General features: G+C 40.5%; 65 protein-coding genes and 1 riboswitch (2 of these 66 cut by a window edge). Of the genes, 14 read left to right on the plus strand and 51 right to left on the minus strand.

Translation table 11 applies throughout. The features are described from left to right. On the minus strand, window positions 1–818 hold the 5' portion of the coding sequence (locus AC6UDB_RS00920) for an NAD(P)-dependent alcohol dehydrogenase (RefSeq protein ID WP_500693452.1). Its footprint begins 283 nt before the window's first position; 818 of the gene's 1101 nt are visible here — the first part of the coding sequence; its start codon is at window positions 816–818; its stop codon lies beyond the left edge, outside the window. Window positions 819–1030: 212 nt separating this feature from the next. Further along, entirely contained in the window at window positions 1031–1153 is a 123-nt protein-coding gene (locus AC6UDB_RS00925) for a hypothetical protein (RefSeq protein ID WP_010022570.1), read from the minus strand. Between the two features lie 110 nt (window positions 1154–1263). Between AC6UDB_RS00925 and thiD the strand changes: the two genes are divergently transcribed. From thiD to AC6UDB_RS00960, 7 genes are all read left to right on the plus strand, one after another. After that, window positions 1264–2064 (plus strand): bifunctional hydroxymethylpyrimidine kinase/phosphomethylpyrimidine kinase, encoded by an 801-nt coding sequence (thiD, locus tag AC6UDB_RS00930; protein ID WP_500693451.1) that lies wholly within the window; start codon window positions 1264–1266, stop codon window positions 2062–2064. A gap of 185 nt (window positions 2065–2249) precedes the next feature. Next, window positions 2250–2855, plus strand: a complete 606-nt coding sequence (locus AC6UDB_RS00935) for a 5' nucleotidase, NT5C type (RefSeq protein WP_500693450.1) — start codon at window positions 2250–2252, stop codon at window positions 2853–2855. A gap of 13 nt (window positions 2856–2868) precedes the next feature. Further along, on the plus strand, window positions 2869–3747 hold the full coding sequence (fba, locus tag AC6UDB_RS00940; protein ID WP_500693449.1) for a class II fructose-1,6-bisphosphate aldolase: 879 nt from the start codon (window positions 2869–2871) through the stop codon (window positions 3745–3747). A gap of 340 nt (window positions 3748–4087) precedes the next feature. Beyond that, window positions 4088–5599: a glycerol kinase GlpK gene (gene glpK / locus AC6UDB_RS00945; RefSeq protein WP_500708891.1), complete on the plus strand. Its 1512-nt coding sequence runs from the start codon at window positions 4088–4090 to the stop codon at window positions 5597–5599. Further along, a complete protein-coding gene (locus AC6UDB_RS00950; protein ID WP_500708892.1) occupies window positions 5592–7409 on the plus strand; it encodes an FAD-dependent oxidoreductase in 1818 nt (605 codons plus the stop codon). The genes glpK and AC6UDB_RS00950 overlap by 8 nt, the downstream gene beginning before the upstream one ends. Then, the gene (gene tpiA, locus AC6UDB_RS00955) at window positions 7402–8187 is read left to right on the plus strand and encodes a triose-phosphate isomerase (protein WP_500693446.1); all 786 of its coding nucleotides are present in this window, start codon (window positions 7402–7404) and stop codon (window positions 8185–8187) included. The genes AC6UDB_RS00950 and tpiA overlap by 8 nt, the downstream gene beginning before the upstream one ends. 2 nt (window positions 8188–8189) lie before the next feature. Further along, window positions 8190–8894: an MIP/aquaporin family protein gene (locus AC6UDB_RS00960; protein ID WP_500693445.1), complete on the plus strand. Its 705-nt coding sequence runs from the start codon at window positions 8190–8192 to the stop codon at window positions 8892–8894. 114 nt (window positions 8895–9008) lie between these two features. Here the strand turns inward: AC6UDB_RS00960 and AC6UDB_RS00965 are convergent, their stop codons facing one another. After that, a complete protein-coding gene (locus tag AC6UDB_RS00965) occupies window positions 9009–9188 on the minus strand; it encodes a hypothetical protein (protein ID WP_500693444.1) in 180 nt (59 codons plus the stop codon). Between the two features lie 2 nt (window positions 9189–9190). Then, window positions 9191–9895, minus strand: coding sequence for an NAD(P)H-dependent oxidoreductase (locus AC6UDB_RS00970; RefSeq protein ID WP_500693443.1), 705 nt, complete (start codon window positions 9893–9895; stop codon window positions 9191–9193). A 202-nt stretch (window positions 9896–10097) separates the two neighbouring features. Between AC6UDB_RS00970 and AC6UDB_RS00975 the strand changes: the two genes are divergently transcribed. After that, window positions 10098–10298, plus strand: a complete 201-nt coding sequence (locus tag AC6UDB_RS00975) for a cold-shock protein (protein WP_010022560.1) — start codon at window positions 10098–10100, stop codon at window positions 10296–10298. Window positions 10299–10367: 69 nt separating this feature from the next. Here the strand turns inward: AC6UDB_RS00975 and AC6UDB_RS00980 are convergent, their stop codons facing one another. The 3 genes from AC6UDB_RS00980 to AC6UDB_RS00990 form a co-directional block, all read right to left on the minus strand. Next, on the minus strand, window positions 10368–10892 hold the full coding sequence (locus AC6UDB_RS00980) for a TetR/AcrR family transcriptional regulator (RefSeq protein ID WP_500693442.1): 525 nt from the start codon (window positions 10890–10892) through the stop codon (window positions 10368–10370). 75 nt (window positions 10893–10967) lie between these two features. Next, on the minus strand, window positions 10968–11249 hold the full coding sequence (locus AC6UDB_RS00985; RefSeq protein ID WP_500693441.1) for a hypothetical protein: 282 nt from the start codon (window positions 11247–11249) through the stop codon (window positions 10968–10970). A gap of 71 nt (window positions 11250–11320) precedes the next feature. After that, on the minus strand, window positions 11321–11485 hold the full coding sequence (locus tag AC6UDB_RS00990; RefSeq protein WP_500693440.1) for a hypothetical protein: 165 nt from the start codon (window positions 11483–11485) through the stop codon (window positions 11321–11323). 192 nt (window positions 11486–11677) lie between these two features. Between AC6UDB_RS00990 and AC6UDB_RS00995 the strand changes: the two genes are divergently transcribed. Next, entirely contained in the window at window positions 11678–12715 is a 1038-nt protein-coding gene (locus tag AC6UDB_RS00995; protein ID WP_500693439.1) for a YczE/YyaS/YitT family protein, read from the plus strand. A gap of 70 nt (window positions 12716–12785) precedes the next feature. Here AC6UDB_RS00995 and AC6UDB_RS01000 read toward each other — a convergent pair whose 3' ends face one another. The 3 genes from AC6UDB_RS01000 to purB form a co-directional block, all read right to left on the minus strand. Further along, window positions 12786–14171, minus strand: a complete 1386-nt coding sequence (locus AC6UDB_RS01000; protein WP_500693438.1) for a class II fumarate hydratase — start codon at window positions 14169–14171, stop codon at window positions 12786–12788. Between the two features lie 33 nt (window positions 14172–14204). Continuing rightward, window positions 14205–14768, minus strand: coding sequence for an ECF transporter S component (locus tag AC6UDB_RS01005; RefSeq protein ID WP_500693437.1), 564 nt, complete (start codon window positions 14766–14768; stop codon window positions 14205–14207). 67 nt (window positions 14769–14835) lie between these two features. Then, a riboswitch (TPP riboswitch) is annotated at window positions 14836–14927 on the minus strand. Between the two features lie 81 nt (window positions 14928–15008). Further along, window positions 15009–16304: an adenylosuccinate lyase gene (purB, locus tag AC6UDB_RS01010; RefSeq protein WP_500708893.1), complete on the minus strand. Its 1296-nt coding sequence runs from the start codon at window positions 16302–16304 to the stop codon at window positions 15009–15011. A 204-nt stretch (window positions 16305–16508) separates the two neighbouring features. Here purB and AC6UDB_RS01015 point away from each other — a divergent pair, with 204 nt between their 5' ends. Beyond that, window positions 16509–17777 carry an adenylosuccinate synthase gene (locus AC6UDB_RS01015; protein WP_500693435.1) on the plus strand — a complete coding sequence of 423 codons (1269 nt, stop codon included), beginning with the start codon at window positions 16509–16511 and terminating at the stop codon, window positions 17775–17777. A 45-nt stretch (window positions 17778–17822) separates the two neighbouring features. On the opposite strand, the gene AC6UDB_RS01020 is transcribed toward AC6UDB_RS01015, so the two are convergent. The 24 genes from AC6UDB_RS01020 to AC6UDB_RS01135 form a co-directional block, all read right to left on the minus strand. Then, entirely contained in the window at window positions 17823–18920 is a 1098-nt protein-coding gene (locus AC6UDB_RS01020; RefSeq protein ID WP_500708894.1) for a M24 family metallopeptidase, read from the minus strand. 75 nt (window positions 18921–18995) lie between these two features. After that, window positions 18996–19778 carry a biotin--[acetyl-CoA-carboxylase] ligase gene (locus tag AC6UDB_RS01025; protein WP_500708895.1) on the minus strand — a complete coding sequence of 261 codons (783 nt, stop codon included), beginning with the start codon at window positions 19776–19778 and terminating at the stop codon, window positions 18996–18998. A gap of 3 nt (window positions 19779–19781) precedes the next feature. Further along, complete coding sequence (locus AC6UDB_RS01030; protein ID WP_500708896.1) at window positions 19782–20363, minus strand: 4'-phosphopantetheinyl transferase family protein; 582 nt, start codon at window positions 20361–20363, stop codon at window positions 19782–19784. Between the two features lie 115 nt (window positions 20364–20478). Continuing rightward, on the minus strand, window positions 20479–21249 hold the full coding sequence (accA, locus tag AC6UDB_RS01035) for a carboxyltransferase subunit alpha (RefSeq protein ID WP_500708897.1): 771 nt from the start codon (window positions 21247–21249) through the stop codon (window positions 20479–20481). Continuing rightward, complete coding sequence (locus AC6UDB_RS01040) at window positions 21242–22084, minus strand: acetyl-CoA carboxylase carboxyltransferase subunit beta (RefSeq protein WP_500708898.1); 843 nt, start codon at window positions 22082–22084, stop codon at window positions 21242–21244. The genes accA (AC6UDB_RS01035) and AC6UDB_RS01040 overlap by 8 nt, the downstream gene beginning before the upstream one ends. Further along, window positions 22065–23444, minus strand: a complete 1380-nt coding sequence (locus tag AC6UDB_RS01045; RefSeq protein ID WP_500708899.1) for an acetyl-CoA carboxylase biotin carboxylase subunit — start codon at window positions 23442–23444, stop codon at window positions 22065–22067. The genes AC6UDB_RS01040 and AC6UDB_RS01045 overlap by 20 nt, the downstream gene beginning before the upstream one ends. A 36-nt stretch (window positions 23445–23480) precedes the next feature. Continuing rightward, complete coding sequence (locus AC6UDB_RS01050; RefSeq protein WP_500693428.1) at window positions 23481–23924, minus strand: acetyl-CoA carboxylase biotin carboxyl carrier protein; 444 nt, start codon at window positions 23922–23924, stop codon at window positions 23481–23483. Further along, window positions 23924–25162, minus strand: coding sequence for a beta-ketoacyl-ACP synthase II (fabF, locus tag AC6UDB_RS01055; RefSeq protein ID WP_500708900.1), 1239 nt, complete (start codon window positions 25160–25162; stop codon window positions 23924–23926). Before fabF (AC6UDB_RS01055) ends, AC6UDB_RS01050 begins: the two co-directional genes overlap by 1 nt. Window positions 25163–25198: 36 nt before the next feature. Then, window positions 25199–25450, minus strand: coding sequence for an acyl carrier protein (locus tag AC6UDB_RS01060; RefSeq protein WP_500693426.1), 252 nt, complete (start codon window positions 25448–25450; stop codon window positions 25199–25201). 29 nt (window positions 25451–25479) lie between these two features. Then, a complete protein-coding gene (locus AC6UDB_RS01065) occupies window positions 25480–26430 on the minus strand; it encodes a beta-ketoacyl-ACP synthase III (protein WP_500708901.1) in 951 nt (316 codons plus the stop codon). Between the two features lie 21 nt (window positions 26431–26451). After that, window positions 26452–26898 (minus strand): 3-hydroxyacyl-ACP dehydratase FabZ, encoded by a 447-nt coding sequence (gene fabZ, locus AC6UDB_RS01070; protein ID WP_500693424.1) that lies wholly within the window; start codon window positions 26896–26898, stop codon window positions 26452–26454. Window positions 26899–27172: 274 nt separating this feature from the next. Then, on the minus strand, window positions 27173–27937 hold the full coding sequence (gene fabI, locus AC6UDB_RS01075; protein WP_500693423.1) for an enoyl-ACP reductase FabI: 765 nt from the start codon (window positions 27935–27937) through the stop codon (window positions 27173–27175). 65 nt (window positions 27938–28002) lie between these two features. Next, the gene (accA, locus tag AC6UDB_RS01080) at window positions 28003–28773 is read right to left on the minus strand and encodes a carboxyltransferase subunit alpha (protein ID WP_500708902.1); all 771 of its coding nucleotides are present in this window, start codon (window positions 28771–28773) and stop codon (window positions 28003–28005) included. Beyond that, complete coding sequence (locus AC6UDB_RS01085; protein ID WP_500708903.1) at window positions 28766–29608, minus strand: acetyl-CoA carboxylase carboxyltransferase subunit beta; 843 nt, start codon at window positions 29606–29608, stop codon at window positions 28766–28768. Before AC6UDB_RS01085 ends, accA (AC6UDB_RS01080) begins: the two co-directional genes overlap by 8 nt. Further along, window positions 29595–30968 carry an acetyl-CoA carboxylase biotin carboxylase subunit gene (gene accC / locus AC6UDB_RS01090; RefSeq protein ID WP_500708904.1) on the minus strand — a complete coding sequence of 458 codons (1374 nt, stop codon included), beginning with the start codon at window positions 30966–30968 and terminating at the stop codon, window positions 29595–29597. The genes AC6UDB_RS01085 and accC overlap by 14 nt, the downstream gene beginning before the upstream one ends. Window positions 30969–30986: 18 nt before the next feature. Further along, window positions 30987–31403 carry a 3-hydroxyacyl-ACP dehydratase FabZ family protein gene (locus AC6UDB_RS01095; RefSeq protein WP_500708905.1) on the minus strand — a complete coding sequence of 139 codons (417 nt, stop codon included), beginning with the start codon at window positions 31401–31403 and terminating at the stop codon, window positions 30987–30989. Between the two features lie 2 nt (window positions 31404–31405). Continuing rightward, entirely contained in the window at window positions 31406–31849 is a 444-nt protein-coding gene (locus tag AC6UDB_RS01100) for an acetyl-CoA carboxylase biotin carboxyl carrier protein (RefSeq protein WP_500708906.1), read from the minus strand. Continuing rightward, entirely contained in the window at window positions 31849–33084 is a 1236-nt protein-coding gene (fabF, locus tag AC6UDB_RS01105) for a beta-ketoacyl-ACP synthase II (RefSeq protein WP_500708907.1), read from the minus strand. The genes AC6UDB_RS01100 and fabF (AC6UDB_RS01105) overlap by 1 nt, the downstream gene beginning before the upstream one ends. Before the next feature lie 26 nt (window positions 33085–33110). Continuing rightward, window positions 33111–33854, minus strand: a complete 744-nt coding sequence (gene fabG / locus AC6UDB_RS01110; protein WP_500696453.1) for a 3-oxoacyl-ACP reductase FabG — start codon at window positions 33852–33854, stop codon at window positions 33111–33113. 3 nt (window positions 33855–33857) lie between these two features. Next, on the minus strand, window positions 33858–34769 hold the full coding sequence (locus AC6UDB_RS01115; protein ID WP_500708908.1) for an ACP S-malonyltransferase: 912 nt from the start codon (window positions 34767–34769) through the stop codon (window positions 33858–33860). 34 nt (window positions 34770–34803) lie between these two features. Beyond that, entirely contained in the window at window positions 34804–35067 is a 264-nt protein-coding gene (locus AC6UDB_RS01120) for an acyl carrier protein (protein WP_500693414.1), read from the minus strand. Window positions 35068–35102: 35 nt separating this feature from the next. Next, window positions 35103–36080: a beta-ketoacyl-ACP synthase III gene (locus AC6UDB_RS01125; RefSeq protein ID WP_500708909.1), complete on the minus strand. Its 978-nt coding sequence runs from the start codon at window positions 36078–36080 to the stop codon at window positions 35103–35105. Between the two features lie 14 nt (window positions 36081–36094). Then, complete coding sequence (fabZ, locus tag AC6UDB_RS01130; RefSeq protein WP_500706248.1) at window positions 36095–36541, minus strand: 3-hydroxyacyl-ACP dehydratase FabZ; 447 nt, start codon at window positions 36539–36541, stop codon at window positions 36095–36097. A gap of 55 nt (window positions 36542–36596) precedes the next feature. After that, window positions 36597–37139, minus strand: a complete 543-nt coding sequence (locus AC6UDB_RS01135; protein ID WP_500693411.1) for a hypothetical protein — start codon at window positions 37137–37139, stop codon at window positions 36597–36599. A 136-nt stretch (window positions 37140–37275) separates the two neighbouring features. On the opposite strand from AC6UDB_RS01135, the gene AC6UDB_RS01140 reads away from it, so the two are divergent. Further along, complete coding sequence (locus tag AC6UDB_RS01140) at window positions 37276–37659, plus strand: DUF488 domain-containing protein (RefSeq protein WP_500708910.1); 384 nt, start codon at window positions 37276–37278, stop codon at window positions 37657–37659. A 14-nt stretch (window positions 37660–37673) separates the two neighbouring features. Next, window positions 37674–38609 (plus strand): aldo/keto reductase, encoded by a 936-nt coding sequence (locus AC6UDB_RS01145; RefSeq protein ID WP_500695357.1) that lies wholly within the window; start codon window positions 37674–37676, stop codon window positions 38607–38609. Window positions 38610–38659: 50 nt separating this feature from the next. Here AC6UDB_RS01145 and AC6UDB_RS01150 read toward each other — a convergent pair whose 3' ends face one another. From AC6UDB_RS01150 to pyrF, 7 genes are all read right to left on the minus strand, one after another. Continuing rightward, entirely contained in the window at window positions 38660–39349 is a 690-nt protein-coding gene (locus AC6UDB_RS01150) for a hypothetical protein (RefSeq protein ID WP_500708911.1), read from the minus strand. 106 nt (window positions 39350–39455) lie between these two features. Next, a complete protein-coding gene (locus AC6UDB_RS01155) occupies window positions 39456–40316 on the minus strand; it encodes a hypothetical protein (RefSeq protein ID WP_500708912.1) in 861 nt (286 codons plus the stop codon). A 120-nt stretch (window positions 40317–40436) separates the two neighbouring features. Continuing rightward, window positions 40437–41321 carry an aldo/keto reductase gene (locus AC6UDB_RS01160; protein WP_500696447.1) on the minus strand — a complete coding sequence of 295 codons (885 nt, stop codon included), beginning with the start codon at window positions 41319–41321 and terminating at the stop codon, window positions 40437–40439. A 46-nt stretch (window positions 41322–41367) separates the two neighbouring features. Further along, the gene (locus AC6UDB_RS01165; protein WP_500708913.1) at window positions 41368–42561 is read right to left on the minus strand and encodes an AbrB/MazE/SpoVT family DNA-binding domain-containing protein; all 1194 of its coding nucleotides are present in this window, start codon (window positions 42559–42561) and stop codon (window positions 41368–41370) included. A 130-nt stretch (window positions 42562–42691) separates the two neighbouring features. After that, window positions 42692–43720: an alcohol dehydrogenase AdhP gene (gene adhP / locus AC6UDB_RS01170; RefSeq protein ID WP_500696445.1), complete on the minus strand. Its 1029-nt coding sequence runs from the start codon at window positions 43718–43720 to the stop codon at window positions 42692–42694. 146 nt (window positions 43721–43866) lie between these two features. Beyond that, window positions 43867–44493 (minus strand): orotate phosphoribosyltransferase, encoded by a 627-nt coding sequence (pyrE, locus tag AC6UDB_RS01175; protein ID WP_500708914.1) that lies wholly within the window; start codon window positions 44491–44493, stop codon window positions 43867–43869. 2 nt (window positions 44494–44495) lie between these two features. Beyond that, on the minus strand, window positions 44496–45224 hold the full coding sequence (pyrF, locus tag AC6UDB_RS01180; protein WP_500708915.1) for an orotidine-5'-phosphate decarboxylase: 729 nt from the start codon (window positions 45222–45224) through the stop codon (window positions 44496–44498). A 252-nt stretch (window positions 45225–45476) separates the two neighbouring features. Between pyrF and AC6UDB_RS01185 the strand changes: the two genes are divergently transcribed. Together AC6UDB_RS01185 and AC6UDB_RS01190 are read left to right on the plus strand one after the other, a co-directional pair. Further along, on the plus strand, window positions 45477–46733 hold the full coding sequence (locus AC6UDB_RS01185) for an MFS transporter (protein WP_500708916.1): 1257 nt from the start codon (window positions 45477–45479) through the stop codon (window positions 46731–46733). 63 nt (window positions 46734–46796) lie between these two features. Continuing rightward, complete coding sequence (locus AC6UDB_RS01190) at window positions 46797–47015, plus strand: P8 family protein (protein WP_500693400.1); 219 nt, start codon at window positions 46797–46799, stop codon at window positions 47013–47015. Between the two features lie 87 nt (window positions 47016–47102). Here AC6UDB_RS01190 and AC6UDB_RS01195 read toward each other — a convergent pair whose 3' ends face one another. The 10 genes from AC6UDB_RS01195 to AC6UDB_RS01240 form a co-directional block, all read right to left on the minus strand. After that, window positions 47103–49034 (minus strand): ABC transporter permease, encoded by a 1932-nt coding sequence (locus AC6UDB_RS01195; protein WP_500708917.1) that lies wholly within the window; start codon window positions 49032–49034, stop codon window positions 47103–47105. Beyond that, the gene (locus AC6UDB_RS01200; protein ID WP_500708918.1) at window positions 49027–49788 is read right to left on the minus strand and encodes an ABC transporter ATP-binding protein; all 762 of its coding nucleotides are present in this window, start codon (window positions 49786–49788) and stop codon (window positions 49027–49029) included. Before AC6UDB_RS01200 ends, AC6UDB_RS01195 begins: the two co-directional genes overlap by 8 nt. A 90-nt stretch (window positions 49789–49878) precedes the next feature. Further along, window positions 49879–50862, minus strand: a complete 984-nt coding sequence (locus AC6UDB_RS01205) for a sensor histidine kinase (protein WP_500708919.1) — start codon at window positions 50860–50862, stop codon at window positions 49879–49881. Continuing rightward, the gene (locus AC6UDB_RS01210) at window positions 50855–51535 is read right to left on the minus strand and encodes a response regulator transcription factor (RefSeq protein ID WP_500708920.1); all 681 of its coding nucleotides are present in this window, start codon (window positions 51533–51535) and stop codon (window positions 50855–50857) included. Before AC6UDB_RS01210 ends, AC6UDB_RS01205 begins: the two co-directional genes overlap by 8 nt. Before the next feature lie 114 nt (window positions 51536–51649). Further along, window positions 51650–51967, minus strand: coding sequence for a winged helix-turn-helix domain-containing protein (locus AC6UDB_RS01215; protein WP_500708921.1), 318 nt, complete (start codon window positions 51965–51967; stop codon window positions 51650–51652). A gap of 76 nt (window positions 51968–52043) precedes the next feature. Further along, on the minus strand, window positions 52044–52307 hold the full coding sequence (locus AC6UDB_RS01220) for a hypothetical protein (protein WP_500693395.1): 264 nt from the start codon (window positions 52305–52307) through the stop codon (window positions 52044–52046). An 89-nt stretch (window positions 52308–52396) separates the two neighbouring features. Next, window positions 52397–53329, minus strand: coding sequence for a DMT family transporter (locus AC6UDB_RS01225; RefSeq protein WP_500693394.1), 933 nt, complete (start codon window positions 53327–53329; stop codon window positions 52397–52399). Window positions 53330–53345: 16 nt separating this feature from the next. Further along, window positions 53346–53663 carry a DUF7671 family protein gene (locus AC6UDB_RS01230; protein ID WP_500708407.1) on the minus strand — a complete coding sequence of 106 codons (318 nt, stop codon included), beginning with the start codon at window positions 53661–53663 and terminating at the stop codon, window positions 53346–53348. A gap of 8 nt (window positions 53664–53671) precedes the next feature. Continuing rightward, entirely contained in the window at window positions 53672–54610 is a 939-nt protein-coding gene (locus tag AC6UDB_RS01235; protein ID WP_500693392.1) for a DMT family transporter, read from the minus strand. 160 nt (window positions 54611–54770) lie between these two features. Further along, a protein-coding gene (locus AC6UDB_RS01240; RefSeq protein ID WP_500708922.1) for an MMPL family transporter crosses the window boundary here: on the minus strand, window positions 54771–55888 show its 3' end. The gene runs 1612 nt beyond the window's last position; the window shows 1118 of its 2730 coding nt (coding positions 1613–2730); its start codon lies off the right edge, out of view; its stop codon occupies window positions 54771–54773.

Here is a 55888-nt window from a genome sequence, read left to right on the forward strand (position 1 = left end):
CGCTTCAGTGCGTGAAGTGAAGTTTGTTCACCTGGAACTGATCCTGAAGCGTCAATGGCGTAATCAACGCCCGTTCCATTTGTGATGGTCTTAACTTCGTCTAAAACATCCGCATTTTTAATGTTAATTGCATGAGTAGCTCCCAGCTTCTTGGCGGTATCAAGTCGGAGTTGCTCGGTATCACTAACAATGATGGTGTCAGCACCATGGGCCTTTGCAGCTAAGATCGCAAGCAATCCAACTGGTCCCATCCCTGAAATCAAAATAGTAGATCCCACGTCAACTCCCAATTTCTGTGTAGCATGAACGCCAACTGATAGTGGCTCATTTAGAGTCGCCTCTTCATAAGAAACGTTTTCAGGAATGTGATAAACAAAGTCTTGTGGATAAACGATGAATTGAGTTAAATCACCATCAACTGGCGGGGTCGCCATGAATTGCATGTTAGGACAGAGGTTATAATGACCGGTTCGACAAGCCTCACAATGACCACAGGGAACACCCGGTTCCATTGCGACTCGATCACCACGTTTAAAGTCGGTTACTTGATCACCCACTGCTACAATCACACCAGAACTTTCATGTCCTAAGATTAAGGGTTTTTTAACCACAAAATCACCAATGTGTCCTTGGTCATAGTAGTGAACATCTGAACCACAGATTCCAACTGCCACAACTTTAATCAAAACATCAGTTGGACCCATTTTCTTTAACTTAGTGTCCTTCATATCAATATCAAACATTTTTTCTAAGACCGCACTTTTAGTGGTCTTAGGCATATTATTTTTGTCATAGTCGGGAATTTTTACATCAGTCATGATTTTCAGTCTCCTTTATTAAGAACTCATTTACAAAAATCATTTTAGGTTAGAAACCTACAACTCCCATTTTTATCATCCCATTCCCATAATTTTCACCATCATTATCACACCTTGCTCAGTGGTTATCAATAAAAAAGCACAAAAAAATAGACCACTAATTATCAAAATAAATCAATAATCAGACGTCTAGTAAAAGTTAATTAGTTCAATTATTTAGCAGGTTTTTGCTTCAAAAACTTTTGTAAGTCTGCTACTTCTTTTTGTTTTGCTTTACGTTTTTTAGTGTCGATCGGACGACGACCTTGGACACCATTTGGATGACAAATTCTCATGATGAAAAACTCCTTCCAATTAAGTCTAATTCCTTAAATACATCAGCTCTTAGTATTATAATACATGGAACAGGTAAAAATCAAATCAAACTAGAATGGAGACGCAAAAAATGGCTAAAGATTATCCACAAGCAGTAACGATTGCTGGAAGCGATAGCGACGGTAGTGCTGGCGTCCAAGCTGATTTAAACACTTTCTTTGCCCGTCGGGTCTACGGGGCATCGATTATCACAGCATGTGTATCGGGTAATTCATATGGGATTCACGATAGTGTTAACATGCCGACTAGTTTTATTGACCAGGAATTTAAAGACCTCGGTGATGACTTTCACATCTTGGCTGCTAAAACTGGCATGTTATCAGACGCTAACATCATTAATACGGTCGTAAAAGATTATCAGCTCTATGACTTTGGTCCCCTCGTGGTTGATCCAGTAATCACCACCAAATTTGGTACCATGCTTTTAGAAACGGATGCTTTTGACGCCATGAAAAACCAACTGGTTCCCATGGCAACCGTCCTCACGCCGAACTTTTTTGAAGCGCAAAAGTTGACTGGTTTAGACGTTGACGATCCCAACTTTATGGCAAAGTCAGCTCAAGCCATGCAGGACATGGGGGCTAGTAACGTAATTGTCAAAGGACGCCATGATGACCCTAGTCAGACCAAGGTTTCTGACTACGTTTTACTTGAAGACGGCAAACATTTTAATACCGACGGCCCTTATTTTACCACCGACCGTAAAAACGGAACTGGTGATACTCTTTCAGCTGGCATTACCGCTGAACTGGCAAAAGGACACACTGTTGCCGATTCCATTAAGATTGCCAAACAATACGTTGATGGCGCAATCGAAGACGAGATCCAAGTTGGTCATAAATATGGTCCAATCAATCATTGGGCAAGATAATTTAGGAATTAATATTTGTAAGACGCAAATTCATTAATTAAGGGATGAGTTTGGGTCTTTTTTTGGATTGAGCTCAATTTTCATTTGAGGCAAATTAATCATAATGTGGTATGTTCTAATTATCCAAGCTTAAATAATTTTGATTATTAATTTATTGATCAAAAAGGAAAGGAATCTTATGTTTCATGAAAGCAAACAAACCAATAAAATTATTTTTAGACATGGATAACGTGTTAGTTAATACCATCCCTGTTCTAAACCAACGGGCGAAATCATTACCAACCGGAGCTCGTCCTGATCGGATCCCCGGCATCTTTAAGGATCTTGATCCGACCGAAAATGCGATTGAAAGTGTTAATCAATTAAAAAAATATTATGATTTGTACATCCTCACTACTGCTCCGTGGAGCAATCCAAGTGCTTGGCAGGATAAGGTAGCGTGGATTCAACGCTACTTTGGTCAGGAAAAAGGAAGCCCCTTTTACAAAAAAATCACAATGACTCACGATAAGAGTCTCGTTCACTACGTTGGTGGAATTCTGATCGATGATCGTCCGTATCATGGTGCCAGTGCTTGGAACGACACCAAAACCAACAGTGTGTGGATCCAATACGGATTTGATAAACGATTGACTTGGAAAGATGATCTAGTTCCATTCTTGATTAAAATTGCCCAATATGACAATCAAACTAACCAGTTGATTGATGCCGTCAATCAAGCTAATGATCAAAATCCAAAATACGTCGTCCACGGAAATGTAAGTACGTTTCAAAAAGAAAATTGGGAATAAGGGAGAAAATAAAATGATTACAAACAGTACTAAAATGTTAGATAAAGCTCGAAAAGAACACTATGCCGTTCCGGCATTCAACGTCAACAACCTCGAATGGGCGAAAGCCATCTTAGAAGCATGTGAAGAAGCCAAGTCACCGGTCATTATGCAGGTTACTTCTGGTGCGGCCAACTACATGGGCAGTTTTAGATTAGCCTATGATTTGATCGTGGATATGCACAATGCATTAAACATCACCGTACCGGTCTCAATCCATCTCGATCACGGAAACTACTACGACTCCATTAAAACCCTTGGAATCAAGTTCACTTCAATCATGTTTGACGGGTCTGCCTTACCATTAAACGAAAACCTTGAAAAAACCAAGACCCTAATTAAGTTAGCACACGCAGAAGACGTTAGTGTCGAAGCTGAAGTCGGAACCATTGGTGGTGAAGAGGACGGAGTAATTGCTGATGGTGAAATTGCACCAGTTGATTCAGCCGTCAAAATGGCCGAGACTGGCGTAGACATGCTGGCAGTTGGCATCGGTAATATCCACGGTAAGTATCCAAAGGACTGGAAGGGTCTCAACTTTGCTCATCTAAAAAAGATCGACCAAGCCCTTTATGATAATACGGGAAAGCAAATCCCATTGGTTCTCCATGGCGGCTCTGGAATTCCTGATGACCAAATCAAAAAGGCTATTCAATTAGGAATCTCTAAGATCAACGTCAATACTGAGGGACAATTAGCTTTCCACCAAGCAATGCGTGACTACGTCCACTCTGATAAAGACCTCGAAGGAAAAAATTATGACCCCCGAATCTTCTTAAAGGCTGGAACCAACGCGCTTAAAAACATGTGCCTAGACCGGATTAGAGTCTTTGGATCAGAAAACAAAGCCTAATTCATACCCGTTATCAAAATAATTAATCCATCTGGATTCACATTTATCTAAAAATGTGAATCCTTTTTTTATTCCATCAGTTCATTCATCAACTACATATAATAAAATGAATAAAGTTTGACGAACGTTAACCCACGTGATTACTCATTTTCTTACTCAAAGCCGGATATTATCCAGGATGCTTTTATTGTGAAATTTGATATTGGTAGTATACTAACCGTTAAAGAAAACGTTTTCTTTAGTTTATGAATGCTGACATCAAGCGAATCCTAGGAAAATGGCACATTTAATAATTATGTGAAATATGGTTTATTTGTGAAAGTAAGAAGTGATAGACAAAATGAAAAAATATATTTTAGTAATTGACGAAGGAACCACCAGTGTTCGCGCTATCATTTACGATAAAAACGCAAACGTGGTATCTAGCGATCAAAAAGAATTAACCATGTATTTCCCGGAACCCGGTTGGGTGGAACAGGATGCTAACGAAATTTGGTTAACCGCCCAAGCCGTGATGGCAACCGCCATTATCAAGGGCCGGATTAATCCGAATGAGATCGCTAGTATCGGAATTACTAATCAACGAGAAACCACCGTAATTTGGGACAAAGAAAGTGGATTGCCCATTTCTAAGGCCATTGTGTGGCAATCACGTCAAACTGCCCCAATAGCCAAAACAATGATTGATGCCGGGTATAAAAGCATGGTGCAAAAGAAAACCGGCTTAATTATCGATGCGTATTTTTCTGCCACTAAAATCAGATACATCTTGGATCAAGTCTCTGGTGCCCAGGAACGAGCCGAAAATGGTGAACTTCTGTTTGGTACGATCGACAGTTGGTTACTTTGGAAACTAACGGGCGGTGAAGTTCATGCGACCGATTATTCGAACGTTTCTCGAACCATGCTATATAACATCGAAAATCTCGACTGGGATCCTGAATTACTGAACATTCTCAATATTCCTAAAGTCATGCTTCCAGAAGTCAAGGACTCATCGGGAGTCTTTGGTAAGAGTCTGCCGGAAAACTTTTTTGGTGCTTCGGTTCCCATCTCTGGAATCGCTGGTGATCAACAAGCCGCTCTATTCGGTCATTTAGCGGTTAATTCCGGTGACGTTAAAAACACTTATGGTACCGGTTCCTTTATTGTGATGAATACGGGAAAAAAGCCCAAATACTCACACAACGGCTTATTAACCACGATTGGTTATGGAATTGGTGGTCAAATTACCTACGCTTTGGAGGGATCCGTGTTTATTGCTGGTTCCGCCATCCAGTGGCTAAGGGATCGCATGCAGTTAGTTAAAACGGCTCCCGATACCGAAAATCTAGCCAACAAGTCTAATAATCACAACGAGGTTTATGTCGTCCCAGCAATCACTGGATTAGGTGCTCCGTACTGGAATCCAGACGCGCGTGGTGCGGTCTTCGGTTTATCACGTGGAACCACCAAAAATGACTTTGTTAAGGCAACGTTACAGTCCATTGCCTATCAAAGTCGGGACGTTGTGGGTGCCATGGTAAATGATACTAATATGCCAGTCACCAATCTTCACGTTGATGGCGGAGCATCGTTAAATAACTATTTAATGCAATTTCAATCCGATCTTTTAGAGACCTCAGTCGTGCGATCAAAAGACATTGAAATGACAGGACGTGGTGCCGCCTATTTAGCCGGACTAGCCATTGGATTCTGGAAGAGTATTGACGAACTTAAAAAACTTCAGCCTGAGCCAACCATTTTCAATCCCAACATGGAAAAAGATGAAGCAGAAAGCTTATATTCGGGCTGGAAACAAGCAGTTAAGGCAACTGAATCATTTAAGCCTCAGGAGAATGAAAATGAATAACTTTTCGTATAAAAACCGAAACCAAGATATTGATCAACTTAAAAATGATGATTTTGACGTCACAATCATTGGTGGTGGCATTACTGGAGCAGGCATTGCCATTCAGGCCGCTGCTTCGGGTCTCAAAACCGCTTTAATTGATATGCAGGATTTTGCTGAAGGAACCAGTAGTCGTTCGACCAAACTCGTTCATGGGGGAATTCGATACCTCAAGACTTTTGATATTGACGTCGTAAACGACACCGTCAAGGAACGAGCCATTGTGCAACATATTGCTCCACACATCCCTCGTCCTTCTAAAATGCTACTGCCACTTTACGATAATAAGGATGACACCTTCACCCCGTTAAGCGCAGAAGTCGCCATGGCCATTTACGATCATTTAGCCAACGTTCCAAAAGACAGTCCCTTTGCACACCAAACACTGTCAAAAGCGGATGCAGAGAAAAAATTACCCAACCTAAACCACAATCATTTAGTTGGGATGGGAGTCTATCTTGATTACAAAAATAACGATGCGCGCCTCACAATCGAAAACATTAAACAAGCAGTCAGTGATGGTGCCGTTGCCGTTAGTCACGTTAAAGCAGTCAACATCGAAAACGATCACAATCAAAAGATTGTAAACGTGATTGATAGAGAAGATAACACCGAATTTCCAATTAAATCCAAAATCGTCATCAATGCGGCAGGCCCTTGGTACGATGGCATTGTTAAAATGTTTGATTACGATCATAAGCAAAAAATCAGACCTACCAAGGGAGTTCACTTAGTAGTTGATCAAAGCAAACTTAAGGTGCCCCTCCCCGTTTACTTAGACTCTGGGTTAGACGACGGTCGGATGATTTTTATCATCCCAAGATTTGGAAAAACTTACTTTGGAACGACGGACACGGATTACGATGGTGATTACAGTAACCCAACCGTTAATCAAAAAGATGTTAACTATCTCTTAAAGACCGTTAACCAACACTTCCCAAACGCTAACTTAACGACTAACGATATAGAAGCAAGCTGGGCTGGCATTCGTCCTTTGATTGAATCCGGTGATTATAACGGGAATACCACGCACAAAAACTTAAACGACGACGATCTGCACCACTTAGACACTAAAATCAATCAATACTTTAACCAACAGATTGACCACAACGACGTTAACAATTACGTTCATTCGGTAGTTTCAAACGACCAAAGTGCTTCAAGTGTTTCACGTGGATTTGAAATCAAACTGGTCGACGGTGTCATCAACGTCTCTGGCGGTAAATTAACTGATTACCGGCTAATGGGCGAAGACACGATGAAACTCGTCAAAAAAGAACTGGAACAAAAATTTGATCAACCTGTTTCATTAATTGACTCTAAAAATTACCAAATCTCTGGTGGCCACTTCGATTCAAACGACGTTAACGGCAACATTAAAAGTTATGCTGCCACCTTAGTCAACCGCGGCTTAAGCACCAAGGAAGCCATGGCGATTGCCAACCTGTTTGGATCAAACACTCCCTTAATCGCTAACTACGTTGCCAGTGGCGTCACTGCGCCAGGTTTAACTTTGGCAGAAACAAGTGTTCTTCACTACTCAATTGATCACGAAATGATCAGTCGTCCAATCGACTTCTTACTTAGAAGAACGAACTACCTCCTATTTGATTCTGAGAAAACCGATCAAATCGAGAGGCCGGTCATCGATGAAATGAGCCGCCAATTAGGCTGGGATCGAGCAACTAAAGAAAACATGACCAGGGAATACTTTAAGATCCGCCATCAGTCTCAATTAAAGAAACTAAAGGAGGCTAGTCTCAATGAGTAATCGAATTCCACTTATTTTAGCAAATTGGAAAATGAACAAAACCAGCAAAGATATTGAGGACTTCTTAAAATCATTAGAAGGTAAGTTGCCTGATAAAAACCTCGTTCAAGTTGGCATTGCGGCCCAAAACGTCTACCTTTATAAAATGGTTCAGTTCATTCAATCCCAAAAAGAGCCCATCGAAGTTTTTGCCGAAAATTTGCACTGGGCCGACGAAGGTCCGTACACCGGAGAAACGTCCCCGGTTGCATTATCAGACCTTGGAATCAATGGTTCTATAATTGGTCACTATGAACGCCGCAAGATGTTTAAAGAAACGAACGGTACAATTGGATTAAAAATCATGGGCAGCTTTCGCAATCACCTCACTCCGGTAGTGGCAATCTCAGAAGATACCTCAACCTATAATCCTGATGATCTGGAGATGTCACCCTTAACCGAAATTGCCGTTTCATTTGCTGGCATCAACAGAAAGGATGCTGAACATTTAGTCATCGCATACGAACCATCGTGGTCCATCGGTGCCGCTAAAACAGCCTCATTAGCGGAGATTGAACATGCAGCACGGGTGATTCGCACCTCCCTTAAGATTATTTTTGGAAATGACACTGCCGAAAAGATTAGGATTCAATACGGTGGAGCAGTCACCCCAGAAAATGCCAAAGCCATTTTTTCATCACCAAATATCGACGGACTGTTGATTGGAAGAGCCTCATTATCTTCAGATACCTTTCTTAAAATCATCAATGACGTGGCCGAAGTTCAAAGAGGAACCTAATAATGAAATTAAAAATCTTTGGTGAACTGGTTGGGACTGCCTTATTAATCTATTTAGGAACAGGCCTCATCATTTTCAGCGGACCGTACGCTGACCAGTTAGGTCCGTCGGTTGGATGGGGTCTCACCTTATCCATTCTGGTTTATGCCACTGGACCACTTTCAGGAGCTCATCTAAATCCAGCCGTAACCCTTACCATGTATTTAACTAAAAGAATGCCCGGAAAAGAGGCGATTATTTATGTAATTAGTCAACTAGTCGGCGGTCTCTTAGGTGAAATTTGTGTCGTTTTAACCTACGTCTCACTGCTTAACAAGACTGGTGAAAGTTGGAACAAGGAAGTTAGCACTAATTATTTAGGTGGAACGGTCTTCCCCCACATCTCCGCTCCAATTGCTTTCTTCACCGAAGTTCTACTGACCACCACTTTGTTAATTGTGATCCTAGTCTTAAACCATTCTAAAACAAATATGTATGCCATTCAGTCACCAATTGCCGTCGGCTTTACCATCTTTGTTTTGGTAATTGTTGGTGGTAAGTTAACCGGCGCTTCAATGAATCCCGTCCGATCATTGTTCCCCGCTATTTTTGCTGGCGGATTAGCATTAAAATCACTATGGCTTTATCTAACAGCACCACTTGTCGGTTCGATTCTGGCAGCCTTAATAAACCAATACATTATTTCAGACCGAAGCGAACGAATTTAGTATTATAAATAAAAAAGCTCCCAAACCGGAGCTTTTAAATCAAACAGTACCCACAGGGGCTCGTCTTTAACGACGGGTCCCTTTTGTTGTCAATACCATCAACGTAAAGAGTCCTTACCATTTTTCGGGACTCCAACTTCTCCCATCAATTTCATTTTCAGCCTGCTCATTTCTTTTGGCCTGTTCTTTAACTAACTGTTTACATCCATATAACAGTGCACGATTAATAAATGACGTCTGGGTCTTAATTAATTCATTAATCTTATTAGTCGTCCATTCTTCGTTATCATCCATAATTAGTCTTCCTCCTGATTCCGAATTAGGTTAATTTGTTCCTTTAAGTCATTTAAATTATCTTGACTGGTTTCCACTTCTTTAATAATTAAATCCAGATCCTGCTTATGTGATTTCATACTTCCAGTTGCCAATTTCTTTAGTTGAAAAGCCATCCACGTCTCACGTTCGTTAAAGTTAAAGGGATACTTAGCTGTCAAATACATCTGGTAGTCAACAAGCAACTTTTTTTTCTCATCATCCGACATGTACCCAAATTGCGAAATCACAAGTGGTGTCATAAACTTCATACCTGCTTGTCTAGCAAGGGCTTCGTATGGTGTCATAATTTGAGAAATACTAAAGGATTGACTAGCACCCACCGCAAACGATGATTTAGGGTAGCCCACACTCGTCACGATTCCGAGTTTCTTGCCCTTTAAACGGCCATCTTCATTAGCGTACGTGTAGGCCCGACTTAAGACCTCATCCTCCCAAACTTTAAGCGATGAGGGGGCACTATACCAATAAAGTGGAAACTGAAAAATGATCCGATCAGCCTTATTTAAGAGGTCACGCTCAGCTTGCACGTCAATTGGATCACTTCCATATATTTCATCTAAACAGTGCCATGTAACATCGGCTAAATCAGCTTGACTGGTTCTTAGAAATTCCTGGGTAATTGAGTCCTGAAACTTGGGGTGTGAAACGATTATTAATGTTTTCATGCCTTCATCTTCTTTTAATTGATTAATATAAGTCTATCATATTGACATCAGTAGAATTTATGTTATATTTAAATAGATGTGTGAATGGTTTCGAGTTTCTAAGGTTTCTTGTTTTGTATTATTATGAAATGACTTCCTTTTAAGATTCAAACTAAGCAACACTGAAAAATTTATTGCGCTATGCGCTAGGAGGTTTCATATTATGAAACAAGGTACTGTTAAATGGTTTAACGCTGACAAGGGTTATGGTTTTATTACTACTGATGATGGTGATGTATTCGTACATTACTCAGCTATCAACAAGGATGGCTTCAAGACCCTTGACGAAGGCGAAAAGGTTACTTTGGACGTTGAAGAAGGAGACCGTGGTCCCCAAGCTGCTAACGTTACTCCAATGGACTAATTTTAGCCAAACAAAAAGAGTTCTGCAATCGCAGAGCTCTTTTTTTATACATATTTTTAAATTAAAAAACTAGTTAACCTTAAAGTTCATGTACTTCGATGCAAAGATGACCAATTCTTCAACGGGCTCTTCCATCCCGTCTTCTGTCCACGTTAGTAAAACTTCAGTTAAACCACCTGAAATCAACGAAATTAGCATTTTCGATGAATTGGCGCGCAACTCTAATATATCGTCGTCAACCAGATTCGTAATGTATTTTTTTAAGATTTTAAGTAACAAATAAGACAGATCATTATCAACGATTACATCCATCATCCGCTTATTCTCTTTAATAATCGTAAAGAAAGTCGTTGCTAGGCCGTTAAAATTAGAGACCTTTTGCGCTAATAAACGATTAATAAAGGTTGAAAAGGTCTCCTGAAATTGACCAACGATGACGTCTTCCTTGGTATGGAAGTTACGATAAAACGTCATCCGGGAAACCCCAACGTGTTTGGAAATGTCTTTCACCGTAATTTCTTGATAAGACTTAGTTTGGAGCATCTCAAACGTTCCTTCAATTATTCTCTTTTTGGCTGTTTCTTTTTTTGCCATATTTTCACCATTCGACCATAAACATGAGAGATTAACTTGGCAAATAAATAAGCGTGAAGAATGTTCTCCTCACACTTATTTATTTTTTAACGAGTCAAGTTGCGTTTGCAATTCATGATACTGATTTGATAATTCCATGTATTCAGTACTCATTTTATTATATTTATTTTCATACTGAGTAGCTCGATCGAGAGCATTTTTTAATTCGTCTTGAAACTGGACCACCTGTGACTTCAAATCACTAGTGCTCTTATCTGAAATGTCAGTACCACTTGTCAAAGCTTGAATTTTACTTTTAAGCTCTTTATTACGAGCCAATAAATCTTTGACCTGTTGTTTCAAATCTGAATCAACCATTATACTCACTTCCTAGACAATTGCATTTTAGTTGAAACCGCAGCACCTTGCAATTAAATTACTAAAATTTACTAAGTTAACGGTTTCAAGATGGGTGCAATCATTGCTCTGGCTGATTTACTCAATTGAAGTTTCTTATTGTGCATTAGCTGATGAACTCGAAAAAGGTTATTTTCACGCTGTTGCCAGTCTTTGACTGGTAGAGCGCCTTGCTTGTTTAATACTTTAATATTCATAAGCAATCCCTCCAAATACAAAATCAACTTAAATGATTAGTTCAAGTTAACAAGAATTATAATACATATTTCAAAATTAGTCATCTCTTGTAATTTATTGCCCGTATCAATACGTTTGTGCCGCCCAGCCCTTACAATCCTGTATGCAATAAGTTATAATACAAATATCAAATTAAGAAGGAAGTCTATTCAATGAGTAATTCTACCCAATCAGGCAATACTGCCGCACCACAAATGACTTGGTACGGTAAAACATTTAATATATTACTTAAAGTTTTAATGTCGTTTGTTGGTATCACCATGTTATCACTTGGTGCCACGTTACTTCGATCAAGCAAGATTTTAGGTCTTGATCCTTTTACTGCCGTTAATATTGGTATGTCAAACCATCTGCACATGTCACTTGGTTTGTACCAGTTACTGGCTAACCTGGTAATCTTCGTGTTTGTCTTGTTCCTTGACCGTCACATGATCGGAATTGGAACCATCATGAACATGGTGCTAGTTGGATTTGAGATTCAAATTTTCACTCAATTTTACCAACAAATCTTCCCGTCGGGGATTAACTTCTTCGTAATCGTTGCTAATGCCTTCTTGGGACTAATCCTATTTACGGCTGGTAGTTCAATCTACATGGCTCCTAATCTTGGTGTTGCCCCCTATGATGCCATTGCTCCAATTGTATCATCACGACTACACATCAAGTACAAGACGGCTCGTGTGATCCAAGATATCCTCTTCTTGATTGCCGCTGTCCTTGCTGGTGGCCCCGTTGGATTTGCATCAATCATCGTCGCCTTCTTTGCCGGTCCACTAATTTCCTACTGGAACAAACACATTAGTGACCCCATTGTTAACGGAATTGACGACTTCAGTGAACAGCCAACGGTTAAACACGCCGCTAGTACGATTTCTAAGGCGACGTTATCTGGGTACCATTATCTAACCCATGCTTATAACGCCACTTTAAACGTTCAGATGAACTTATCAGGGTACACTAATCAACAGTTAGGGACTCGTCTTCACGACGCCCAAACGAACATGGAAGACTCACAGAAGGCTTACAATGCTTACCGGACCCAGTACAGAATGTTGATGGCAGAAATGATGAAACGAAGCAAAAACGGTAACGTTAATCCACAATCAACTGGTAGTACTACTGATGGTGCTCCTCAAAATTCAAAAGATTCTGATGCCAATAATAATAATCTCAATGATTCCAAAAAGTAATTAAATACCCAAAAGGTCCAGCAATAACGGAGACGTTAGTTGCTGGACCTTTTTTTATTTATAATCTTGATCATTGTTCGCGCTTATAATTAGTCATTTTTAATGGCTCAACCCATTTATCAAAGTTATCACCAGTGACGTATCCTGAATCAATGGCCGCCTGTCTAAGATTCGTCTTTCCCTTTAAAGCAGCATTGGCAATTTCAGCTGCTCGATGATAGCCAATGTGTGGTGACAATGCCGTTACCGTCATCAAAGAATTATGGACCAACTCCTCCATGCGATCTTGGTTGACTTCAATCCCTTTGACCATCAAGTCCGTAAAGTGGCTTAAGATGCCTGTCAGTGACTGAACGGAATCAAGAAAACAGGATATGATAATTGGCTTATAGACATTCATTTCAAAGTTTCCCTGGGTGTTAGCAACTTCGATGGTCGTATCATTTCCCATGATGCGCGCTACTACCATATCCATGGCTTCACCCTGAGTCGGGTTCACCTTGCCAGGCATAATCGATGACCCAGGTTCATTAGCGGGAATTTTAATCTCACCGTAACCAGCTCTAGGACCACTCGCTAGAAATTTAATGTCATTGGCAATTTTCATCAGATCAGTTGCAAGCGTCCGCACAGCCCCATGCGTCATGGTAATGGCCGAATGGGAAGCTAATCCATAAAATTTATTTTCAACTTCAAACGGCTCATGATACTTATTACCCAGGGTTTGAACCATTTCCTTATCAAAGTCTTCCGTCGTATTAAGGCCGGTCCCGACTGCTGTTCCACCAATTGGTAGCCCCAGTAGTGACTTCGAATTGTCCCTCACAAAATCAAGGTCGTGTTGAATGGTGCTAGCCCATCCCGACACTTCCTGTCCAAACGTCATCGGAGTGGCGTCCTGTAAATGAGTGCGCCCAATCTTAACCACATCCCAATACTTTTTCTGTAAGTGATGCATAACATTAATCAAATGCTCCAACTCAGGTAACAGCTGATTGATGGCAACCAGACTTGCAATGTTCATTGCCGTTGGAAACGTATCATTTGAACTCTGGGAATGATTAACATCATCATTTGGTAAAACATTAATCTTTGGATTAATCTGATTAGCAACGTGGGCAATCACCTCGTTCACGTTCATGTTAGTCTGAGTTCCCGATCCAGTTTGGTAAATGTGTAACGGGAAGTTTTGCATTAATTGATTATCGGAAAGACTCAATAGTTTTTGGGCACCCTGCTCAATCAACTCACCCTTTTTTCGATCGATGGTGTCTTGTTTGATGCTCACCTCGGCAGCACTTGCTTTAATGTTTATGAGAGCGCGAATTACCAATACTGGTAACTTGGGACCGACAGGAAAATTATGCCGGCTCCGCTCGGTTTGAGCACCCCACAAAGCATCCTTTGGCACCTTGACGTCTCCAAGCGTGTCACTTTCAATTCGATAATCAGACATTTTGTCATCTCCTAATTAAATATTGGGTACGACTTATCTGCTTAAGACCTGACTTTTTTCTAGTAAACGACTGATGAAATAAGTCAGCACTCCACTGAATAAGAAGACCGATACAAGCCGGGTTAGAAACAGTAGGAGTAAAAATCCAAAATGATAATTTGCGTATCCACTTTTGATCATATCCCAAGCAAACGTAATTACCGTGGTGGTAATCGTCGTACTTATGATTCCTAACCAATCATAATGTTTATATCCCAATACGGCAAATCCTAACTCAGACGATAGTCCTTGAATTAAGCCGGATAACAAATCAGCAATTCCCCACTGACTGCCAAGGATCATCTCGACGAAGGCTCCCAGTAACTCACCAAGGGTAGCGGAAAATGGGATGCGAATGATAAACGCTGCTAACGGTCCAGCAAGCGTCCATAATCCAAAGGTGGCTTCGTTTGCAAACGGCTGCAATCCAAATGGTGTCAGTGCCGCAGCTAAGATATTATAGAGAAATGAAGTTCCCCAAAAAATCACTCCACAAAAAGCACCAATCAATGTAACTAAAATAATGTCCTTTAAATGCCATTCTCTCAAAATTTTCATGTGATCTCCTCCAATAAAAAAAGTTCCTGGATCTACCCCGGGAACTTCAACACATGATTAAAAATGACACTTGTAGTGTAGTCGGATCCCTTCGCAGGTCTTAACCTGATCAGGTTCAATGGGTATTATCTCAGCCTTTCGGCACCCCAGAATTATATAATTCACTTTAATAATATACTGATTGAATGGTAAAAGCAATCAAAATCAAAATGGAGATGCATTAATGCATCTCCATTTAACCTATTCTAATCCGACCCGTTTGAAAATATCATCAACGTGTCTAAGGTGGTAATGATAATCAAACGCATCGTTAATCTCTTGGTCAGACAACCGTTCATTAATCTGATCGTTAGCTTTAACTAACTTTTCAAATGACTCGCGGTTTTCCCATGACTGAGCCGTCAGTGGTTGAACTAAGTCGTACGCTTCTTCCCGACTCATGCCTTTATCAATTAGTTTTAGCATTACTCGTTGACTGTAAATTAGGCCATAAGTTAGATTCATATTTTCCTTCATCCGCTTTGGGAACACGTCTAGATTTGAAAGAATGTTGTTGAAACGATGGAGCATGTAATCTAAGAGCGTGGTACTCTCTGGTAGAATAATTCGCTCAGCCGAAGAATGGGAAATATCACGCTCATGCCACAAAGAAACGTTCTCGTAGGCAGTGGTGATTAGTCCACGCATCGTTCTGGCCAACCCACAAATGTTTTCTGATCCAATTGGGTTCCGTTTATGTGGCATTGCTGAAGAACCCTTTTGACCAGGATTAAAATGCTCTTCTACTTCATGAATCTCAGAACGTTGCAAACCACGGATCTCCGTTGCAAAATTTTCAAGACTAGTGGCAATCAACGCCAAAGTGGCGATATATTCGGCATGCAAATCACGAGGTAAGACTTGACTAGTGATTTCTTGGGCTCGTAGTCCTAATTTATTACATACGTAAGCCTCTACCTGAGGATCGATGTTAGCAAACGTCCCAACGGCTCCAGAAATTTTCCCGGCTTCCACTCCGGCAGCTGTTTCGTTAAATCGTTTTAGGTTTCGTTTCATTTCTGAATACCAACGTGCCATCTTTAAGCCAAAAGTCATTGGTTCCGCCTGAACCCCATGGGTTCTTCCGATTTCAACCGTATCCTTATATTTTAAGGCTTTCTGCTTAATGGTATCCATTAAAGTTAAAATATCCTGACGAAGAATCTCGTCAGCCTGCTTTAGTCTAAGTCCCTGAGCGGTATCGACAACATCAGTACTAGTAACGCCGTAATGGATCCACTTTTTTTCGGGGCCAAGCGACTCCGAAACATCGCGGGTAAAAGCCACCACATCATGGTGAGTTTCCGATTCAATCTGTGCAATGCGGTCCACGTCAAAGGTCGCGTTTCTTTTAATGGCAATAATGTCAGCATCTGGAATCTTACCTAACTTATTCCATGCTTCATCAATCGCAATCTCAACTTCAAGCCATGTCTGATACTGATTCTGCTTACTCCAAATTCGCTTCATTGGTGCTCTTGTATAACGATCAATCATTTCATTCACCTCATTATAATTACAGGATAATCTTACATAATGTTTTCTTTTCAGTCAAATCAACGCCGCTACTACTTTATTATAATTCTAATATTCAATAAAACACGAACATTATTTTTAACAATATTTTGAACGTTCTTGATTTTTCCATATGTGATTGGTAAACTGTTCTTGGTCAAAAAATTCATTTACGAGGTGCTATTTATGTCTGTAACAGTTGTTGTTGGTAGTCAATGGGGCGATGAGGGCAAAGGAAAGATTGTCGATACCCTAAGTGCTGACGCGGATATCATTGCTAGATATCAGGGCGGTGACAATGCGGGTCACACCATTGTGTATAACAATCAAAATTTTCACGTTCAACTCGTTCCGTCCGGAATTTTCTATTCTGACAAGTTGGCAGTAATTGGAAACGGCGTTGTTTTGAACCCCAAGTCACTATTTAAAGAAGTCGACTATCTAAACAAACATGGTGTTTCTACCGACAACCTCCGTGTATCATCTCGTGCTCAAGTCATCATGCCATACCATCCTCTTTTTGATAAGCTTCAAGAGGAACACAAACATCATAAGATCGGGACGACTCAGAAGGGAATTGGCCCTGCTTACATGGACAAGGTTGCTAGGGTTGGAATTCGGGTGGCCGATTTAATTGATCCAGTAACTTTCAAGAAGCGTTTGAAAGACGTCTTGGCTGAAAAGAACGAAATTTTGGTTAAACTATACAACCATGAGCCCCTTAATTTTGAAGAAATCTATAATGAATACGTCCAGTTAGGGAAACGATTAAAACCATACGTAACCGAAACCTCCGTTCTTTTAAACGATGAAATCGATCATAACCAAAACGTCCTGTTTGAAGGTGCTCAAGGAATTATGTTAGACGTTGACCATGGGACATATCCCTACGTCACTTCTTCGAACCCCGTTGCCGGAGGCGCTGCCGTTGGTGCTGGGATTGGACCCAGCAAGATTGATCGGGTCATTGGAACTTGTAAAGCCTATACTTCACGTGTCGGTGAGGGACCATTTCCAACGGAACTACTAGACGAGACCGGTAACTACATCAGAGAAACCGCCCATGAGTACGGGGTTGTGACCAAGCGTCCCAGACGAATCGGTTGGTTTGACAGCGTTGCCTTAAGACACGCTCGTCGTGTTTCTGGTCTAACCCACCTAGCCTTAAACTGTCTGGATGTTTTTGACGGATTAAAAGAAATTAAGATTTGTACCGCATATGAACTAGACGGTAAGAAAATCACTTATTACCCCGCTAACTTGGATATCTTGGACAAGTGCAAACCGGTCTACGAAACGCTCCAGGGATGGAACGAGGATATCACTAATTGTGATACTTACGACAAGCTTCCTAAAAACGCCCAAAAGTTTCTTGACCGGGTTTCAGAACTTGTAGGTATCCCGTTAGTCACTTTCTCAACTGGTCCCAAGCGAGAACAGACCCATCAAATGTAAAAAATAAGATCCTGGATAAAATCCAGGGTCTTTTTATGTCAACTCTTATACATAGCGTAATTCTTTGGATGTGTGAGTAAATGGTTCATTTCCATCCTTGGTTAGGTGAATGCAATCTTCAATTCGAACTCCGGCTACGCCAGGAATGTAGATACCAGGTTCAATTGAAAAGCACATGCCTTCCTTTAAAGTCATCTTATTGCCCTCCATTATTGAAGGGAATTCATGCTCACCCATCCCCATGCCGTGGCCTAAACGGTGGATGAAGTATTTACCATAACCAGCCTTGTCAATGATATCTCTTGCAACCGCATCCAGGTCTTCGGCCCGAATACCTGGTTTAGCAGCAGATTGGGCAGCTAACTGAGCTTCCAAACAAACGTCATAAATCTCTTTTTGTTTGGCCGGAATTTTATCACCAACAGCGACCGTCCGGGAAGCATCAGAGATGTAGCCATTATGAACCGTTCCTAAATCAAATAATAACAGGTTATCGTTCTTAATCTTGTTCATGTCAGTAGCACCATGTGGTTCCGCCGCGTGAGGTCCAGTCTGAACCAGAGTATCAAAACTCATGTTCATAACCCCTCTGATTTTTTCCTGGTACTCAATCTCAGCAGCCACTTCTGCCTCCGTTTTACCGGCTTTAGTGGTCTCAAAACCAACTTGAAAAGCAAAGTCGGCTTCTTTTCCAGCAGCGTCTAACTGTTCAATCTCATATGGCGTCTTAATTACCCGCAGTTCACTAACTTCTGGAGCCACGTTAGTGCTAAAGTCAGCCTTCGGAAATTCAGCTTGAAGCTGTTGATAACGACTAATGACCAAGTTGTCGTCTTCAATCCCAAATCGCTTGGGATCAGGAGTTACATCACGAATGTGCTTGGCGATCAGTTTAAAGGGATCTTCATGGTCTAAGTAACCATAAACGGGATACTTCCATCCTGACTCCTTTATGGCTTCCACTTCGAGTTCTGGTGCAAACAGAAATGGTTCCGCATCAGGAAAAATAAAAAGTGCCAACACCCGTTCAACGGGATCACTACCAAAACCAGTAAAGTACTTAATATCCTCAAAATTACTGATGTAAGCAACATCAAGCTTCTTTTGGTTAACGTAGTCTCTCATTTCATTTAATTTAACCATAATAAGACCTCCTGAATTTGTTGCTAATTTTAGCATACAATTAAATTTAATCAACACAAAAAGAAAAACCTAACATTAATCGTCAGATTTCATCTTCCTAATATGTCTGGTCACATTCGGATCCAGGTTTAACGTTTGCTGGTCTCGTGTCTTTAACAAAAGGTGCCCACGTTCGTCGATTCCCGCCAATTTTCCAGTGATTTCATTATCATGATTGATAAGGGAAACTTGTTCGTTAAGCCACAGCAGACGCTTAGTATATTGATTAATAATCCGATCATCGTCCCACTCGCGATAGACCTCGTACAAATGGTCATAAACCGAAGCAATTAACTGGTTCCTTTTAAGTGGTGGTACCACGTTTAAACTCCCCACCATTTGGTCACCATTACGTGAAAACGGCATGATCCCAATATCGAGGCCGATGCCCATGATAAAGTTCTCGGGCTCGTTATCTTCGTTACTCTGAATTTCAGTTAAAATCCCACAGACCTTACTGTCATCGTGATACACGTCATTGACCCATTTTAATTGAGTATCGATGTTGTAGACCCGTTTAATGGCGTCCGTAACGGCAACCCCAAGCCCAAGTGTTAAAACGCCTGGATTATCAAGATACCTTGGTTGGGCCTGAAACACCACCGTAAAATAAACGCCGTTGTTTGCAGGAGAATAAAAATGATGGCCATTTTGGCCTTTCCCCTTCGTCTGTTCGTTAGCAATGATCATGCCAGGACGATGCCAAACCTCCACTTGAGCCTCTTCGTTAGTCGACGGCAATTGGTCATAAACCTCGATTTGATCAATGGGATTACTAATTAAGCTATGAATTACGCGTGCATTTAAAATATCGTTCATGATTTATTCACTCACCTGGGTAGCAAGTGTCCCAATGTACTTCCATCCCACGTCCAAAAAGTTAATCTGGTACAAATCATCGTTTCTTCTAGCACTTTCCATGTGAGGCAGTGAAACATCAACGGACTTGGGTTTTCCGATCAATCCGACTCCCTGAAGTTTTAAGACCGCTTCCTTGATGGTCCATAATCTTAACGCTTGTTCACCTTGCCGTTCGCCCTTTAAATTCTTTAAGTAATTAAGTTCCGCTGGAGTGAATGCCTTGGTAATCCTGGTGTAGTCATAAGGACGAATCTGTTCTAAGTCAACTCCAATTGGTTGATCAGAAATTACCACCAAAACTGCGTCATGAGAGTGAGCAATGTTAAAATGATAGCCATTTGGTACAAAATAGGGTTTCCCGTAATGTCCAAAATCAATGTCAACGTTTTTAATGGCGTCTTGTACTGGCATCCCCACCAGTTTAGCTAACAAAACCCTTCCAACAAGCGTCTGTTGCTTTTTCGGCTTATCGGTGATTCCTAGGTCTTGGTAGTATGGTTGAAATGCTTTTGTGGTGATCGAATCACTTAAAAATTTAATCATGCTAATTCCTCATTTTCATTTTATTAGACCTGATTGGGTCCGAGAGATAAAAAATAAGAGTCTCACTATTTTCAACAGATACAATAGTAACACTCTCATACATCTTGGTCATTGACTAAAAATTACGGTACCTAGCAAACCGCTTCTTAAGCATCTCATCCTTTGTCATCGCATTTAGTTCTTTAATTTTTTTAACCAAATCACCACGAAACCGTTCAAAGCCATCGGCAGTATTTACTTCAGGAATAATCCGATCAATGATTCCTTCTTTTAGTAAGTCATCTGGAGTCAACTTCATGACTGAAGCAGCTTCTTTCATCCGACTAGCATCTTTCCACAAAATGGTGGCATATCCTTCTGGGGAAAGAACCGAATAGATACTATCCTCAAAAGCCCAGACGCAGTCACCAACAGCTAATGCCAGGGCACCACCACTGCCACCTTCACCAACAATCACACTTACGTAAGGAACTTTCAGTTGCATTCCCTGTAAGATTAATTGCGCAATCGTATAGCCAATCCCGTGGTACTCGGCTTCTACACCAGGATAAGCTCCAGGAGTATTAATCAAGGTAACAATTGAACGATTGAATTTTTCGGCCTGCTTCATCAATCGCAGCGCTTTGCGGTATCCGTCAGGCTCAGCCGAACCAAAGTGCCTTTCGATGTTGGAATTTAGATCCGAGCCCTTTCTAATCCCAATCAACGTCGTCGGAATTTCATCAAGGGTTCCAATCCCAGCGTATACGGCGGGGTCATCACCGTAAACCCGATCACCATGCAGTTCCATAAAATCTTCGGTAATTCCGTTAATGAGGTCATCAACCCCAATCTTACCCGCAGCTCTAGCATTTATAACTCTATCCCATGCGGTTGGTTTACTCATCATTATCACCTACCCGATGCCACTTTAGAATTTTATTAAGTGTCTCTTTTAGATCGCGTCGTCTCACGACCCCATCCAAAAACCCATTTTTAAGTAATGTCTCTGATCGTTGAAAGTCTTTTGGTGGGCGCTGTTGAATCGTCTTTTCAATCACCCGACGTCCCGCAAAACCAATCAAAGCGTGGGGCTCTGATAAAATAATGTCGCCCTGCATTGCAAAACTGGCAGTTACACCACCAGTAGTGGGATCACAGGGAACACTGACGTACAGTAAGCCCGCTTTACTGTGTTGCGCAACCGCTTCAGACACTTTGGCCATCTGCATCAGGGAATGAATCCCCTCTTGCATCCGTGCTCCTCCAGAAGCAGTAAACACAATCACGGGAAGCTTCTTTTTCGTTGCCGTTTCAAACAGCCGTGCCAAAATCTCACCCGTTGCCGTCCCGAGGCTTGCCATTACAAAGCGCCAGTCCATCGCAGCCATCGCTACCTGATTTCCATCAATGGTACCAATCCCAGACAAAACACTCTCATTTAGACCAGTTACCACGCGTGCCTTCTTCAACTTAGTTACGTATTTTTCGTCGTTAAATTTTTTAGAAGCCTTTAAATCAGTATTAATGGGTGTGAAGTCGTCACACATTAACTCAATTCGCTCTTTAGCACCAATCCGAAAGGCATAGTAACAATTAGGACACTCTTTATACCTGCCAAGATCTTTCTTGTAAAAACTCTTCTGACAGATTGGACATTTGACCCAGATGTGATCAGGAATTTGATCCATTCGCTGACTTAACTCTTTTTGACTAATACTTTCAAACCGTTTGCTTGTCATACTGCTTCATCCATTCTTTTAAGAACGCACCTTCAATGTAATTATTGTTAAAATCACCAGTCAAAAAATGCTGATCAGAAATCAAACCAATCAAGAAATCGCGATTGGTGGTGACCCCCTTCACAACAAATTCGTTCAAAATTTGCTTCATTTCGGACACGGCTTCCCGTTTTGTCGGTTTATGCACGATAACTTTAGCAATCATCGAATCATAGTAAGGTGAAATCATGTCGCCAGCTTCAACCCCAGAATCAATTCGAATGGAATCAGATTCATGGGTAAATTTCACCTGCTGAAGTTTACCAGGTGATGGAGCAAAATTATTGCTAGGATCCTCGGCATCGATCCGACATTCAAGTGAGTAACCCTTTATCTCACAGTCTTGTTGATTAAAAGGGAGTGATTGTCCTTCTGCCACTAGAATCTGAGCTTTAATAATTTCAACTCCAGTTACTTCTTCGGTAACGGTATATTCAACTTGAAGCCTGGTGTTCATCTCCATAAAATAGAAATGATGTTTTTGATCCATCAAGAATTCAAAGGTCCCGGTGTTTGTGTAACCAATCCCTTTGGCGGCCTTCGCCACTATCTGACCCAGTTCTCGGCGTTTGTTGGGCGTAATCTTGGAACATGGACTTTCTTCGATTATTTTTTGATGATTTCGTTGCATTGAGCAATCTCGCTCCGGAAAATAGACCACGTGGCCGTGTTCATCGGCAATGACCTGCATTTCAATGTGTTTGGCATCATTTAAATCTTTTTCCATATAAAGCCGGTCATCACCAAATGAAAGTTTGGCTTCACGCTTAGTATCACTAAAGGCTTTTTTTAATTCAGATTCACTAGTAACTTTTCGAATTCCCTTACCGCCACCACCGGCAGCAGCCTTTAACATCACGGGATAACCAGTTTCTTGGGCCACTTCTTTAGCCTGGTCGTAAGTATCAACAAACCCATCGCTACCAGGAATTATCGGAACGCCATTCTTTTTCATTGCTTCTTTGGCATTACCCTTATTACCCATCAGATTAATTACTGAAGCGGTGGGACCAATAAATTTAATTCCGCACTGTTCACATAATTCAGCAAAATCAGCATTTTCAGACAAAAAGCCATACCCGGGATGGAGCGCATCACATCCGCAAAGAACCGCGGAATCAATAATTGCTGCCATGTTTAGGTATGACTCATCTGGAAACGGTCCACCAATACATACGGATTCGTCAGCTAATTTTACGAATAAACTATCAGCATCAGCGGTTGAATAAACCGCCACCGCCTTGATATTCATTTCGTGAAGTGCACGGATGATCTGAACTGCGATCTCACCGCGGTTTGCAACCAGCACTTTTTTAAACATTAAATCACCTTTTTAAACTAATATGAATTGAGCTTTCTAGTCTTCCTTAATTTCAAAAATCGGTTCATTGTATTCCACCATCGAACCACTTTCAGGCATTCGTTTAACGATGGTCCCACTCACTGGACTTTTAACCTCATTAACCAACTTCATGGCTTCAATTACACAAACGGTCTCACCCTTTTTAACATGATCACCATCTTGCTTAAAGTCGGCCTTTTCTGGGCTTGGAGCGTAATAAAGAATTCCAACCATTGGAGCTTTCAATTGATAATTATCGGAGTCGTCAGTTGCATCAATTGACGCAGATTCAAGTTGAGCCGGCTTTCTGGATTCATTAACTGACTCACTTGCATGCAAGCTGTCGTGATCAGGAATTTTGGATAAGTAAACGGCCCCTTCATTCTGATTAATCTTAATTTCTTGTAAACTCGATTGCTCAAATTTATCAATTAATTTTTCAATATCTTGTTCATTCACTAATCTTCATTCCACTTCTTCATTGCAATTACCGCATTGTGACCACCAAAGCCAAAGGCATTACTAATTGCAGTATTAACGGGCGCCTTTTTGTTATCTTCATTGACCAAATCAACGTGAATCTCAGGATCCTTATGCTTCATCCCCACGTTAACTGGCATCTGATCATTTTGAAGGGCAGCAACTAATGCAACCGCTTCAAGTCCACCAGCAGCTCCCAATGAGTGTCCTACCATTCCTTTAATGGAACTAACCTTGACGTGATCGTTATCTTTAAACAACTTTTCAATCGCACCAGCTTCAGCAACATCATTAGCGTGAGTGCTGGTACCGTGCGCATTAACGTAATCAAGTTCACTAGTTTTAATGTGACCTTCGTCAATGGCTTGCTTCATAGCTCTAATGGCACCTTTCCCAGAGGGGTTTGGAGCAGTCATGTGGTACGCATCACTAGTAGCACCGTATCCAACCACTTCGGCCAAAATATTAGCACCACGTGCTTTAGCATGGTCATAATCCTCAAGTACAAGAGTACCAGCCCCTTCTCCCATGACAAAGCCATTGCGGTCTTTATCAAATGGCATTGAGGCATCTTCTACTTTTTCAGCGGTTGAAAGAGCGGTCAATTTAGCAAATCCAGCAATTCCAATCTCGGTAATGGCAGCTTCAGTTCCGCCAGCAATCATCATCTTGGCTTTCCCTTGTTTAATTAGTTCAAAGGCGTTTCCAATGGCATTATTAGCTGAAGCACAAGCCGTCACAATGGTCTGAGACGTGTTTTCCGCATCAAAGTACATGGAAACATTTCCAGCCGCCATGTTAGCAATGGCTTTAGGAACAAAAAGTGGTGAAACTCGCTTTGGTCCTTTTTCGTGCATCTTGATGATGTCACTCTCAATGGTAGTAAGACCACCAATTCCATTTCCGTACATGACACCAAGGTCCTCAGGTTCGTAATCACCCTGTTTCAGGCCAGCTTGATCCATGGCCTCTTTAGCACTGTACAAAGCGTACTGTGAAAAAAGATCAATTCGTTTGTAAGCACGTTTATCTAAACGCTTGCTTGGATCAAAGTCTTTAACTTCAGCAGCTACCGTCACACCCGTGCTACTAGCATCAAATTTGGTAATTGGTGCAATGCCCACTTTAGAGTTGAACAAATTGTTGGAAAAGGTTTCGGCATCATTTCCAATGGGGGTGACAGCACCCATCCCTGTTACAACTACTCGATTACTCAAATGATTTCCTCCTGTTCAAATAAATAATTTTACTGATTATTTATCGTTCTCCGCAATCTTCTTTTGAATGTAGTCAACTAATTGTTGGACGGTGTTGATGTCTTCATCACTTTCAATTTCGATGTCATATTCATTTTCAAGTCCGTCAACCACTTCAAAAAAGTCAAGACTATCAATATCAACGTCTTCCTTAAGGTTAGTGTCCATCTTGATGTCTGATGCTGGTACATCAGTTTGTTTTGCGATTAAGTCCTTGATTTTGTTAAAAATTTCGTTTTGGTCTGCCATAATTTATCACTCCATAATATTTTTTGTATTTAGTATCTAATTACTACGGTTCCAATGGTTAATCCCCCACCAAAACCGGTTAAAACAAGGTTGTCACCACGGTTAATCTGATGCTCCTCTACCATTTCACTTAATAGCAGTGGTTCGCTTGCCGCAGCGGTATTGCCATACTTATTGATATTAACGGGAAACTTTTCCATCGATAAACCTAATTTGTTAGCAATACTTTTAATAATTCGTTCATTTGCTTGATGAACGATAAAGTACTTCACATCACTTAAGCCAATGTTTGCCTTTGAAAGCGCCAGTTTGATGGATTCTGGAACCCTTTGAGTAGCAAAACGATACACTTCATGACCATCCATCTTGAAATACGGCTGGTGCGTATCATCAGCGAAGTGCCCAGCCGTTAGCGAATTACCAAGTTCTCCAACTGTTTCTAAGTCACTAGCAAGTACTTTTGACTCACTTCCATCGTTGGTAGCTAGAATTCCCGCAGCACCATCCCCAAACAGGACCGCCGTCGAACGGTCTGACCAATCAATGTACTTGCTTAGCTTCTCACCGCCAATTAAAATTCCTTTTGAATGCGGCTTACTTGCAAGCAACGCATTCAAGACGTAAATTCCGTAAGCAAATCCAGAGCAAGCGGCGTTCAGATCAAAGGCAATTGCATTGTCAGCATGAAGATTTCCCTGAACCACTGCCGCAGTTGAGGGAGTTTGAAAGTCTGATGACATGGTGGCTACAATGATGAAATCAACGTCACTTGCAGAAATATTGGCCTTATTAATGAGCTTAGTTGCAACATCAGTACACATGGAAGTATTAGTCTCTGACTTAGAAATGTGACGGGCGCGAATACCGGTCCGTCGTTTGATCCACTCATCAGAGGTATCCATGATTTTAGTCAAATCATGATTAGTAACAACATTATTGGGCGTTGACCTTGCCGTTTCTAAGATTGAAAAACTACCCATTTGCGACTCCTATTACCTATTTTATTGTTCTCTTTCCTTGTTACTTACGATAAAGGTCAACTGAGCGTCACAAGCCTTTTTATCGCCAACGTATGCCACACACGAAACTGAGCCAGCACTTCCTCTAACCTTATCAATCTTAACCTCAAAGCGTAGAACATCACCGGGCTCCACCATCTTTCTGAACTTCGCGTTGCGAATGCTACCCATATAAACCGTTTTGTTCTTAAACTGGGGCGACTTCAAAATCAGAATTGAAGCCACCTGGGCCATCGATTCAATAATTAAAACACCGGGCATGACTGGATTACCAGGGAAATGTCCTTGGAAATAATTTTCGTTAATTGTAACATTCTTGGTAGCCGTAATGGACTTGCCTGGATCCATCGCATCGACCCGGTCAATAAATAAAATCGGATAACGATTTGGGATCAGATCCATAATTTCTTTTGCGTTCATTAAACTCAAATTATTCACCTCTATTAATCTAATTTGATTCAAGCATGGTATTTCGAGTAATTACCATGTGTTCATATTCAACAAGTTTTCGTTATTTAGCAATCAAAAACCATTCTAGTTAGAATGATTCTGACATAAAAGCCTGTCATATCAGCATTTTAAAGCAAGTATGTATCTGGTTACACTTGTTTTAATGTGTAATCATGTTTCAAATCACGCTCTTAAGCCCAAAAAATATCCCATAGCCATTTTTAGGCCATGGGATATTTAAATTAATTTTAATTTAGGCAAGTAAATGAACACCCTTGTCAACGTAGATAATGTCACCAGTAACACCGGTTGATAAATCACTAACTAAGAAAGCAGCAACGTTACCAATCTGATCAGTTGTTACATTCTCACCATCAACGGTGAATGATTGTGACATTTTAAGAAGGTCACGATGACCCTTAATTCCGGTAACAGCCAAAGTTTTAACGGCTCCAGCGGAAATTGCGTTTACTCGAATTTGGTCTTTACCAAGTTCAGAAGCAAGGTAACGCATAGCTGATTCAAGGGATGCCTTAGCAATTCCCATCATGTTGTAATCAGGAATGGCACGAGTTGAACCCATATAAGTTAACGTTAAAATGCTACCAGGCTTGTTCATAATCTTGCTGGCATAACGAGTAACTGAGATAAATGAGTACGCACTAATGTCTTCGGCTAAGTTGTAACCATCTTTTTTGGTGTTAATCACACCATTTTGAAGGGTCTCTTTGTCAGCAAAAGCAATGGCATGAATAACCCCATCGATGTTTCCAAAACGGTCATGAATTTCGGAAAAAGCCTTTTGGACGTTAGCATCTTCGGCCACGTCACATTCAACCAGTGGGAACTCTTCATCACCAATGGTCTTCTCAATACTCTTCTTTAAACGATCATTTTGGTATGTCAAAATAACTTGAGCTCCAAGTGACTTAATTGCTTGTGCACATCCCCAAGCAATACTTTTCCTATTCGCCACACCCATCACAACAACTTTTTTTCCTTTTAATAAATCAGCCATCTTCAAAATCCTCCTAGAACCAAATATCTAATTTACATCATTATATCAAAAAATTAATTCATTCATTAAAAATTTCGGTAACGGGAAAGTCGCTTAGCAACCAAATCATCCTTAGATAATGTATTTAATTCCCTAATTTTTTTAACCAGATCGCCTCTGAAACGTTCGAAACCATCAACCGTATCAGCTTCGGGAATAATCCGATCGATGATTCCCTCGGACAACAAATCATCTGGCGTTAATTTCATCACTGAAGCAGCTTCTTTCATCCGACTGGGGTCTTTCCACAAAATCGTGGCGTAACCTTCAGGTGAGAGCACCGAATAAATACTATCCTCAAAGGCCCAGACACAATCACCGACAGCCAGTGCTAAAGCACCACCACTGCCACCTTCGCCAACGATCACACTAATATAAGGAACGGTTAGTTGCATTCCCTGTAAGATTAATTGAGCAATCGTATAACCAATTCCATGATACTCGGCATCAACGCCAGGATAGGCGCCTGGTGTATTAGTTAAGGTGACAATCGGCCGGTTGAACTTTTCGGCCTGTTTCATCAGACGCAAAGCCTTCCGATATCCATCTGGTTCTGCGGAACCAAAGTGCCGCTCAATGTTGGAGTTTAAGTCCGACCCTTTTCTAATCCCCACAAACGTAGTGGCAATGTTGTCCATGGTGCCAATCCCACCATAAACAGCCGGATCATCACCATAAGCCCGGTCACCATGAAGCTCCATAAAATCATCGGTAATGCCGTTGATTAAATCATCAACCCCAATTTTTTTGGCAGCTCTAGCGGCTAGCACCTTATCCCATGCCGTTTTTTTAGCCATTAAGATCACCTACCTGATGCCATTTTAATAACTTCCCTAACGTTTCTTTCAATTCAGAACGTTTAATGACATCGTCCAAGAAGCCATTTTTAAGCAACGTTTCAGCCCGCTGAAAATCTTTTGGCGGACGCTGTTGGATCGTTTTTTCAATCACCCGACGACCAGCAAAACCAATCAAAGCATGGGGTTCTGACAACAAAATATCACCCTGCATGGCAAAGCTGGCGGTCACACCACCAGTGGTAGGATCGCCAAGCACACTGATGTAAAGCAACCCAGCCTTACTATGCTCAGCTACTGCCTCAGAGACCTTGGCCATCTGCATCAAGGAATGAATTCCTTCCTGCATTCTCGCACCACCAGAAGCAGTAAAGACAATCACTGGCAGGCCCTTTTTAGTAGCCGTTTCAAATAAACGAGCCAAAATCTCTCCAGTAGCTGTCCCTAGACTGGCCATAATAAAACGCCAGTCCATCGCTGCAACCGCAACTTTGACACCGTTGATCGTTCCGATTCCCGATAGGACACTTTCGTTTATCCCAGTAATCTCTCTGGCCTTCTTTAGTTTTGCCACGTACTTATCGTCTTTAAATTTTTTGGAAGCCTTTAAATCAGTATTAATGGGTGTAAAGTCGTCGCACATCATTTGAATGCGTTCTTTGGCTCCAATCCGAAAAGCATAGCCACAATTTGGGCATTCCTTGTACTTACCAAGTTTCTTTTTGTAAAAAGTAGTCCCACAATAAGGACATTTCACCCAAATATCATCAGGAATCTGATCCATTCTTTTGGTCAGCTCATCAGAATTCAAATTCTCAAAATCACTTTTTGCCATGTTTCTTCATCCATTCTTTTAAGAACGTACTTTCAATGTAATTATTGTTAAAATCCCCAGCCAAGAAATGCTTGTCATTTAGTAAAGCAATCAAGAAATCTCGGTTGGTTTTGACCCCTTCAATGTGAAACTCATTAAGAACCCGACGCATCTTATGGACAGCCTGTTTCTTAGTAGGCAAATGAACAATGATTTTGGCAATCATTGAATCGTAGTAGGGCGAAATGACGTCGTTTTGTCCAATGCCAGAGTCCACTCGAACTCCCTTTGTACCGTAAGTCTGGTGCAAACTCGTAATCTTACCCGGCGATGGGGCAAAATTATTGCTGGGATCTTCTGCATCAATTCGACACTCCAAAGCGTAGCCTTTTACGCCACAATCAGCCTGCGTGAAGGGTAATTTTTCACCTTCTGCAACTAAGATCTGAGCTTTAATGATTTCCACATCGGCAACTTCTTCGGTAATGGTGTACTCAACCTGCAATCTGGTGTTCATTTCCATAAAATAGAAGTTGTGATCCTGATCCATTAAGAACTCGTATGTACCTGTATTTGTATACTGGATTCCCTTGGTGGCGTTAACGACGATCTGACCAAGTTCTTGGCGCTTTGCGGAAGTGATTTCAGAACATGGACTTTCTTCAATGATCTTCTGGTGATTACGTTGAAGTGAACAATCACGTTCGGGGAAATAAACAACGTTACCATGCTCATCGGCAATGACTTGCATCTCAATGTGCTTGGCGTCGTTTAGATCTTTTTCCATGTACAATCGATCATCGCCAAAGGAAAGTTTAGCCTCCCGTTTCGTATCCTGAAAAGCCTTAGCCAGTTCATCGTCATCAGCAACTTTTCGAATCCCTTTACCACCACCACCGGCAGCAGCCTTTAGCATTACCGGATAACCAATTTGATGAGCGACTTCTTTGGCTTGTTCCACGGAGTCAATAAAACCATCACTGCCAGGAATCGTTGGCACACCACTTTTTTTCATGGCTTCCTTGGCGTTTCCCTTGTTACCCATCAAATTTATGACCTTAGCACTTGGACCGATAAACTTAATGCCACACTGATTGCAAAGTTCCGCAAAATCAGCGTTTTCAGACAAAAAGCCATATCCCGGGTGCAAAGCATCGCAACCAGTAAGTACCGCTGCATCAACAATTGCTGCCATATTGAGATATGACTCGTCTGGAAATGGTCCACCGATACAAACTGACTCATCGGCCAATTTTACGAATAAACTATCAGCGTCAGCAGTTGAATACACTGCCACTGCCTTAATATTCATATCATGAAGCGCACGGATAATCTGGACTGCAATCTCGCCCCGATTAGCCACCAGTACCTTTTTAAACATTAAATCACCTTTCACTCACTATGATTCAACCGCAAACATCAACGTTGCATTAGCGATTTCCTGTCCGTCCCTAGTGACAACACCTTTTCCAATTCCAATATTATGTTTAACCTTTAATAAATCGACCTTTAAATGTAAAACATCGCCCGGTCGAAAGTCATCTTTAAACTCAGCTTGTTTGATTCCACCAAAAAAGGCGTTTTTACCCTTGTATTCTGGCATTGATAAGAGAGCAACCACTCCAGTCTGAGCCATTGACTCAAGCACCAACGGACGTGGCAGTGTCGGATGATTACCTTGATTTTCAAAGTACCATTCGTTTCCTGCCAACATCTTAGTGGCCTCGGCTCCCTCTCCCGGGGTAATGGTGTCAATCTTATCAATCATCTGAATTGGGGGACGTTGAGGGATATAATCATTAACATTCAATGCCATAACTAATCCTCCTTAATCTCATAAACTGGTTCGTTATACTCAACCATCGAACCATTCTCAACCAGACGTTTCATGACGGTGCCGCTCACCGGACTTTTGACTTCATTGACCATCTTCATGGCCTCAATGATACAAACCGTTTCACCCTTTTGAACGCGATCACCATCTTTTTTGAAGTCGGGCTTTTCAGGACTAGGAGCAAAATACAATATTCCCACCATCGGTGCCTTTAGTTGATAATTACCACTAGTAGGTGCATTCAACTGAAGCTTTTCCTGATTTTCATCCGATTTATCATCCGCCGTTTTTTCAACGTGGGTGACTGGTTTAGAATGACTGTCAATCTTGGAGAAATAAAGTTGTTGACCGTTTTCGTCAATTTTTAATTCTTGTAAGTTGGACTTATCAAATTTAGTTATTAATTTTTCAATGTCTTTTTCATTCATTATTGATTCCACTTCTTTATCGCAATGACCGCGTTATGACCACCAAATCCAAATGAATTACTAATGGCGGTATTGACCGGTCTTTTAGCATTATCTTTATCCACTAGCCTGATATGACTTTCTGGATCCTGGGTACTGACACCAACATTCACTGGCATTTGACTATGCTTCATGGATCCAAGAATTGCCACTGCCTCAATGGCCCCGGCAGCTCCAAGGGCATGACCAGTCATCCCTTTGGTTGAACTAACCAAGACGTGGTCATTATCTTTAAACAACTTGCTAATGGCCTTTGACTCAGAAACATCATTAGATTGAGTTGCTGTGCCATGGGCATTAATGTAATCAAGGTCGGAAGTCTTGATGTGAGCTTCATCCAATGCTTGTTGCATGGCCCCAATGGCCCCTTCCCCATCTGGATCCGGAGCAGTAAGGTTGTAAGCGTCACTCGTTTGGCCGTAGCCAACGATTTCACCCAAAATATGTGCATCACGCGCTTTGGCGTGATCGTAATCTTCAAGCACTAAGGTTCCAGCACCAGCGCCCATTACGAAACCGTCCCGATCTTTATCAAATGGCATGGAAGCGTGAGCTGGATCTTCACTTGAAGAAAGAGCTGTTAGGGCCGCAAAGGCTGAAATCCCAACCGGAGTAATTGCTGCCTCTGATCCACCAGCGATCATCATTTTAGCCTTGCCAGCTTTAAGGTATTCATAAGCATCGCCAATCGCGTTGGTTCCAGTTGCACAAGCTGTAACCACGGCTTTACTGGTGTTTTTAGCGCCAAAGTAGATCGAAATATTGCCAGCAGCCATATTAATAATGGTTTCTGGGATAAATAACGGGGAAAGACGTCTGGGACCCTTTTTGTACATTTTTAGAACCTGCGTCTCGATGGTACTAATACCACCAATCCCAGATCCGTAGATGACGCCAAGATCCTTTCCATCATATTCTCCTCGTTTCAACCCAGCTTGGTCCATTGCCTCTACGGCACTGTAAAGTGCGTATTGCGCAAATGGATCTACTCGATGATAGTCTCGTTTAGCTAAGCGTTTGCTTGGATCAAAGTCCTTTACGCCGGCTGCCACGTGAGCTTTAATCTCAGAGGTGTCAAAACTAGTGATTTTTTCGATTCCAACCTTTGAAGCCAACAAATTATCAATAAAAGTCTCAGCATCGTTCCCGATCGGGGTTACTGCACCCATGCCCGTAACAACAACTCTATTACCCAATTGAATCCTCCCTTAAATAAACGGAACTACATTGTGAGTCCGCCATCAACAGTGATTACCTGTCCGGTAATGTATTGATTATTAATCAAAAACTCGATTGTTTCGGCTACTTCTTCAGCACTTCCAAAACGATGAAGGGGAATGGTATCTTCCCACCTCGAAATAATTTTGTCACTCAATTTGGCCGTCATGTCGGTCTTGATCATGCCAGGAGCAACGGCGTTACAACGAACCCCTCTAAGTGATCCTTCTTGTGCCGTCGTCTTTGTTAAACCAACAATCCCTGATTTGCTTGCCGAATAATTAGCCTGTCCCATATTTCCGTGAAGTCCCGAAATACTGGAAGTGTTGATGATAACACCAGCTCGTTTCTTTTGCATTGTTTTTAAGGCATACTTAGTCATGTTAAACGTTCCAACGAGGTTAGTGTCTAACACAGCTTTAAAATCCTCTTCGCTCATCCGCGTTAAGAGTTTGTCCCTGGTAATCCCAGCATTATTAACCAATACATCGAGATGATCATGTTCATCTAAGATCTGGTTCACCATTGACTCAGCGTCTTCTTCTTTTGAAACGTCGCCAATCAAGATCTCAATCTCAGTGTCAAACTGTGACTTTAAATCTTTTACTTCGTCATCACTTAATTCTCGATGAGAATTCACAATCACAAAATTATGTGGATCTTTTGCTAATCGTTTGGCAGTTGCCAGACCAATTCCCTTAGTAGCACCGGTAATTAAAACCGTGCTTTTGTCATTTTTCGTTGTCATGAATTAGTCCTCCAAACCAAGTTTTGCTTGTAAATCATTTAATTTCTTTAAACTGTCAACGCTATAAGCATCGACATCTTTAAGTGTCTTTTTTGCAAATTTAGTCAGTGTGTTCCCCGGCCCGATTTCAATCAGCGTATCTACTCCGTAGTTTTTGACCATGAATTCTAGATCCGCTTTAAAGTGGGTTGGATTGACCAACTGACGGGTTAACGTATCGGAGAGGTTATCCTTGTTAAACAGGTCAACGTCAGTGTTGCTGATCACTGGAACCTCCGGGGTTTTAAAAGCAACATTCTCCAACCGTTTTGAAAGCAAATCACTAGCTAGTTGCATCAGCGGAGTATGTGAAGAAACGGCCACTTTTAAGGGAACGACCCGCTTTGCTCCCCGGTTCTTAAGTTCTGCACTAGCTGTTTTGACCCCAGACTCAGTCCCACCAATCACAGTTTGTTCGCTGGTATTGAAATTAGCTGGGTATGCTCCATCAACTTCGTTAGTTACGTCAACCACCACTTGGGGCTCAACCTTTAACACAGCAGCCATTGAACCGGGATTTTGCTGTCCGGCTTCATCCATGTAGTGGCTTCGGTCACGCACTAATTTTAATCCTGATTGAAAAGATAGTGCTTTAGCAGATACTAAAGCACTATACTCGCCTAAACTAAGACCCATCATTGCCTGCGCTTTAGGAAGCTTGCCAGCTAAAATCTGGTAAATCCCATAACTCAAAGTCAAAATGGCAATCTGAGTATTTTCAGGATCGTCAAAAACCTTCGGATCGGATAGATCAAGATTTAAAGTATGCGACGCGGTATCGACCACGTTTTTATAGGTATCGTTATTTTGATACAAGTCAGATCCCATGTTAGCAAACTGTTGTCCCTGGCCACTGAATAAATAACCGATTTTCAAAATTTAAAACACTCCTAAAATAAAAAACACTTTATTATTTATCGTTCTTTTCGTCAATTTGCTTTGCAACATAATCAACTAGGTCAGAAACCGTCTCCATGCCCTCGTCACTATCAATTTCGATGTCATAGGCATCTTCTAGGGCATCCACAATTTCAAAGATATCTAATGAATCTAAATCCAAGTTATCTTTGAAGTTAGCGTCCATTTTAATGTCATCGGGGTTGATATCGGTTTGGTCGGTAACAACCGCCTTAATCTTGTCAAAAATCTGATTCTTATCTGCTTTTTCAGCCATAAATAATCACTCCATTTAATAAAATTTGTTTGTCCTCAATAATTAATTATAACAGTTCCAGTAGTTAATCCGCCACCAAAACCGACAAGGGCAACTTTGTTTCCTCTTTGAATTTTACCGCTTGTAAGCAAATCTGCCAATAGCAGTGGTTCACTAGCTGCCGCTGTATTCCCATATTCATCAATATCAATTGGGAACCGACTTTTCGGCAAATCAAGCCTTCTAACAACGCTAGTAATAATTCTGGCATTAGCTTGATGCATGACAAAAACATCAATATCATCTAAAGCTAAATGAGCATCTGTCAGTGCTATTTTAATTGAACTGGGAACCCTCTTTAACGCAAAGTTAAACACTTTATGACCATCCATCTTAAAGAACCGATTTTCTTGATTGGTACTTTTCCCAAATGGTGTAACGCAGGGAAAGTGTCCAGCTGTCAAAGCTGACCCCAAATCACCATAAGTTTGAAGGGACTCTCCTAAGACCTTCGAATCAGAACTAGGATCATTTTGAACCAAGATCCCAGCGGCTCCATCACCAAAAAGCACGGCAGTTGATCGATCTGACCAGTCCAAAAACTTACTTAATACTTCCGCACCAATCAAAATCCCACAACTACCGTTCTTTTTTGCTAACAACGAATTAAGAATTGACGTTCCAAACGCAAAACCCGTACATGCGGCATCAATATCAAACGCCACCGCATTGGTAGCGTCAATCGCACCCTGAACGCTAGCAGCCGTCGATGGAGTCTGATAATCAGATGACATGGTGGCCACAATTACATAATCCAAGTCTTTAGGATCAGTCCCAGAACTTTTCAAAAGCTTTTGAGCCACTTCCACACTCATTGACGTTGTAGATTCATTAACCGCAATGTGCCGACTTGAAATGCCCGTTCGTCTCTTGATCCATTCATCAGAGGTGTCCATAATCTTAGCCAGGTCGTCATTAGTGACGACCTTTTCAGGAACACTTTTGGCGCTTGAAATAATTTTAAAAGCACTCACTACTTATCACCTACTTAATCGACCCGGTCAGCTAACGAGAATTCAAGTGTGGCCGAACAAGCTTTATCGCCATTAACTTCACTATCAGCCACCATCGTGTAGGTTCCATCGTTAACTTCTTTTAAATCAACGTGAACTTTCAAAATGTCGCCAGGTCGGACCATGTGTCTAAACTTCACATTTTTAGTTTTGTTAAGTTTAGTAACCTTACTTTTAGGATCAACATCAAGCGATTTCAAAATGAGGATTGACGCCACCTGCGATAAGGTCTCAACAATTAAAACTCCTGGCATTAGTGGAAATCCGGGAAAATGACCCTGAAAATAGTTTTCATTAGCGGTGACGTTCTTTACGGCATCAATTGACTCGCCCGGGGTTAGCTGATCCACTCGGTCCACAAATAAAGTTGGGTTACGGTTTGGAAGAATTTCCATTATTTTATCAATGCTTAACTGTTCCATATTTTCATCTCACAAAATTTAGTTTTACGTTACAAATGTGACGTTTGGTAACATCTTAACGTTTATTCAAACTGAGTGCCTCGCTACTTACTAAGAGGATTTTATCCTTTGAATTATACCCAATCGCCCATCGATTTCCGTATCGATCTCCAGGAATTCCTGGGAATTTATCGGCCTCATCATTATCCATATCTTGAAGATAATCATAGGACTCTGGGATGGGAGCCGAGTAACGATCGATTCCAACACCATCAACATAGTACATCCGCCAGTGATTGGTGTCATTTATGAAATGATGCTCTTGATCATAGGAACCGGGCATAACCTCAACGCTGTACTCAAGGTAATCTGGGTTGACCAGAACAGTATGCCCATTATCCATGATTGCGGAATAATAGGTGCCATAGTCCACCAAATCTGGATAACGATGACGTTCAATCTTTTGCCGTGGCGCCAGCTCAATATCTGTCCCATCAATCACTCTCTGTTTATTAGGATGTCGTTTTTCATCGATTTCAGTTTGAAATTTTTTCAAGAATTCATTGGCCGAACCGTGCAATTTGGAAATACCATCCGAAATCCGATTTTTTCTAACCATGATACTGTCCCTCCTTAATTTTTTTACACTTGATTTTACCACATTGAAGACTAAATTCTAACGTTTGGGCACCAAGGTATCGTATACTTGCTTATAGTATAAGAGATCAAATAATCAATGAAGGTAGGTAAGAAAAATGGAATTGAAGCTTGAACGAATCTATACCAAGCCCGTCGATAAGGATGGATACCGAATCCTAGTTGATCGTCTCTGGCCTCGTGGAATCTCGAAGGTTAACGCCGATCTAGATATTTGGTTCAAATCAATCGCTCCAAGTACCGAACTAAGAAAATGGTTCGGACACGCCCCCGCCAAGTTTGAGGAATTCAAACAAAAGTATTTGGATGAACTAAAAAATAATCCACAAATGCCCGGATTTATATCATTAATTTCCACCCATTTAAAATCGGATAACGTAATTTTGTTGTATGGAGCAAAGGATACAAAGCATAATCAAGCGATCATTATCTATCACTATTTGCTTGCCCAACCTGAGATTAAAGCAGAACTCAATCAGTAATGGAGGAATTTAACATGAAAACAGTAGAAATTGGTAAATCAGACGTAACGACCGTCCCACTAGGTTTAGGCACTAATGCCGTTGGTGGTCACAACTTATTTCCAAACTTAAGTGACCAAACCGGAATCGAAATCGTTAAAACAGCTTTAGACTCTGGCATTACCCTGCTAGATACTGCCTTTGCGTATGGCATGGGCGAATCAGAAAAACTAATCGGTGAAGCCATCAAGGGATACGATCGTTCTAAGATTCAGATCGCTACTAAGGGTTGTCAAAAGGTTCAAAGCGATGGAAGCGTTGTTATTGATGACTCTCCGGAATACTTAAAACAATGCGTCGAAGATAGTTTGAAACGACTTCAAACCGACTACGTTGATATCTTCTACATCCATTTTCCAGATGATCACACCCCATTAAACGAATCAGTGGCTGCTTTAAACGAAATGAAAAAAGCCGGTAAGATTCGTGCCATCGGAGTTTCAAACATGTCAATGAAACAATTAAAGCAGGCCAACCTTGACGGACTGGTTGACATTGATGAAGAAGAATACAACTTGATTGATCGCTCAGCCGAAAGGGAAAGATTCCCATATCTAAAGGAACACGATATTTCATTTGTTCCATTCTTCCCACTTGCATCTGGACTCTTGACCGGCAAGTACAGCAAAGAGACTAAGTTCCCAAAGGATGATATCAGACATGACAATCCCGACTTTAAAGGCAAAGAGTTCAAAAAGATTGTTGAAAAAGTTGACCAACTAAAGCCAATTGCCGACAAGCATGACGCTACCGTTGCTCAAATCGTCATTGCTTGGTACATCAAGAATCCTGACATCACGGTTGTTATTCCGGGTGCTAAAAAGCCAGAGCAAGTCAAAAGCAATGCTAAAGCGTTAGACATTGACCTTAGCCACGCCGAGTATGATCAAATTAACACCCTATTTAAATAGAAATTAAGAAATGAAAAGCGTTCATCAAATGATGAACGCTTTTTTGACACTTATTTATTTTTAATTTCACGGTAGAAAATGATTTGAGCCGCTGAATTCCAGAAACTAATGAAAATCATTGGAACATATACAATTACAGAAACCACCGCGGCTAAAATAGAATTACCCTTCACAACGGTTGTAACGGCTGTCATCAAAATGGTTAATACGAAATACATACAGAAAAATAACAGCTGCAGATAAAAAAAGTTCCACTTGTAACCCTTCGTTGTTTGCCAAGCATCGGTAAATGCTTGAGTAATCCCAACTTCTTTTCCGGTCTCAATTTCATCTTGATACGAATACATCCAAAGACCCCATCCAACCGACAAGATGACGCCGGGAACAATCAATAGGAGGGTTGCAAAGGTCTCTGCAAGTGTCATTAATAGTCCTACCAGAATGATGACAGGCCAATTATACTTACGATTAAAAGCCACAAAAGCATTCTTAAACTTAAAACTATCATTTTGAATACTCTTGGCGTATCCCATGGCCAGAGAGGCAGCAAATAAGATTCCCACCAGACCAACAATTAATTCAAAGATTGAGAAAAGGGCTCTTTGCATGCCTTGAAGCTTGAACAACATCATTGGATCCGAAAAAGCTCCCACGACCCCAGCTGGGATGCCCATTAAAAACATCATCCACCAGTTCTTCTTAACGATTCCCCACGACTTTGTCATTGCATTTGCAATCATATGTATTCCTCCATTTTTCGTTACTAGAATTATTACACGCCGAGTTCTTTTTGACAACGTAAAAAAAGAGAAGCAACTTGCTTCTCTTTTTGTAACTAATGATTAACTATTTAATTTCTTCGTAGAATTTAATGTTAGCCATTGAGAACCACACCATGTAAAAGATTGAAATTGCGATGGCGAGCACCGTCAAAATGACTTCAAGCACAATTGCAAAGACGGTCCATGTCAACATTGAGGCAAAGATCCACCAGAGAAGTGCACCTACCAGGACAATTACCGCGTAGGTTACGATGGCAATGATTAGGTTCAAAACTTTCAAACCAATCAGACCCCAACGATTGCCAGTCATGAGTTTCCATGAAGCTGAAAAGCCATCCATTAGATGAACTTTTTTACCAGCTCGTTGAGCATCAAAGTAAGTCAAGTAGATGAATGCTAAACCAGTGGCAACAAAGATCCAAGCAATTCCAACTAATGCTAGAATCACAATTCCAACAATGATCAAAGCGACCACTTGAGCGGTGGTGGTGTTAAAACCAAAGACTCGAGGAACAAATGAAGCACTAATCACACCAGCGGAGGCAACAAATAATGCACCAAAAATGAAACTAATCAAATCCATAAAAGCGGCATACAGTGCTGCCACTAGCCAAGTGTTTCCTTGTTTAAATGCCACAAAGGCATCTTCAAATTTAAACGTATCGGTCTCGTCACCAGTCAGGTACCCCATCGCTGCTGATTCAAATAATACAATCCCAATAATTCCAACGATGATCGAGATTAACCAGATACTAAAACTGGCACCCAAACTATAACTTAAACTCAAAGCCTCAGAATTTTGCAGGCTGCTAACCAATCCACCCAGAACAGCGGATATTAAGATCGCAGGAACAACCATTGCTAACAAAATCCAAAAATGCTTTTTGGTTACGTTAAGGGCACTTTTAATTGCTTTAATAATCATAATAATTCTCCCTTTGTTAATTTATTTACAATTTCATTATAACGAAATCTTAATAAAAACGCTATCAGTCACAATCACAACCAATAAAAAAAAGAAGCACACGCTTCTCTTTTGACTAAATTAGTCATCCCATTGGTCAACAGTGTCAACTGGAGCATCAGGATTCCCATTCCAACGGAAGTCACCGTACCAAATTGAACGCTTGTCAACGTTAAGGCTATTAATTAGGCGAATGTCATCGTCGTCAAGTTCAAAGTCAAAGATGTCAGCATTGGCTTTAATGTATTTTTCGTGAGCTGACTTTGGAATTGAGATAATGCCTCGTTGCATGTCCCAACGAATGATGATTTGTGCGGTTGATTTACCGTACTTTTCAGCAACCTTCTTAACAAGTGGATTGTTTAAAGCGGCTCCACCACCAAGTGGTGACCATGCTTCAAGTTTAATGTCATTTAAGTCACAGTATTCTTTAATGTCAGCTTCTTGTTCTAAGGGATGAAATTCCATTTGGTTGACAGCTGGCTTTACGGAAGCATGCTTCATCAAGTCTCTTAGACGACGAATATTGAAGTTTGAAACTCCAATGGCACGTGCTTTACCCTCATGGTAAATCTTTTCAAGAGCGCGCCAAGTTTCCTTGTACTTGCCATTAACTGGCCAGTGAATTAGTAACAAGTCAACGTATGGGGTTTGAAGACGCTTTAATTGGCCTTCAAAAGCTTCAAGAGTTGAATCGTATCCTTGATCACCATTAAATACTTTAGTCGTTAGAAAAACATCTTCACGTTTTAATCCGTTGTCAGTCAGACCTTTTTTCAGACCTTCACCAACACCGGCTTCATTTCCATATTGTTTAGCGGTATCGATTGCTCGATAACCATCATTTAGTGCCCATTCAACGGATTGAGCGGCGGTTTTATTATCACTCTTCCAAACACCCATTCCTAATTGGGGCATTTCAACGCCATTATTTAAACGTACTTTTGATTCTAAATCTCTACTCATACTTAACACCTCCATGAACTAATTGTAGGATATCACGTTATTTATTTCATGAATTTTGTTTGTTATTTTTAGCGAGCGTCACGGTAAAATCAAGCGTTCCCTTGTTCACGACGTCTAAGATGTACTGAAATAACATCATAATCCAAGAAAAGGCCAACGTGAACGAAGTAATCTCAAAGGCTGTTAGTGAGAAGTAGTGCACAACTTGAAAGAGGATACTGGCCAGCACTAGTAGTAGTCCAATCAAATACGACGTTTTCAGGAAGTTTTTAGAAATTCCAGGCCAAAGCCAACGAATTCCAGCAATCAGAATAATAATAATCCAAACTAACGACCAGCCAAACTGAGTGTGCCAAAAATGCATCCACGGAATCTGAATGTCATTGGGAATAATCCCGATAGCGGCCACGTTAAACGCCATTAACGTCAAAAGGGTTCGTAAAATCCAAGTTTGAATGGTTGGTCTTTGAACTGATTTTAACGAAACAAACAAGAAATCAATCACAGCCCACATCAATAAAGCGGAAAAGATAATGGTCAAGTTAAACTGCCAACTGTCGGTTGCTCGACTCGTCCCCAAAAAGCTCAGATTATGGCGCCACCAGTAGCGATGACTGTTTGACGACATGGAGATCAGAACACCAGAAACAATGATTAGGTTCAAAAGATCGACTAATAAAGTTGGCGTTAGAGCCACTGCCACACTAATCATGACGTAGTTCACGATTCCCTCTAAAATGGCAATGATGATGGTCGCCGTATACACATCGAAAGTGGCGCCTTTAAAAGCAATTCCCAGAATCCAAAATACCCCAAGCAGTCCAACCAATAAACTGGCAGTAAAGGATAGAACAATCGTTGGAAAGTTTCGCCAGTAAATATTGCGATAAATGGTATTTTGTGGATTCTTGCGACTTTTAATGAGAAAAATCGTAAACAGTAAAGCACCAAAAAACAGTCCCAATATAATGGTGCCACTGGCAATCGAATATTTACCACTGATGGGGACGATCTGAAAGTGCCGATACTTAAAAAAGATCAGTGCGATTAACGCGGTCATCATCGCCGGAATCAGCGACCACCAGATCGAAACGTTCCACGAATTCGGCGTGCCATCGTTAACTTTTTCTACCGTCATGCCCTGTCTTCGCAGTGTCAAGTTCAATTTGGCTCCCGGCTTAATATGGAGACGTTCAACGACCTGATTTGGGATTGCAATTTTATACTTTGGTTCCGTCATTATGATTCCTCGTTCGTTATGAATTTGAAAATAGTTTTATTCTTCTATTATAACGGACCCAGGACTAATTATTAAAAAAAGAAGCAGAATTCTATGAATTCTACTTCTTAAGTTAGTTGATAATTTTAATTTATTTGTCATCACCAGTGAAATCGAAAACAACACGGCCAACAATCTTACCAGCCTTCATGTCATCAATTACGTTGTTGATATTTTCTAACTTGTCAGTTCTAACGATTGGTTTAACCTTACCTTCAGCACCGAACTGGAAGGTTTCTCTAAGATCTTGTCTAGTTCCAACTAGTGAACCAGCAACTTTAATACCGTCAAGAACGGTCTTGTCGATGTTAAGTGCCATATCACCCTTTGGTAGAGCAACCGCAACTAAGGTTCCGTCAGGACGTAAAGCGTTAACTGATTGAGTGAAAGCATCCTTGTTAACGGCAGTAACGATTGAATCGTAAACTCCACCAACTTTATCTTGAACTTGTTCGGCAACGTTACCGTCATGTCTGTTAATCAAAACATCGGCACCATTTTCTTTAGCAGCTTCTAACTTCTTAGGATCTCCATCCACAACTACAACTGGAGCACCAAAGACGTTTTTGGCAAGTTGAACACCCAGGTTACCTAATCCACCGGCACCAACGATTTCAACCCACTTGCCGGGTCTCGTGTCACCAATCTTTAAAGCTTTGTAAGTGGTAACACCGGCACAAGTTAGTGAAGTTGCTTCAACGGGGTCCAAGCCTTCAGGAACCTTAACGGCGTACTTAGCATCAACGATACATTCTTCTGCCATGGCACCGTTAACGGTGAAACCAGAGTTTTTAACGTTACGACATAAGGTCTCATTACCAGTAACACAATACTCACAAGTACCGTCAGCTGAGTAGAACCAAGCGATTGAAACTCGGTCACCAACTTTTAAGTCGGTAACGTCGTCAGCAACTTGAGTTACACGTCCAACTCCTTCGTGACCAATGATTCGGCCCGGAACTTCACCGAAGTCACCCGAGGCAACGTGGAGGTCAGTATGACAGAGTCCACAATACTCAACTTTAACTAAAGCTTCACCCTCGTGAATTGGACGAAGTTTGACATCTTTAACATCAACGTATCCATCTGAATTATCTCTAACAACTGCTGCTTTTACCATATTAATTCTCCTATTCCCATGATTTATAGTCGTCTATCTATCAACAATTCCTATCATATAGTTAAAATTTTCACGTGTCAACAGGGAATTGTAAGCGATAACAGATTGTAATATATCCTTAAAAAACGAAGAATTAAAAAAGTGATCTATTTCCATGCCCAGGGGTCTTGATGCCATTTATTAAGTCGCTCGTACTGATCATTTTCGATTTGACCGTTGTTAAGCATTTGCTTAATTAGTTCAGGATAAGTTAACAGCGGAACAAATCCTAAATCGGCCTTGTTAAAATTATCGTCGGCATCACTAAAACCATAGGAGAAGATGGAAACTACCCCATCAACTTGATGGCCGTCATTTTGAACTGCCTGAGCGGCCTTAATCACACTGCCACCAGTTGAAATTAAATCATCAATGAGCACAATGTGATCATCTGGGTCTACTTTTCCTTCAATTTGTTTACTAGTCCCATGATCCTTTGGTTTGGATCTAACGTAGATCATCGGTAACTTCATTTCTTCAGCTACCCAAGCCGCGTGCGGGATTCCAGCCGTTGCCACTCCGCCAATGACTGTGACGTTCGGAAAATTAGTCTGAATTAATTGACCAAGGGCCTGATAAATCTTTTTTCTTAGTTTTGGATACGAAATCGTTAAACGTAGGTCGGTATAAATTGGCGACTTAATCCCACTGGCAAACGTAAAGGGGCGTCTTGGATTCAGTTGAACGATTTGGTCGTTAACCAGGTCCTTTAAAATTTCAGTTGTACTATGCATAACTAATCTGTCCCCTTCTTTAAATTCCATTCATCATTGTATTTTTGATAAGCCCGATAAGGATGTTCACTCTGCGTAATGGGACGTCCCACGACAATGGCAGACGCACCATCACGCCGCGCTTGTTCTGGTGTTGCCACCCGTTTTTGATCTTCACTGGCGTCGTCTTTACTTCTGATTCCAGGCACAACGTAATCAAAGTCATCCCCAACTTGCTTCATTAAATCAGGCAGTTCTTTAGCTGAGGTAATGACCCCATCACAACCAGAATCTTTAGCTAGCTTAGCTAGGGAGACTACCTGCTCATTCATGTTCAAAGAACAATTTTGCTCGTTAGCAAGTCCGGCTTTCGAAATGGAAGTTAATTCGGTCACCCCTAATAACTCGGGAACCTGATTATGAGATTGATTACTCCCATCCACTAAGCCACGCTTAGCAGCCTTCATCATTTCACTTCCGCCAAGTGTGTGCACGGTCACATAATCAACTCCAAGTTGAGCAAGCTGAAACATTCCCGCGTACACAGTGTTAGGAATGTCCATTAACTTCAGGTCTAAAAAGATTGAACACCCCTTATTTTTGATTTCTTTGACCGTCTCAGGACCGTATCGATAGAAAAGTTCCATCCCAACCTTGACCGTCAGTTGACTTGGGTACGCAAACTGATCCAAAAACGTATTTACGTCCATTTGCGTCGGAAAATCCAGCGCAATCATCATTGCCTTCTTCATTTTCTTACCTCGCAAAAAAGGACCAATCACAGACGAGTGTCAGAGAATGGTCCTTTAAAATTAAATTTATATCAGTTAATAAACATAATCCTGGTTTCTCTGAACCAACTTAATTAATTATTACTCTAAATATAGGGAATATCGGTGGGGCCGTCAAGGTAAAAGTTCATCTTGTCAAAACAATTTTACTATGTAATAATCACTAACAGCGTCAAATAAACAAGACCAGCGAGTCTTAATTTGGAGGAAATTATGGATAAAATAAGCAATAATACTGAGCACAGCCATGCATCAATGAGCAAGAACCAGAAACTAGTCTTACTGTCGTCTAGTTCTGGCTTTGGTCTTGAAAACATGGACGTGCTTTTTCTGTCTTTTACAATGAGTTCCATCATCGCATCCTTACACATCTCAGCCGGAGCGGCCGGGTTAATTGGAACTATCACCAACTGGGGAATGCTGCTTGGTGGCGTGATCTTTGGATTTCTTGGTGACCGTTTTGGTCGAGTTAAGACGTTTACCTACACTATCTTCATCTTTGCGTTTGCGACCGCTCTAATGGGGTTTGCCAACAACATCTACTTAATCTACTTTCTAAGACTGTTGACCGGGATTGGAGCTGGTGGTGAATACGGACTCGGGATTACTTTACTAGCTGAAGCATTTCCAAAGAATAAGTTAGGAAAAATGTCATCAATTGCATCAGTCGGAGGGCAAGTCGGTGCTCTTCTTGCAGCAATCCTGGCCGCCTTTATTATTCCACACCTTGGCTGGCATGCGTTGTACTTGCTCGGGCTCATTCCGATTGTCCTAATCTTCTTCGTTAGACGCCATTTACACGAGTCAGACGAGTTTCTTGAATCAAAGCAGGAACAGACCATTTCAACTGGCGAAGCCATTAAAAAATACATGTTTTCAGACTTTAAGACCGCCTATCAAAGTGTCGGTTTGATGATTATGACGACCGTTCAGATCGCTGGATACTTCGGGTTAATGAACTGGCTTCCAACCATCGTTCAAAAGCAAAGTGGTTTAAACGTTGCTGGATCCTCACTATGGATGATTTCCACCATTATTGGGATGAGTATTGGCATGATGGTGTTTGGTACGATTCTTGATCACATCGGACCACGGCTCTCATTTGGGATCTTCCTAATTGCCTCATCAATCATGGTTTACTTATTGGCCCTAGCGCACACCACGATTGCTCTACTAGTGATTGGTGCGGTCGTTGGTTTCTTCTCAAACAGGATGTACGGCGGATACGGTGCGGTTGTGAGTCAACTCTACCCCACTGAAGTGAGAAGTAGTGCCAACAATATCATCGTGGGAGTTGGTCGAGCAGTTGGTGGAATGTCATCGGTCATTATCGGAATTCTAATGGATCAATATAACCTGTACGTAGTAATGATTTTCCTTTCCGTTTTGTATTTAATCAGCTTTGTCACCATGATAAGCATCCCTGGCATTAAAAAATTAAGTAAAAAACACCAAATTAAGTGCAAATAACTAACATTTTTAACCCAAAAGAATTAGAATAGACATGAATAAATGAAAAAGGGGATATATAACATGGCTGATGATTTTGAAACACCACGCGTATTAGACGAAAAGATGTCAGAAGTATTTGATTGGAGCGACGACTCAACTCCAGTACGTGATGCATTATGGGATCACTACATGGAAGATAACAGTCATGATACCATGAAGACTGAATCTGATATGGAAAAGTACTTAAACATGAGCGATGACGATGTTAAAGCTGATGCTGAAAAGTTACTTAAAAAATAGTTTTTGATTCTTAGAACTCATCATTATTGATGGGTTCTTTTTTTATACAAAAAGAGATGACTGAATTGTCATCTCTTTTATTTGGGATTAATTGTTAACGATCCGTTGATAAACATGAGTTGTTAACAGATAAATTACTATATAGAAAATAATTAAAACTAGTGTCGCACAGACACTGACGCTTAGCATAACTTTTGAATCATATACCCCAATCATTTTTAGTACGCTTGATAGAGCTGGATATGCAAAACCTAAGTTTATAACTGTTCCAACAATTGGCAACATAAAGACCATGAGCATTTGACTATGAATTGCATGTTTACTTTCCTTAGTACTTAACCCAACTTTTTTCATTGTTTTAAAGCTGTTTTTATCAGACAGTCCTTCCGAAATTTGCTTGTAATAGATAATTAGTGCAGTCATAATTACCATAATAAAAGCAATTAGAATTCCAACAAATAACAGACTACCAAAAACAGATTGAATTAAATCTTTCATCATCGGTTTAGAAGTATACTCATATTCTGGGATTTTTAATTGTTTCTGGATTTGTCTAGAAGTGGCCACCTTAGCTTTATCATTTCCATAAATATTAAAAGCAGTTACATTTTGAAAGGGAACATCTTTCTCTTCTTTCACCAATGGATTGATTTTCAAGACACTCTCTTTGTTTGAAGCAACGACATACGTCCTACGCTGCCCTAAGTTAGGTGAATCTGATGTGACAGAGAAATGATTAATTCTTTTAACATGATACTCACCACCATTTGTCTTAATCTCTTTTGGAACGATCTTAGACCTAGGTGAGAAAAATAATACCTGGTTCGGTTTTAATTTAACGTTTTGATGCTGCCAATCATTGTAATCTTTCAACGATACGGTTGATAATTCAGTTTTACCAGTTAAACTTGGGACAAATTTACCTTCCTCAGTAAAGTTTCCTGATTGTGGTTGAGTTTGTTTTAATTGTTTAAAATCAGTGATATTAGTATGGTTCCGTCTAGCAATATTACTAATACTTTTCTTATTAGTCTGAGTAAACTTAGTACTACTCGTAACCATGACATCATATGGACTGAAATTTTTGACTAACGCTTGGGTGTTAATAAATAAAGTTACAGTAGCCACAATTACTACCAAAGTTGCTGTACATAATAAGCAAATGGAGGCTAATCCTGCACCATTCTGTCTCATTCGATACAACATCCCCGAAATAGAAATAAAATGATTGGGTTGGTAATAAAATCGTTTGTTTTTTTGCAGCATTTTTAAAATTAAAATGATGCCGGTAATAAAAACTAAGTACGTTCCGATTACAACTAAAATTACCGCAATTATAAATACATATAATACGCTGTTATTGGGCTTAGTCGTTACTGAGATGAAATAGCCACTTGCTAAACAAATTAACCCCATCACTCCCCAGAGGTAATGAGACTTCGGCTCATTAGGAATCTTGCTTGCCGCCCTAAGCAACATAATTGGATTAGTCTTGATAATGCGACACACATCAAATAAAAATATTAAGAGAAAAATACCAGCAAATATCAGTAACACCAATCCGATAGCAATAATCGAAATAGTACTCTTAATTTGGTTGTCATTTAGTAATCGTTTAAGAATTAAAAACGCTAATTTTACAAAAGTGATCCCAAATATTATCCCAATTACGCTACTAACTAAGTATAAAATGATATTTTCAATCAAAAGAATCAGATCTAAATTTGCTTTAGTCAGTCCCAAAATATTATACAGACCAAGCTCTTGATCCCGCTGTCGCATCAAAAAACTATTCGCATAGAAAATAAAAATCACAGAAATAAGTAATACAAATACTAGTCCGAGTATCATCAGAGCTTCAATCAACTTCCAATATTCACTGTTATGAAGACTACTATTATTTAATAAACTAAATAAAATGTAGTTAATTCCAATTAATAGTGATGTTGAAAGGATAAATAGGGCATATCGCGAAATATTATGTGTCAGACTATGGAAGGATAATTTAGCTTCAATCATTATCAGAACCTCCCCTAATAATGGAATTAACACTAGTGGAAATTTCATCAAGGTACTGGTTCTGGCTCATGTCTCCTTTTCTCAAATCATGATAAATGATCCCGTCTTTGATAAAAAGAGTTCGTTTTGAATAACTTGCCGATAAGGCACTGTGAGTCACCATCACAATCGTTTGCCCAGCAACATTCACTGAATTAAGTAGTTTCATTAACCTAGCCGAATTATGAGAATCAAGTGCTCCCGTTGGTTCATCTGCTAAAACTAATTCTGGACGAGTCACTAACGCTCTAGCAGCTGCAATTCTTTGTTTCTGACCACCAGAAATTTCGTATGGATATTTTTCCAAAATACTACTAATTCCTAATTCATCAGCAATTTTATTTAATCGCTTGGTCATAAGTACCATACTGGTCTTAGCTAAAACTAAGGGAAGTAATATATTGTCTTTACTATTAAATGTATCTAATAAATCAAAATCTTGGAAAATAAATCCTAGATGATCACGTCGAAATCTGGCCGCTTGTTCCTCAGATAGCTCATCAATGTTTGTCCCATTCAAATTGATTACACCGCTTGTTGGCTTATCGAGGGTTGCCATGATGTTTAAAAGCGTAGTCTTCCCAGCACCAGATTCTCCCATGATGGCAACAAAATCACCTTTATTCACATCAAAAGAAATATCCTTTAGCGCAATTTTCTTTTCTAATCCCTCTCGATACACTTTCTTAACGTGTTCTAATCTTAATAAAGTCATCTAAAATTCCCCTTGTTTAAGTTATGAATTCATTATAAAAGGTCACTTCAAAAATCGATCTTACGATTTTGAAAGTAACCTTACAGTTTGTTATTTTTCAATTGTTAAGTCAGAAAAAGTTAATTTAACGGTAGTGACGCGTTCATTAGAAGTCACCATAATTTTAATATTCAATTCATCACAGATTGTTTTAGTTAAATATAAACCCATCCCTGTCGAAGACTGCCGTGTTCTCCCGTTAGTTCCCGTAAAACCAGGTTCAAAAATTCGTGACAACTCACTTTGACGGATTGGAACTCCACTATCTTGAACACTAAGGGTAGTTCCCTTCCAATTCACATGAATTACAGTTTTTTTCGAAGCATACTTTAATCCATTATAAATTACCTGTTTTAACACAAAAGAAAGCCATTTCTTATCAGTTAAAACTTTAATGTTATCAACTTCAATTTTTGGAGTGATTTGTTTTTCGATGAAAAAAATCGAATACTCTTTTACAACCTGCTGAATCATTAAATTTAAATCATACGACTCAAACTTTAAGTCATGATTAAAACTATTCAATCGCTCATAAGTTAATAGGTTATCAAGTTCATTTTGCATTAACGCCACTTGTTTGACGACGTCATCACTATCAACCTTAGCGGATTGTTCTGCCAAAATACTAATCCCGGCAATTGGAAGCTTCATTTCGTGACTCCACATCATCAGATAATCCTGATTATTCTTCTCACGCTGTCTAATTTTATTTTCCAACCTAGTGACATTATCAATTTGTTTATTAAAATTCATCTGTGTCACCCTAAGTAGTGGATCAGATTTGGAGAACTCGTTAATTTTTCTACTAGAAAAATCCTTTTGGGTCTTAGAAATTTTGTGATCCATCTTAACAATTTGATACAAAATAATAAAAACGACGGGTATCCACGTAAACCTGATCAAATCTTTACAAACTTCCATTGGAAACTTGTAAAGCAAACATAACGCTAACATGAAACTAAGCGTGATCAAGTAAACTAATACAATTGGAGTTTGTTGTAAGAATAATTGAATCCAATATTTAATCTTATTCATCAGAAATTAACCTATATCCGCGTTTTCGTTCGGTTACAATTCGATCATTCAGACCAACCTTGTTTAGTTTGCCTCTTAAACGACTAATATTTACTCCAAGAACGTCCAAATCAATGAACGACCCACCTTCCCACAATAGACGCATTAATTTCTTTTTCGAGACTAGACTATTGACATTTAATATAAGGATGCGTAAAACGTAGGCTTCAGTTGGGGTTAACTTAACCGCATCTTTACCGTCACTGAATTCATTTGTTAGAAAGTTCAGTTTAAAGTCTTCGTATTCTAAATAGTTTTCGTTGGGTTGGTTATTCTTAGTACGACGCAACATCGCACTAATTTTAGAACTCAATACGTTAGTGGAAAACGGTTTAGTAATGTAATCATCAGCACCAGCGGAAATGGCACGAACTGCGTTTGGGTCCATTTCTGCAGACGAAAGAAAAATAATGGGGACATTTGATTTTTTGCGGATTTTTTCAGTCCAATAAAATCCATCATAAATTGGCAAGGTAATATCCATTAGAACTAAATCAGCCTTTACCTCACTGAACTCATCTAGTATGTGTTCCCAATCTTTTGCCACCGTTACTATGTACTTCCATTTCTTAAGTTCACTAACAACCGCTTTCGCAATTGTCTGATCATCTTCAACTAAAAATATTCGTGTCATTTCTACCCTCCTACTATATTTTCTTAATCTTTTCTTAGTTTACACTATCAATAATTAGTTTTCATCCACAAAAAAGAAGCCAGCATGACTGACTTCTCTAAAAAGTTTAGATTATCAACGATCAGTAACCAGCTTATATCCCCGCATTGGTACCGTCTTAATTTTTCCCTTTAGTCCAACTTGATCTAACTTGCGTCGAAGTAAACTAATGTCATCTTCAATGGCATCCTCATCAATAAAACTTCCGTTCGCCCACAGAAACGTCATCAATTCCTTTTTGGACACTAACTTATTCTTATGCTCAATGAAAAGGACCATTAGTGAAGTCTCCGTTGAAGTTAGCTTAATCGACTGTGTATTACTGCTTAGTTCTCCCACTGCCGGATTTAAAGTGAACCCATCAAAACTAAATCCATTACTTTTATCTACCAAATTCTCATCTCCGATTTTATTTATTAAAATTGTCACAAAAAAAGGAAGCTACCGAGTAGCCTCCTTTTAGAGCTTATTAATCGTTGTCGTCCAAATCGTCGACAACCTTTTTATAATCTTTCATAAATTTATCATAAGCAGCAGAATCGAACTTGTCGAACTTACCAACTTCATGAAGGGTGCGTTTAATTTCATGAATGGCACGGTGTTCTTCTAACCAACGATGAACTTTGTGGCCCTCTTGTGATTCAGTGCCTTCCTTGTCCAAAGTTTTTTGTAGTTCGTTCATAATTTCTGAAATCTTATCTAATGCTTTTGTTTCTTTACTTTCGTCTGACATAACAATCTCTCCCTCTTTATTTAAGTATGACATCATTATATCTTGAAACATCAAGGGTTCAAACCAATATGCTCAAGGGTTTAAGAAAGTTATAAGAGTTCTTCTTGATTCTTGTGTCGCTGGACGTACTGAAGGATGTAAACGGCCAAGATAACCAAAACGGCACCAAGAACTTCAATCCAACTGATGTGCGTGTGTAAAAAGATCACACTCAAGATAAAGGTTGCTACCGGTTGAATGGCATCTAGTAGACTAATAACTTCTGATGAAGTAAAGCGGGAAGCATAGATCAATGATGAGAATGTGAGCAGGGTTCCAAAGAGGATGATCCCACAAACACCAAGCACTCCACCCATTCCTAGGTGGGGCACGTTGGTCCAAACGGGATGATTGATGTTAAAGGCTAAACTGGCAATCAGAGTTCCCCAACCAAGAACCACGATTGGTGAGTTGTCGTGAGCCAGTGGCCTTGGAAGCACCACGTACAAAGCAGCAGTGATTCCAGAAATGATCCCCCAGAAAAACGAGTCAAAGGGAATGGATAATTGAGAAAGGTCCCCCTTAGTAATTGAAAGGAAAACTCCAGCTAGTGCCAAAATAAAGACCACGATGTCCATCTTCATGGGCTTTTTGTGCATGAACAGAAAACCACCCAGTAGGATGAATAGTGGCGACAGGTACTGCAAAATCGTGGTGGCAGCGGCGTTTCCAGTCTGGATACTAACGTAGAAACTTCCCATGTTGGCAGCCAAACCGAACAAACCGTATAAAACTAGCCACATGATTGATTTCCATGAACGGAAAACACTAAAAATGCCTTTTCCGTAAATAATGGCACTGACTAGTAATAATACAATGGCAGCCCCGGTAGTTCGTGCTGACAAGAACCACGCAGCTGGAATCCCAACGTTTTGTGAAACGTACTGCGTAATAACGCCAGCAACACCCCATGAAGTTGAAGCAAACGCCGCTAAACTAATTCCTTTAACGGTGTTGCTCATCTTACCCGTTTTACTTTTCATATTCTCTCCTCACAGTCTACTCTTGATCTAAATGTGACTTTGCCTCATCAATCAACTTCAAATCAACGTAATCATTTAAAAAACGTTCCATCGGTGTGTACAAATGTCGTTTTTTAAAAGATACACTAAAATCCGCCACAATGGCAACCCTTAATTTATTTTCCGTCAAAAAAACCTGACCAATGCGCTGAAAATGTCCCTTAGTATGTTTCCCGATCCGCCAAGTATGAAGTTTAAAATTACCCTGCTCATCCCTCTTAATTACGTAATTACCGGAGTCATCCAGTTTAACTGGAACCCCGGTAAAACGAATTACTTTATATTTATCTGCCATGATCTCGGCTAAAGCTTCTGTTGTTTAATATTGCGACGCTTGGAATCCTGCAAGATGTAGATGGCAAGAATTACCAAGGCGGATCCGACAATTTCCATTAAACTAATCTTGGTGTGTAAGAAGATGACACTCAAGATGAAGGTCACTACTGGTTGAACGGCATCAACTAAACTAACGTCTTCAGATGAAGCAAAGTGTAAACTGTGAAGCAAACATGCAAATGGGATTACGGTTCCAATGATAACAATGGCACCAATCCCAATGATCGCACCCATCGTTAAGTGAGGTACACCAACCCAAACTGGTTGATGAATGTTAAAGACTAATCCGGCAATCAAGGTTCCCCATCCAAGGACGACAATTGGTGAATTTTCTTCCATTAATGGCCGAGGGATGACAACGTAGCATGCGGCCGTGATTCCTGAAACAATTCCCCAAAGTAACGCTGGCAGCGGAATAGCTAACTGATTAATGTCACCCTTGGTAATTGCCAAAAACACCCCGACAAGTGCCAACAGGAACACGATTAAATCAATCTTATAGGGACGTTTATGAAAGAACAAAAAGCCCCCTAAAAGGATGAACAGTGGTGATAAATACTGCAAGATGGTTGCTGATGCTGCGTTTCCGTCCTGAACACTAAGGTAAAACGACATCAGGTTGGCACCTAAGCCAATGATTCCATATGCCACAATACAAATAATCGATTTCCAGTCCTTAAAAACATGGAAGATTTTTTTCCCATACATAATCGAACCAATTGCTAAAAGTAGAATCCCGGAAAAAATAGTTCTGACGGACAAGAACCATGAAGCTGGAATAGCGGCATTTTGTGAGACAAACTGCAAAACAACCCCAGAAATACCCCAAAAAGTGGATGCAAGGGTTGCCCAAGCAATGCCTTTTAATACTTTACTTTTTCCAATGCTAGTCTTTTCTTCACTCATATTTTCACCCTAACTCGGCATAAACCGATTTATTTTTTTACACATCAATTTAATAGTTTAATTTTAGGCGTAAAGAACAGGGCGGTCAATAGTCCATGTCATTTTATCTAACATAAAAAAGCGAAACCAGTTTTACCTGGTTTCGCTTTTAAATTAAAAACTAATCTTCGTTTTTATCTCGTTTAAATCTCATTGGTTGATACGTTAACCGAATGGCAGCTGGTAACAGGATTGGCAAGATGATTACTAAGATAATTAAACCAATGATAACCCCGATTGCAACCTGAATCAGTGTCAAAATTCCTGATGGAATCAGTGCGGCAAACGTACCACCTAAAATCACAGCAGCAGATAATACCACTACTCCAATATAGTTGGCCGAATTAACGATTCGTTTCGCAGGCGTTCCGTCTTTGGTTTCTCGGTACCTCATCATCAAGAAGATACTGTAATCAACCCCCAACGCAATCAACATGATAAAGGTAAAGAACGGCGTGTTCCAAGTCAACATGCTCTGTCCGAGGAAAATATCCGAGAAGATCCGTGTCAACGTCAACGAAGTGAAGTACGTCAAAATTAATGTTCCTTCAATATAAAGTGGTTGTAGAATTGAACGGGTTACAAACATCAGTGCAATCAGGATGCCGACTAACATGATGACAGCCGTTCTGAAGAAGTCTTGTGAGGCAATATCATGGGTGTCAGACATGGTTGCTGTCTCTCCCCCAATTGCAACGGTTGCATCATTTAAACTAGTTCCCTTCAGTGACTGTTTAACTTGATTTTGAACATCCTTAACCAAGTTCATCGACTTAGCGTTTGATGGGTTATCTTTTAAGACAAAGGTGATGCTTGTAATCTTGTCATTAGAAGAAACGTAGTTGTTTAAGGCTTGCTTGAAAGTATCACTTTGAAGCACCTGGTTAGGAATGTAGAACGTGTTCGCAGCCGCAGCTGAGTTCTGTAAGCCGGTCAAGTATTCATTTGACTGTTGCATGCCCTTATTAATCTTACTTAGGCCATCATTTGCTTGCGACAATTGGGCTTGAACACCCTGGAGTTGTTGCCCCATCGCCTGAGCATTTGCACCAATGTTTTGAGTATCTGAGGCAATCCCGGCCAATTCATTTTGAAGACCTGACATAGAAGCGGCCTGTTGCATTTGTACCTTGGAACTAACACTTTGAAGACCGGAAGCAACAATTTGTAACTGCTGGGGACTCATTGGTGACCCCATAGCGGTGGCTTGTTGTTGCATCTGGGCGATGACTTGCTGAC

This window comes from Fructilactobacillus sp. X3R2C1 (genome assembly GCF_059901235.1).

What these genes read in the sequence shown, in the direction of transcription:
- accA (WP_500708897.1), bottom strand. Translation starts at nt 21,249, where the DNA reads ATGAGTAAACCAACCGCATGGGATAGAGTTATAAATGCTAGAGCTGCG.
- AC6UDB_RS01085 (WP_500708903.1), bottom strand. Translation starts at nt 29,608, where the DNA reads ATGGCAAAAAGTGATTTTGAGAATTTGAATTCTGATGAGCTGACCAAA.
- AC6UDB_RS00985 (WP_500693441.1), bottom strand. Translation starts at nt 11,249, where the DNA reads ATGGTTGATTCAGATTTGAAACAACAGGTCAAAGATTTATTGGCTCGT.
- AC6UDB_RS01160 (WP_500696447.1), bottom strand. Translation starts at nt 41,321, where the DNA reads ATGAGTAGAGATTTAGAATCAAAAGTACGTTTAAATAATGGCGTTGAA.
- AC6UDB_RS00970 (WP_500693443.1), bottom strand. Translation starts at nt 9,895, where the DNA reads ATGAAAACATTAATAATCGTTTCACACCCCAAGTTTCAGGACTCAATT.
- purB (WP_500708893.1), bottom strand. Translation starts at nt 16,304, where the DNA reads ATGATTGATCGTTATACAAGAGCACCAATGAAGCGAATTTGGAGTAAG.
- AC6UDB_RS00925 (WP_010022570.1), bottom strand. Translation starts at nt 1,153, where the DNA reads ATGAGAATTTGTCATCCAAATGGTGTCCAAGGTCGTCGTCCGATCGAC.
- AC6UDB_RS01065 (WP_500708901.1), bottom strand. Translation starts at nt 26,430, where the DNA reads ATGGGTAGTTTTTCAATCTTAGAAACGGCAAGGTCAACGCCCAATAAT.
- fabG (WP_500696453.1), bottom strand. Translation starts at nt 33,854, where the DNA reads ATGACAACGAAAAATGACAAAAGCACGGTTTTAATTACCGGTGCTACT.
- AC6UDB_RS01000 (WP_500693438.1), bottom strand. Translation starts at nt 14,171, where the DNA reads ATGTCTGATTATCGAATTGAAAGTGACACGCTTGGAGACGTCAAGGTG.
- accA (WP_500708902.1), bottom strand. Translation starts at nt 28,773, where the DNA reads ATGGCTAAAAAAACGGCATGGGATAAGGTGCTAGCCGCTAGAGCTGCC.
- AC6UDB_RS01195 (WP_500708917.1), bottom strand. Translation starts at nt 49,034, where the DNA reads ATGATTGAAGCTAAATTATCCTTCCATAGTCTGACACATAATATTTCG.
- pyrE (WP_500708914.1), bottom strand. Translation starts at nt 44,493, where the DNA reads ATGCATAGTACAACTGAAATTTTAAAGGACCTGGTTAACGACCAAATC.
- AC6UDB_RS01025 (WP_500708895.1), bottom strand. Translation starts at nt 19,778, where the DNA reads ATGAACGATATTTTAAATGCACGCGTAATTCATAGCTTAATTAGTAAT.
- AC6UDB_RS01045 (WP_500708899.1), bottom strand. Translation starts at nt 23,444, where the DNA reads ATGTTTAAAAAAGTGCTGGTTGCAAACCGCGGTGAGATCGCAGTTCAG.
- AC6UDB_RS01225 (WP_500693394.1), bottom strand. Translation starts at nt 53,329, where the DNA reads ATGAAAAGTAAAACGGGTAAGATGAGCAACACCGTTAAAGGAATTAGT.
- tpiA (WP_500693446.1), top strand. Translation starts at nt 7,402, where the DNA reads ATGAGTAATCGAATTCCACTTATTTTAGCAAATTGGAAAATGAACAAA.
- AC6UDB_RS01235 (WP_500693392.1), bottom strand. Translation starts at nt 54,610, where the DNA reads ATGAGTGAAGAAAAGACTAGCATTGGAAAAAGTAAAGTATTAAAAGGC.
- AC6UDB_RS01210 (WP_500708920.1), bottom strand. Translation starts at nt 51,535, where the DNA reads ATGACACGAATATTTTTAGTTGAAGATGATCAGACAATTGCGAAAGCG.
- fabZ (WP_500706248.1), bottom strand. Translation starts at nt 36,541, where the DNA reads ATGGAACAGTTAAGCATTGATAAAATAATGGAAATTCTTCCAAACCGT.
- AC6UDB_RS01230 (WP_500708407.1), bottom strand. Translation starts at nt 53,663, where the DNA reads ATGGCAGATAAATATAAAGTAATTCGTTTTACCGGGGTTCCAGTTAAA.
- glpK (WP_500708891.1), top strand. Translation starts at nt 4,088, where the DNA reads ATGAAAAAATATATTTTAGTAATTGACGAAGGAACCACCAGTGTTCGC.
- AC6UDB_RS00960 (WP_500693445.1), top strand. Translation starts at nt 8,190, where the DNA reads ATGAAATTAAAAATCTTTGGTGAACTGGTTGGGACTGCCTTATTAATC.
- thiD (WP_500693451.1), top strand. Translation starts at nt 1,264, where the DNA reads ATGGCTAAAGATTATCCACAAGCAGTAACGATTGCTGGAAGCGATAGC.
- AC6UDB_RS00990 (WP_500693440.1), bottom strand. Translation starts at nt 11,485, where the DNA reads ATGAATATTAAAGTATTAAACAAGCAAGGCGCTCTACCAGTCAAAGAC.
- adhP (WP_500696445.1), bottom strand. Translation starts at nt 43,720, where the DNA reads ATGGTAAAAGCAGCAGTTGTTAGAGATAATTCAGATGGATACGTTGAT.
- AC6UDB_RS01020 (WP_500708894.1), bottom strand. Translation starts at nt 18,920, where the DNA reads ATGGTTAAATTAAATGAAATGAGAGACTACGTTAACCAAAAGAAGCTT.
- AC6UDB_RS01060 (WP_500693426.1), bottom strand. Translation starts at nt 25,450, where the DNA reads ATGGCAGACCAAAACGAAATTTTTAACAAAATCAAGGACTTAATCGCA.
- AC6UDB_RS01165 (WP_500708913.1), bottom strand. Translation starts at nt 42,561, where the DNA reads ATGACGGAACCAAAGTATAAAATTGCAATCCCAAATCAGGTCGTTGAA.
- AC6UDB_RS00935 (WP_500693450.1), top strand. Translation starts at nt 2,250, where the DNA reads ATGAAAGCAAACAAACCAATAAAATTATTTTTAGACATGGATAACGTG.
- AC6UDB_RS01205 (WP_500708919.1), bottom strand. Translation starts at nt 50,862, where the DNA reads ATGAATAAGATTAAATATTGGATTCAATTATTCTTACAACAAACTCCA.
- AC6UDB_RS01095 (WP_500708905.1), bottom strand. Translation starts at nt 31,403, where the DNA reads ATGGCATTGAATGTTAATGATTATATCCCTCAACGTCCCCCAATTCAG.
- AC6UDB_RS01135 (WP_500693411.1), bottom strand. Translation starts at nt 37,139, where the DNA reads ATGGTTAGAAAAAATCGGATTTCGGATGGTATTTCCAAATTGCACGGT.
- fabI (WP_500693423.1), bottom strand. Translation starts at nt 27,937, where the DNA reads ATGGCTGATTTATTAAAAGGAAAAAAAGTTGTTGTGATGGGTGTGGCG.
- pyrF (WP_500708915.1), bottom strand. Translation starts at nt 45,224, where the DNA reads ATGAAGAAGGCAATGATGATTGCGCTGGATTTTCCGACGCAAATGGAC.
- AC6UDB_RS00965 (WP_500693444.1), bottom strand. Translation starts at nt 9,188, where the DNA reads ATGGATGATAACGAAGAATGGACGACTAATAAGATTAATGAATTAATT.
- accC (WP_500708904.1), bottom strand. Translation starts at nt 30,968, where the DNA reads ATGTTTAAAAAGGTACTGGTGGCTAATCGGGGCGAGATTGCAGTCCAG.
- AC6UDB_RS01145 (WP_500695357.1), top strand. Translation starts at nt 37,674, where the DNA reads ATGAAAACAGTAGAAATTGGTAAATCAGACGTAACGACCGTCCCACTA.
- AC6UDB_RS00995 (WP_500693439.1), top strand. Translation starts at nt 11,678, where the DNA reads ATGAGTAATTCTACCCAATCAGGCAATACTGCCGCACCACAAATGACT.
- AC6UDB_RS01140 (WP_500708910.1), top strand. Translation starts at nt 37,276, where the DNA reads ATGGAATTGAAGCTTGAACGAATCTATACCAAGCCCGTCGATAAGGAT.
- AC6UDB_RS01155 (WP_500708912.1), bottom strand. Translation starts at nt 40,316, where the DNA reads ATGATTATTAAAGCAATTAAAAGTGCCCTTAACGTAACCAAAAAGCAT.
- AC6UDB_RS01005 (WP_500693437.1), bottom strand. Translation starts at nt 14,768, where the DNA reads ATGAAAATTTTGAGAGAATGGCATTTAAAGGACATTATTTTAGTTACA.
- AC6UDB_RS00975 (WP_010022560.1), top strand. Translation starts at nt 10,098, where the DNA reads ATGAAACAAGGTACTGTTAAATGGTTTAACGCTGACAAGGGTTATGGT.
- AC6UDB_RS01030 (WP_500708896.1), bottom strand. Translation starts at nt 20,363, where the DNA reads ATGATTAAATTTTTAAGTGATTCGATCACCACAAAAGCATTTCAACCA.
- AC6UDB_RS01185 (WP_500708916.1), top strand. Translation starts at nt 45,477, where the DNA reads ATGGATAAAATAAGCAATAATACTGAGCACAGCCATGCATCAATGAGC.
- AC6UDB_RS01015 (WP_500693435.1), top strand. Translation starts at nt 16,509, where the DNA reads ATGTCTGTAACAGTTGTTGTTGGTAGTCAATGGGGCGATGAGGGCAAA.
- AC6UDB_RS01120 (WP_500693414.1), bottom strand. Translation starts at nt 35,067, where the DNA reads ATGGCTGAAAAAGCAGATAAGAATCAGATTTTTGACAAGATTAAGGCG.
- fba (WP_500693449.1), top strand. Translation starts at nt 2,869, where the DNA reads ATGATTACAAACAGTACTAAAATGTTAGATAAAGCTCGAAAAGAACAC.
- AC6UDB_RS01100 (WP_500708906.1), bottom strand. Translation starts at nt 31,849, where the DNA reads ATGAATGAAAAAGACATTGAAAAATTAATAACTAAATTTGATAAGTCC.
- AC6UDB_RS01200 (WP_500708918.1), bottom strand. Translation starts at nt 49,788, where the DNA reads ATGACTTTATTAAGATTAGAACACGTTAAGAAAGTGTATCGAGAGGGA.
- AC6UDB_RS00980 (WP_500693442.1), bottom strand. Translation starts at nt 10,892, where the DNA reads ATGGCAAAAAAAGAAACAGCCAAAAAGAGAATAATTGAAGGAACGTTT.
- AC6UDB_RS01150 (WP_500708911.1), bottom strand. Translation starts at nt 39,349, where the DNA reads ATGATTGCAAATGCAATGACAAAGTCGTGGGGAATCGTTAAGAAGAAC.
- AC6UDB_RS01220 (WP_500693395.1), bottom strand. Translation starts at nt 52,307, where the DNA reads ATGTCAGACGAAAGTAAAGAAACAAAAGCATTAGATAAGATTTCAGAA.
- AC6UDB_RS00950 (WP_500708892.1), top strand. Translation starts at nt 5,592, where the DNA reads ATGAATAACTTTTCGTATAAAAACCGAAACCAAGATATTGATCAACTT.
- AC6UDB_RS01040 (WP_500708898.1), bottom strand. Translation starts at nt 22,084, where the DNA reads ATGACAAGCAAACGGTTTGAAAGTATTAGTCAAAAAGAGTTAAGTCAG.
- AC6UDB_RS01190 (WP_500693400.1), top strand. Translation starts at nt 46,797, where the DNA reads ATGGCTGATGATTTTGAAACACCACGCGTATTAGACGAAAAGATGTCA.